Here is a 56,931-nt window from a genome sequence, read left to right on the forward strand (position 1 = left end):
CTGCTCTACCCGGTCGCCAGCGTCTTCTACTACGCGCTGCAGAACTACAACGTCACGCTCCCGATCTACAACGGCTTCGCGGGGCTGGACAACTTCCGCGCGATCGCCGAGGACCCGCTGTTCTGGGACAGCCTCGCGTTCACCGGCAGATGGGTCCTGGTCGAGGTCGGCCTGCAGTTCGTGTGCGGCCTCGTGCTCGCGCTGCTGATCAACCAGTCCTTCGCCGGCCGGGCCGTCGTCCGGGCCCTGGTCTTCTCGCCCTGGGCGGTGGCCGGCATCCTGACCACCACCATCTGGATGCTCATCTACAACCCCTCCACCGGGGCCGGCTACTACCTGGCGGAGATGGGGCTCGGCTCGTACGGGACCTCGCCGCTGTCCGGCACCACCTCGACGTTCTGGGCCGTCGTGCTCGCCGAACTGTGGCGCGGTGCGCCGTTCTTCGCGATCCTCATTCTCGCCGACCTGCAGTCGGTGCCGAACGACCTGTACGAGGCGGCCGACGTGGACGGCGCGGGCCGACTGCGCAAGTTCGTGTCGATCACCTGGCCGCACATCCGGCGGGCGGTCGTCATCGCGGCGCTGCTGCGCGGCGTCTGGGAGTTCAACAACGTCGACCTGCTCTACACGCTCACCGGTGGCGGGCCCGGCCACGCCACCACCACGCTGCCGCTGTACGTCGCGCAGACGGCGATCCACAAACACGACTTCGGGTACGGCTCGGCGCTCACGGTCGTCGCGTTCCTCATTCTCGCGGCGGTCACCGTGCTGTATCTCCGCATGACCAGGCTAGGACGGGAAGACACATGACTCTCGTGCAGGAAGTAACCGGCCCGGCGCTCGCGAGGACGAGCGTTCCCCGGCGGAAGCGCACCCGATCCTGGGTCGACCGTGCCCTGCTCGTCGGCCCCCTGACGGTCGGGCTGCTGTTCACCCTGGTGCCGTTCTACTGGATGCTGCTGTTCGCGCTGCGCCCCGCGGGCTCGACCTCGCTGGTGCCCTGGCCCGTCACCTTCGACCACTTCGCGGCCGTGTGGAACGGCTCCGGGTTCGGCGTCTACTTCCTCAACAGCGCGTACGTCGCCCTGGTCAGCCTCGTCGTGTCGACGGTCATCGCGCTGCTCGGCGGCTACGCGCTCGCCCGGTTCAGGTTCCACGGCAAGACCGCCTTCATGGTGGTCATGCTGTGCACCCAGTTCATCCCGGGCGCCATGATGCTCATCCCGCTCTTCGAGGTCTTCAACACCCTGAGCCTGACGAACTCGCTGTGGAGTCTCGTCGTCGCCGACACGGTCTTCCACCTGCCGCTCTCGCTGATGCTCATGGCCGGGTTCATCCGCAACGTCCCCGTCGAACTGGAGGAGGCCGCCTGGGTCGACGGGTGCAGCCGCCTGTCGGCGTTCCGGCGGGTGGTGCTGCCGCTGCTGCGGCCCGGCATCGTCGCCGTCGGCTCCTTCGCGTTCATCAGCGCGTGGAACAACTTCCTCTTCGCGGTGATGTTCCTGAGCACCCAGGACCGGTTCACCATCCCGGTGGGCCTCAGCTACCTGCTCGGCGAGTACGGCGCGGACTTCGGGGCCCTCGCCGCCGGCGGCGTCGTCGCCGTGGTGCCCGTCGTCCTGGTCTTCGCGTACGTGCAGAAGTTCCTCGTGCAGGGCCTGAGCGCAGGGGCGGTGAAGGGATGACCGAGGGCGTTCCCCCGAGGGTCGACGCCGACCTGGTGGACGAGACCAGCCCGGACAGGGTCGACGAGACGTGCCGCGCCTCCGCTCGGGCCTGGAACGACTTCCGCCTGCTGCCCCGTCGCCGACGGGCCGCCCTGCTGCGCGACATCGCCGACGCGCTCCAGGACGCGCGCCACGAGATCGTGCCGCTGGCGCACGCCGAGACGGCGCTCCCGGTGCCGCGCCTCGACGGCGAGATGGACCGGACGGTCCAGCAGGCGAGGTTCTTCGCCGACGTCGTCGAGGACGGCGGCTACCTGGAGGCGACGATCGACCACGGCGGTCAGGGAACGCCGGAGCTGCGGAAGATGCTGCTACCGGTCGGCCCCGTGGCGGTCTTCGCCGGCGGCAACTTCCCGTTGGCGTTCAGCGTCTTCGGCGGGGACACGGCCTCCGCCGTCGCGGCGGGATGCACGGTCGTCGTGAAGGCCCACCCGGACCATCCGCGCACCGCGGCCGCCACCCTCGCCGCCGTACGCCGCGGGTTGCGGGACCTGGACCCCGGCGTCGTGGCCATGGTCTCCGGCTTCGCGGCGGGCGCGGAGCTGGTGCGGCACCCGCTGATCCGGGGCGCGGGCTTCACGGGCTCGCTCGGCGGCGGACGCGCGCTGTTCGACCTCGCCAGCAGCCGGCCGACCCCGATTCCCTTCTTCGCCGAGATGAGCAGCGTCAACCCGGTGGTGGTCACGGAGCTGGCCGCCAGCCGCCGAGGGGCGAGCCTCGGCGCCCTCCTCGGCCAGGCGATCGTCGGCAGTGTGGGGCAGCTCTGCACCAAGCCCGGTCTCGTCTTCCTGCCCCGGGCGGCCGGCGGCGCCGTACTCGTCGCCGGGATCCGGGACGCCATGACCGCGGCCGGGCCCCAGCGTATGCTCTCCGGCCCGATCGCGGCCCGGTTCGCCGAGGGGCTGGACGGCTGGCGGGGCGGCGTCCGGTTCGAGGTGGACGGCGTCCTGGACGCCGACACGGCCGCCCCGTCACTCGCGGCGGTGTCGATCGCCGACCTGCGACCGTCCCTCACCCACGAGGTGTTCGGCCCGGCCGCGATCATCGTGTGGTACGACGCCCTGGACCAGGTCACCGACGCGATCGAGGCGCTCGGCGGCCAGCTGACCGTCTCCCTCCACTTCGAACCGGAGGACCGGACCGCGCTCACGGCCCTCGTCCACACCGCCACCCGGCAGGCGGGCCGGGTGCTCGCCGCCGGGGTACCGACCGGCGTACGGGTGGGCTGGGCGACGACGCACGGCGGCCCCTACCCCGCGACCACCGCCGCGGGCACCACCTCCGTCGGCGCCGCCGCCATCGCTCGCTGGCTACGGCCCGTGACCTGGCAGGACGCGCCGGAGTGGATGTTGCCGGACGAGCTGCGGGACGAACCTGAGGCGCCGCTGCCCCGCCGGGTCGACGGTCACCTGTCGCCCCGGTCGTGACGAACGTCGGCGGGGGCGGACGCCGCCCCCGCCGAGCTGGGCTGTCAGGGCAGCAGGACGTCGCGCATCCGGGCCCCGAGCCACCGCTGGAACGACTCGGCCGGCCAACCGCACCGCAGTACGAGGGAGCCGTAGTGCGCCGGGTCGTTGTAGAACCACAGTTCGTCGATCGACCGCTCCAGGTCGGCGCCCTGCCGTAGCGGTCCGTCGAAGGTGCGGACCCGCTCGGACATCAGCGGCGCCCGGCGAGATCAGGCGGTTCAGCGACCCGGCGGACCCTCGTGGTCGGCGCCCGAGGCGGAGGACAGGCGACGGACGGCGTCCGCCACCGCGAGGTGCCGGGCGGTCTCGGCGCGGATGCCGTCTGCGGCGAGCACGTCCCGCTGCTCCCCGGTGTAGCCGATGCAGTCGAGGAAGACGACGTCGGCTCCACCCGCCGCGACGTGTCGCCCGGCGGCCGCCACCTCGTCGAGTCCCGCCGTGTAGGGATCCACAGCCGCGGCGGCCACGGAGCGGCCCAGGCGCCCCTCCCACCGGTTCCGGATGTCCGGCAACTGCTCCGGCACGGGGCACAGCACGCCCAGGCGGCCCGCACCGACGAGCCGCGCCACGAGGTCGTGGGCGAGGTCCTCCGCGTGCAGCACCGGCACCGCCGCCGGGCCGTGCTCGACGCGGCCGGTGCACAGCACGAGGACGGCACCACAGCGATCGGCCACGCACCGCCGGAGGGCGTCGTCGAGCGCCGAGGCGATGCTCGTCGCGCCGAGGCGTACACGCGAACCGTCCCGCAACCGGGAGACGAGGGTACGCTCCCCGCCGCGGGGCGCCAGCCGGGCGATGCCGTCCGCGTCGAGGTGGTCCAGCGCGCCGTGTTCGACCCAGTCGACGCCGGAGAGGGCGGCCTCGACGTCGGGGATGAGGTCGACGCGGGGCGCCTGGCCGATCGTGACGAGACCGAGTTTCGGCCGCCCGCGGCGCGCCCCGCCGTCAGCGGCTACGTGTGTCACGCCGCCTCCTTCTCGGGCAGGTCCGCGGCTGCGACGCCGCGCTCGACGATGCGGCGCCGCACGGCCCGGTCGACCCGCGCGGTGGGGTCGGCGACCGGAATCGCGGCGAGGAGCGCCTTGGTGTAGGGGTGCTGCGGCGCTCTGAAGATCTGCTCGACGGTGCCCTGCTCGACGACGCGGCCCTGGCTCATGACGACGATCTCGTCGGCCATCATCTCGACGACCGACAGGTCGTGCGAGATGAAGACGTAGGTGAGCCCGAGGTCCCGCTGCAACCGCCTCATGAGGTCGAGCACCTGGGCCTGCACCGACACGTCGAGCGCGGACACGGGCTCGTCGCAGACGACGAGGCTCGGGTTGAGGATGAGGGCCCGCGCGATGCCGATCCGCTGGCGCTGACCCCCCGAGAACTCGTGCGGGAAGCGGTCCATGTCCTCCTCCCGCAGGCCGACCGTCTCGAGGACCTCGACGATGCGGGCGCGGATCGCCGCGTCGTCGAGGTCCGTGTGCAGTCGCAGCGGCTCGGCGAGGGCCCGGTGGATCGTCCACCGCGGGTCGAGCGAGGCGTACGTGTCCTGGAAGACGATCTGCATCTCGGAGCGGAGCCGGCGCATCTCGTCGTCACCCGCCGCGAGGAGGTCGACCCCGTTGAACGTCACCGCCCCCGACGTCGGCTCGTGCAGGCGCAGCAGCGCCCGACCGGTCGTCGACTTGCCCGAACCGGACTCGCCGACGATGGCGAGCGTGCGGCCCCGGCGGACCCGGAAGGACACGCCGTCGACCGCCTTGACGGTCTCGGCCGGACGTCCCAGCCGGCGGCGTCGCCCGGCGAAGACCTTCGTCAGGTCGGTGACCTCCAGCAGCACCGGGGCGTCGTCGTCGGGTGCGTCGGTGCGTGCCGACTGCGAGCGGTCGGGCGCCGCGTCCTGCTCGGCGAGCGCCTCGACCGCCTCGACGACGTGCCCGTTGGCGGACGGGATGAAGCTGAGCAGCCGCTTCGTGTAGTCGGCCTGCGGCGCGGCGAAGATCCGCTCCGTCGGCGCCGTCTCCTGTAGTTCGCCGCCGTACATCACGGCGACCCGCTGGCAGGTCTGGGCCACGACACCGAGATCGTGCGTGATGAGCAGGACAGCCGTCCCGTGCTGCTCCTGCAGGTCCATGATGAGGTCGAGGATCTGCAGCTGGGTCGTCACGTCGAGCGCGGTCGTCGGCTCGTCGGCGATGAGCAGCTTCGGCTCGCACGCCATGGCCATCGCGATCATGACGCGCTGGCGCATTCCGCCGGACAGCTCGTGCGGGTACCCCGCGAGGACGCGTGCGGTGTTGCGGATCCCCACCATGTCGAGCAGTTCGCCCGCTCGGTCCGCCGCCCTCCGTCGGCCGAGGCGCATGTGCTGGCGCAACGGCTCGATGAGCTGGTCGCGGATCGTGAAGACCGGGTTGAGCGCGGTCATCGGCTCCTGGAAGATCGTCGCGATGTCCTTGCCGCGGATCCCGCGCAGCTGCCGGTCCGACAGCGCGGCGAGGTCGCGCCCGTCGAAGCGGATGTGCCCGCCGGTGATGTGCGCCTGCCGCGCCGGCAGCAGTCCCGTGATCGACATGGCCGTGACGCTCTTGCCCGAGCCCGACTCGCCGACCAGCCCGACCATCTCGCCGCGCGCGATGGTCAGGTCGAGGCCCCGGACCGGGTGGATCGGGCCGCGGGACGTGTCGATACGGATCGAGAGGTTCTCGATCGACAGCAGGGTCTCAGCCATGTCCGTGCTCCTTGTTCCGTACGCCGCTGGGCTCGGTCGCCCGCGCCCGCTCAGGCGTCCGCGGGGGCCTTGCCGCTCGTCTGCAGATGGGTGGCCGGGCCGTAGAGGGTCTCGAGGAGCGCCGCCTGGGCCTCGTCGTGGAAGGACACCGCACCCGCGGTGAAGCCCTTGGCCACCTCGACGGCGAAGCGCGCGGCCAGGGCGATGTCCACCTCGTGACTCGCGCCGGTCGCGCAGCCCGCGACGGGCGTCACCGTGGTGATGGCGACACCGACGACGGGCGCGGCCGTCGCGACGGCCGGCTGGAGGATCGAGTTGAGGTGGTGGAGGCCGTTGCCGTAGGGCGTGATGTCCTGCGTCGACAGCGGGAAGACGACGGCGGGCTCACCCGACACGGTCTCCAGGACGCCGACGAGGTCGGCGCTCGCGGGAAGGATGTAGCCGGCGCGGACCGTCGGGGAGATGGCGATGCCGCGGTGGTTGACGACGCGGTTGCCCTTCGTGGTGTCGATGGACAGGACGGCGTCCATCTCCGGGGTGACCTCGTGCTCGTTCATCGCCGTGATGTCGACGGGCGAGTCCATGAAGGGCACGGGGTCGTGCGGTCGGGTCGGCGCGTCGGGGCAGATGTGCGTCGAGATGACGACGTCGCCGGGCAGGACGTCGCCGCGGGCGTGCATCGCGAGGAGCTTGGCGGCCGTGGCGACGGCGGCGGTCGCCCCGTCGCCGTCGGACACGTAGCCGATGAGCTCCGGGCGGGCGCCGATGCCGCCGAGGCGCCCGACGACGCCGAGCGTCGGGGCGTCGCCGCCGACGGTCTTGCCGCGGCTGCCCGGGACGGTGACCTGGATGAAGTCGGTCGAGCCGCGCTCGCCCGCGACCGTCGCGACGGTGATCGAGCAGGCGTCGTCGCAGAGGGTACGCAGGTGCTCGGCGACGAGCTTGCCCGACGCGTCGGGACGGTCGAGGAGGTCGAGGGCCGTGAGGACGTGGGACAGCACGATCATTCGCTTTCGACAGCGGTCTCGGCGACGCCGAGGTACCGGAGGGTGGTCAGGGCGTAGGTCTTCGCGGCGAGGACGACGTCGGCGACGGGTGCCCTCTCGTCGAAGCCGTGGATGGTGGCCAGCTCGGCCGGGCCGTACTGGAGCACGGGAATGCCGTGGCTGCGGAAGGTACGGGCGTCGGAGGACGCCCACTGGAGCACGCCCTCCGCGGTGGGGTCACCGGTCAGTTCGCGCAGGGCCGCCACGAGTTCGGTGACGACGGGGTCGCTCGGCAGCGTCCAGTTCGGCTCGCTGCGGAAGCCGGTGGGCTCGATCGTCGCCTCGACGCCCGCCTCGGCGAGCAGCTCGTCGACCCGGGCGAGGACCTCGGCGCGCGACAACCCGATGGGTACGCGGGTGTCGACGTCGACGACGCACCGGTCCGCGACGACGTTGGAGGACGTACCGCCGTGGATGGTGCCGATGTTGACGGTGACGTGCTCGAAGACGGCGCCGATGCCGGGGGCGTAGCCCTCGCGCTCCTCGGCGAACGTCTTCGACCGCTCGATGAGCTCGACCACGTCCTCGGGCGGGGACGGCTTCATGTCCCAGAGCTGCTGGAGGGCGACGACGGCCCGGGCCGCGAGGAGGTTCGCGCTGACGCCGTGCAACGGCTGGAGGCTGCCGTGCCCCGGCTTGCCGTCGATCGTCATGCGGAACCAGTTGCTGCCCTTCTGGCCGATCGTCGGGTGCGTGCGTTCGGCGGGCTCGGCGATGATCGCGCCGGTCGCGCCGTCGAGGACGCCCTGGTCGAGCAGCCAGTCCGCGCCGCGCGAGCCGCCCTGCTCCTCGTCGGGGACCGCCGCGAGCGACAGCTTCCCGGCGAGCGGGACCCCGAGGCGGTGGAGGACGACGAGCGTGTGGATGACGCCGGCGAGGCCCGCCTTCATGTCGCTGGCCCCGCGACCGCGGAGGTAGCCGTCGACGATGTCGCCCGCGAAGGGCGGAAACGTCCAGCGGCTGAGGTCACCGACGGGGACGACGTCGGTGTGGCCGGCGAGCACGAGGTGGCGCGCCGAAGTGGGATCGTCGTCCACCGCGGCGTTGCTCGCGGCACGGTGGACGACGATGCTGAGGCGACCATCGCCCGCGTCGTGGACCTCGGGGTCGAGGCCCGCGGCGCGCAGGTGGTCGGCGATGAACCTGCCGATGTCCGTGCAGTCCCCCGGCGGGTTCTCGCTCGGGATGCGGATGAGGTCTCCGGCGAGCGTCAGCAGTTCGTCCCGGGTGCGCTCGATCTCGTCGAGGACTCGGGTCTCCCAGTCGGGGGATGTCGTGGTCACGTCAGGCTCCAGGTGTCGTGTTCGCCTGTGGGGGTCGGGATTCGCGACGGGTGAGGGAGGCGGCCGCCGGGCACGTCGTGCTGGCGGCGGGCCCGGCGGCTCGCCTCTCCTTCTCCCGCGTCAGCCCTTGTTGCTCAGCTGGAAGAAGCGGATGATCCCGTCGGGGTACGAGGTGTACCCCTGCACGCCCTCGCGCTCCGCGACGACGATGTTGTACTCGTAGAGGTACGCCCACGGCGCCTGGGTGTTGATGATCTCCTGCGCCTTGCCGTACAGGTCGTTCCGGACGTTCTGGTCCGTCTCGGTCGAGGCCTGCTTCCAGAGCCTGTCGACCTCGGGGTTGTGGAAGTTGGCGTAGTTGCTCGTGCCGTCGCTCGTCAGCAGGAGGCCGAGGTGGTAGCCCGGGTCGTTGACGAAGGAGGTCCAGCGGGTGATGTAGCTCTGCACCTTCTTGGTCGCGAGCGCCTCGAGGAACTGCGCGCGGGCCATCTTGTTGATGTTCATCTTCACGCCGATCTTCGCCAGCTCGGCCTGGATGAGGACGGCGTCGTCCGACCAGTCGTCGAAGCCGCTGCCGAGGGTGAAGTCGAAGCTGAAGCCGTCGGGGTAGCCGGCCTCCGCGAGCAGCGCCTTGGCCTTGTCGAGGTCGTGCGAGTAGACGTAGCCGGCGTCGCTGAAGCCCGGGGTCGAGCTGGCCACGGACGAGCGCATCGGCGACGCCTGGCCCTTCATGACGTCGCTGATCAGCTTGTCGTACGGGATCGCGTACGAGATGGCCTGCCGGACCTTCGGGTTGTCGAACGGCTTGACGGCGTTGTTCATCCCGAAGAAGAGGACCTTGTTGCTGGCCCGGGAGTCGATGGTGACACCGGACTGCTTCGACAGGCTGTCGACGTCCTTCGCCGGCACCTCGAGCGCGAGGTCGACCTCGCCCTTGGTGAGGAGCTGGACCCGGTTGCTCGCCTCGCCGATGAACTTCGTGTTGATCTTGCGCAGGGCGGGCTTCTCACCCCAGTACGTGTCGTTGCGATCGAGCACGGCCTCCGTCGCGGGGTCCCACTTCGTCAGCCGGTAGGGGCCGGAGCCCGCGGTGTGCGTGTCGAGCCACTTGGCGCCGCCCTCGGCGTTGACCTTGTCGATGTTGATGATCGAGAACGAGTACATCGGCAGGATCTGGAGGAAGAGGTGGTTCGGCGCCTTGAGGTCGATCTGCACCGTCTGGGGGTCGATCGCCTTCACGGTGTCGATGCCGGCCATGCCGTACAGGAAGCTCGCCGAGCTCGACTTCTTGATGAAGTCGAAGCTCTTGACGACGTCGTCGGAGTCGAGGGGCGAGCCGTCCTCGAACTTGATGCCCTGCCGCAGCGTGAAGGTGTAGCTCTTCGCGTCGTCGCTGGCCTTCCACGACTCCGCGAGCATCGGCACGATCTTGTCGGTCTTGGCGGTCGGCTTGCCGTCCGTCGTCGTGCGGTCGTACGTGACGAGCTGGTCGTAGGCCGCCACGACGAACGTGTCGGAGGTGACGTCGTTGGCCTCGGCGGGGTTGAGGGTCTTGCCGCCCTCGGAGTAGGCGGCGACGAGGGTGTCCTTGGCGGTCCCGTCGCCCTGCGAGGAGCCGCCCTGGTTGGCGTTGGCTCCACAGCCGGCTGCGACGAAGACGAGGGCGACCGCGGCGGCCGCGGTGGCGCTGCGCTTCACTCTGTGCTCCTTGAGGTCGGAGTGGGGGAAGGGACGGGCGGATGGGCTGGCGTCCGTGGCAGGTCCGCACCGGGGGTCATCGGCTCGTCCGCAGGCGCGGATCGAGGACGTCCCGAAGGCCGTCGCCGATGAGGTTGAAGCCGAGAATCGAGGTGGCGATGGCGATGCCGGGGAATACGGTCATCCACCACTCGCCGCTGATGATGTAGCCACGGCCGTCCGAGATCATGACGCCCCACTCCGGCGTCGGCGGCTGCGCGCCGAGACCGATGAAGCTGAGCGAGGCGGCCGTGAGGATCGCGTAGCCCATACCGAGGGTCGATCGCACGAGGATCGGGGCGACGGTGTTCGGGACGATGTGGCGGACGAGGATCGTTCGGTCGCGCAGGCCGATGGCGCGGCCCGCCTCGACGAAGTCACGCTCACGCAGCGAACGGGTCTGGCTGTAGACGATGCGGGCGAACTCGGGGATGCCGACGACGCCCACGGCGACCATCGCGCTCGCCAGCCCCGGGCCGAGGGCGGCGGCGATCGCCATGGCCAGCACGAGCGACGGGAAGGCGAGGAGCACGTCCATCACCCGCATGAGCACCGCGCTCACCGCGCCGCCGACGAAGCCCGAGACGGCGCCGATCGGAACACCGATGAGAAGCGAGATCCCGACGGCGATGAGCCCGGTCCAGAGCGAGATCCGTCCGCCGGCGAGCACCCGGGCGAGGATGTCCCGGCCGAAGTTGTCCGTGCCGAAGAGGTGGGCGCTGGAGGGCGGTTCGAGGAGCCCTCCGGCTCCGGTCTCGGTGGGCGAGTACGGCAGCAGGCTGGCCACGAGAGCGCCGATGGTCCAGATCGCGATGAAGACGAGACCGACCATCGCCAGGCGGTTGCGGAACAGGAGGCGCCAGGCCGTCGTGGGCCTCGACCCCGCCCGGTCGGACGACCCGACCCGGTGGCCCCTCGCGGTGGCGGACACGCTGGTGTCAGGCATTCTCGATCCTCGGGTCCAGGCGGGCGTTGAGCAGGTCGACGCAGAGGTTGACCGTCAGGTAGATGACCGCGGCGAGCAGGGTGAAGGCCTGGACCGGCGCATAGTCGGTCGCGAGGACGGACTGGACGACGTAGAAGCCGATGCCGGGCCAGCTGAAGACCGTCTCGGTGATGACCGCGCCGCCGAGGAGCTGGCCGAACTGCAGGCCGACGACGGTCACGATGACGGGGGCGGCGTTCTTCAGCGCGTGCTTGAGGATGACCTTGGCCGGCGGCAGGCCCTTGGAGCGAGCCGTCCGTACGTAGTCCTGGTTGATCACCTCGAGCATCTCGGACCTGGTCATCCGGGCGATGATCGCCGTGCTCCCGGTCGCGAGGCACAGGGCCGGCCAGATGATGTGGGCCAGTGACGACTTGAGCGCGACGATGTCACCGGTCAGGAGCGAGTCGAGGACGTAGAGCCCCGTGATCGACGTCGGGGGGTTGACGTCCTGGGCGATGCGGCCCAGCGGAGCCGGCTCCCACCCGAGCTTGTTGTAGCAGACGAAGATCACGATGAGGGCGAGCCAGAAGAGCGGCATCGACGCCCCGACCAGCGAGAAGATGCGGCTGGCGTGATCAACGGGCCGGTCACGACGCGTCGCGCTGACGACACCGATCGGAACCCCCACGACCAGCGAGATGACGATCGCCACGACGGCGAGCTCGACCGTCGCCGGCAGCCGGGAGGCGAAGTCCGTGAGGACGGGCTGCCCGGTGTGCCACGCGAACCCGAAGTCTCCGGTGAAGAGGCCGCGCACGTAGGTGACGAACTGGGCGACCAGTGGCTGGTCGAGCCCCATCTCGGCGCGGATCCTCTCGACCGTCGCCGGGTCGGCCTGCTCCCCCGCGAGGGTCCGGGCCGGGTCACCGGGCAGGACGCGCGTGAGAAGGAAGATGCAGAGCACGACACCGAGGAGTGCCGGGATCATCGCGAGAACTCGTCGCACGACGCGGTTCACGGCCACCTCCAATCTGCGCTTCATGGGGCCTGACCTGGTCTCGGCGCCAAGGATTCGCTCGCCCGACACCCACCTGCAATAGTTTCTCTGTATATGAGAAGGCGTCCCGAGCTGGGTCGGGGTGCGGTAGGTTCTCACATGTCCCACCCATCCCGGAGGACCCATGTCAGACAACGGCGCCCGCCCCCGCTCGCCGCTCCAGACCGTGGACCGCGCCCTGGAGGTCCTTCTGTCGTTCACCGAGCGGCGCCGCGACTGGGGCGTGCTGGAGCTCGCCGAGGCCTTCGGCATCGACAAGTCGACCGCGCAGCGGATCCTCGCCGCGCTCGCCGCGCGCGGCTTCCTCAGCGCCGATCCGGTGACCCGGCGCTACAGCCTCGGGCCGACGATGTGGCGGATGGCCGCCGTCTGGGAGCGCACGGGAGGGCTGGCCGCCCTGGCCCAGCGGGTGCTCGAGCCGCTCGCCTTCCAGACCGATCGCACGGCCCTCTTCGCCGTCCCGGACGGGCTGCACGTCCGCTGCGTCGCCGCCGTCAACGGGGGCGAGCCCCTGCGCAGCCACCCGCTCGTCGGCGAGCTGTATCCGGCCAACGCGGGCGCCACCTCCCGCGGCTACTTCGCCTTCCTCGACAGCAACGAACGGCGTGCCCTCATCTCCGGTCGCGTCTTCGCGACGTTCACGGAGCTGACAAAGATCGACGAGCACGAGCTCGAGCGGCTCTTCGTCGAGACCGTCGCGCGGGGCTACGCCTACTCGGAGGGCGAGTACGACTACGCCACCCGGGCGCTCGCCGTTCCCATCGTGCTCAGGGGGCGGCCCGTCGGCTCGCTCAGCCTGGGCGAGAGCAAGTATCCGGCGCGTCCCGACGACATCCGGGACCACCTGCCCGCGCTACAGGCCGCGGCGGAACAACTGGCCGCCCTGCTCGACAACCGGGCGAACTCGGCCGCCGCACCCCGGCAGGCCAGGACGGGCCGGGCCCTGAGCCCCGCGCGGACGAGCCAGACCGGCAACATCGGGGAGACACCATGACCCAGGCCCGCCACGACCTCCTGCTCCTGTCCAACTCGACGGCGCCGGGGCGGGCCTACCTGGAGCACGCGCGCGACGCCATCCTCGATGCACTCGACGGCCTGCGCTCCATCGTCTTCGTCCCCTTCGCGCTGGCGGACCACGACGGCTACACCAACACGGTCCGGCGGGCCATGGAGCCGCTGGGCATCAGCGTCAGAGGAGCGCACGAGGGTACGCCACGCGACCTGGTCGCCGGCGCCGAGGCGGTCTTCGTCGGCGGCGGCAACACCTTCCGCCTGGTCAAGGCGATCCACGAGCTCGACCTGATCAGCGTCGTGCGGGCCCGGGCAGCCGAGGGAATGCCCTACATCGGGTCGAGCGCCGGCACCAACGTCGCGACGCCGAGCCTGCGTACGACGAACGACATGCCGATCGTCCAGCCGCCGTCCTTCGAGACCTTCGGTCTCGTGCCCTTCCAGATCAACCCCCACTACCTGGACCCGGACCCGGCCTCGACGCACCAGGGTGAGACCCGGGAGGAGCGGCTCACGCAGTTCCTCGAGGAAAACGACGTTCCCGTGCTCGGCATGCGCGAGGGCACCTGGCTGCGGGTGCGCGACGGCGCGATGCGGCTCGACGGCGTCGCGGCGGGCGGGCGAATCTTCCGTCGGGGTTCCGCGCCGGTCGAGGTTCCGAGCGGCGCCGATGTGACCTGGCTCGTCGAGCGGGTGGGTTCGTTCGACACCCCCCGCTGAAACCGATCGGTCGGGGCACCGGTCGCGCCAGCGCGATGGCCCGGTGCCATCTCGGCGAGCAGGCCGATGTCGCAGGTCCAGTGGCTTATGGTGAGAGGCCGGAGCCGCCACAGCCGCACGCCGGCACGAGGCGGACGCCCACGAACCGAAGGTTGTCCGGCCGAGAGGTGCACCGTTGACCGAGAGGACGCCGCCGCGCCGGGTGCCGACGGCCCGGAGCCGCTGCTCGGCCGGTCAGACCCGGCCATGTGCGCGGCTGACCGGTGCCGCCGTCGGCACGATCCACGTCGACCACCGCTGAGATGGACTGGGCCGGATGGGCGCTGTTCGGGTTGGTCGCCACCGTGGCGCTCACCGCGGCGCTGATCGCCGCCCAGTTGGCCGGCCTCACCCGCCTCGACCTTCCCCTGGTGCTCGGGGCCCTCGTCACCGAGGATCCCGACCGGGCCCGGATCGCCGGGTTCTTCATCCATCTCTGCGCCGGCCAGGGCTTCGCCCTCGGTTACGCGGCCGCGTTCGCCCTGCTGCACCGCGCCAACTGGTGGATCGGGGCGCTGTTCGGGATGCTCCACGTCGGGATCGCGCTGACGGTGCTCCTGCCGCTGCTTCCGGGTGTCCACCCGCGGATGGCCTCGCAGCGGGCGGGCCCGGCCAGCACCGCCGTGCTGGAGCCGCCCGGCCTGTTCGCGCTCAACTACGGCATCCAGACGCCGGCCGTCGCGGCCGTCGTCCATGTCATGTACGGGGTCGTCCTCGGACTGCTCCTCAAGGCCCACTGATCCGCGCCCCGAGACCGTCTCCACCGCCGCGCCCACCCGCGCGACCTGCCAGGAAGCAAACCCCATGACCGGCCGCCCGGACGTCACATGTCCCCGGCCCCCGACGCCGCCGATCGGCGACTACGGGCTGCTGGGCGACACCCGCACCGCCGCCCTCGTCGCCGGCGACGGCGGGATCGACTGGCTCTGCGTCCCCCGCTTCGACGGCGACCCCCTGTTCGGCCGGCTGGTCGGGGGCCCCGAGGCGGGAACCTTCCGGGTCGGCCCGGCCCGGCCTGCGGCGGTCGTCGAACGACGTTACCGGCAGCACACCGCCACACTGACGACGACCTGGGCGGCGGGCAGCGGCCGCCTCACCCTCACCGAGGCCATGGTGGCCGAGATCAGCGGCCGCCTGCTGCCCACGACACTGGTCGTGCGGCGGCTGTCGGCCGAGGAGGACGCGGTCGACGCCGTCGTCGAGTTCGACCCCCGCCTCGGCGCACGACACCGCCGGCCCCGAGTCCACCACCGGCGTCAGGCGCTGGTGTGCGAATGGGGGTCGCTCGCGGTCTCGCTGGGCAGCGCACCCGGCCTCACCCTCGCCCCGGGCCGGCCGACCCGGATCACGGTCAGGCCGGGCCGGGACGTCACCCTCGTGCTGGCTGTGGCCCACCGCGAACCGCTGATCCACGTCGAGCCGGCGGCAGCCTGGGAACTGCTCCTGGAGGACGAGGACCGGTGGCGGGCCTGGACCGCGGAAATCGACGAATCGCTGCCTTTCCGGGAACACGTCGTACGAAGCCTGCTGACCCTGCGGCTGTTGACGTACTCGCCGTCGCAGGCCCCGGTGGCGGCGCCCACCACGTCACTGCCCGAGGACCCCGGCGGCATCCGGAACTGGGACTACCGCTACGTCTGGCCCCGTGACGCCAGCATCGGCGTCAGCGCCTTCCTCAGCGTCGGCAAGCCCGACGAGGCCCACGGTTTCCTCGCCTGGCTGTTGCACGCCAGCCGGCTGCAGCGGCCCCGCCTGCCGGCGCTGCTCACCCTCCACGGCCGCCACGTACCGGCGGAACGGGCACTGCCCGGCTGGCCCGGCTATCTCGACAGCGCCCCGGTGCGGGTCGGCAACGGCGCCGCCGGCCAACACCAGCTCGACGGCTACGGCTGGGTGATCGACGCCGCCTGGGCGTTCGCCCAGGCAGGGCACCGCCTCTACCCGGAGACGTGGCGGGCGGTGCGCGGCTTCGCCGACCTGGTCGCCCGTTGCTGGCAGGAGCCCGACGCCGGCATCTGGGAGGTGCGCGCACCCGCCCAACACGTACATTCCAAGCTCATGGGCTGGCTCGCCCTGGACCGAGCCCTGCGCATCGCCGACACCCACCCGCTGCCGGACCGTCAACGTCGGCGCTGGCAGAAGACCCGGGATGCCATCGCCGCCGATGTCCGAACACGCGGCTTCGACCCGACGGCGGGCAGCTACGTCCGCAGCTACGACTCCCGGGACCTCGACGCGGCCCTGCTCGTCCTGCCGCTGCTGGGCATGGACGGCATCGCGTCGCCCCGGGTGCGTGGCACCATCGACGCCATTCGGGACAGGCTCTCCGCCGGCGGTCCACTCCTCTACCGCTACCCGCCGGGACGCGACGGCTTCCCCGGCACCGAAGGGGCGTTCCTGCCCTGCTCGTTCTGGCTCGTACAGGCCCTCGCCCGGACCGGGCGCCGCCGCGAGGCGGTCGACCTGTTCCAGACCATGCTCGACCACGCCAGCCCACTCGGCCTCTACGCCGAAGAACTGGACCCCGCGACCGGCGCCCACCTGGGCAACTACCCCCAGACGCTGACCCACGCCGCGCTCGTCCAGGCCGCACTGGCGATACGGGACGCCCCCGCGCCTGCCCCTGGATCCGCCTGACTGCTCGACAGGACGCCGCGCCTGCCGGGCCACGGCCGGGTGCCGGTGCGTGCGGCGCCGCGGCCCGATCAGGGGACGAGCGCGCGCAGCGGCACGCTCGGGTCGGCGAGCCGGCCCAGGTCCACCTCCCGTCCGGCCCAGCCAGCGCGCACCAGGGCCTGGATGTCGTCCTGCACATCCCAGACGTTCACGTTCATCCCGGCGAGCACCCGGCCGGCCGACACCCAGAACGCGAGGAACTGCGGGGGTGCGCCGTCGTGGACGGCCGGATCGCCGCGGAAGACCACACGGTCGTAGCCGCCCGGCTCGACCCAGCCCGCGTACTCCATGCCCAGGTCGTACTGGTCGTTGACATCCTCCCCCGCCTAAACGCGGGGGATTCCCACCCTCGCAGGTTGGGGTTCCTGGTTCACCGCAGACCGCACGGAAGGAGATCCTTCGTGTCTGACGTCCGCTCCGCAGGCGTTTTTCGTCTCGACCAGCCCGGCCGCGACGGCGATGTTCTGAGCGGCGTTGACGTCCCGGTCATGCCGGGTGCCGCAACCCGGACACCGCCAGTGGCGCATGCCGAGGGAGAGTGTGGCGAGCAGATGCCCGCACGCCGAGCAGGTCTTCGACGACGGGTACCAGCGGTCCACCACGGCGAGGGTGCGGCCGTCGCGATGGGCCTTGTAGGTGAGCAGGGTACGGAACTCCGCCCAGCCGGTACGGGAGATCGATCTGGCCAGGGACCGGTTGCGGACCATGTTCGCCACGGCCAGGTCCTCCACAGCGATGGCGTCGAACCGGCGTACCAGGGTGGTGGACTGTTGGTGGAGGAAGTCCCGGCGGGCGTCGCGTACCCGCGAATACGCACGGGCGACCTTCCGCTTGGCTTTGGCGCGGTTGGCGGAGCCCTTCTGCCGGCGGGCCATCATCCGCTGGTACCGCTTGAGTCGGCGCTCCCGACGCTCCATGTGCTTCGGATGCGGGATGCGCTCGCCGGTGGACAGCACCGCGAAGTCGGTCAACCCGAGGTCCACACCCACCACCTGACCGGTGGCTTCGGGTGCGACGGGTGCCCCGATGTCGACGGCGAACGTCACGAACCAACGGCCGTCCGGGTCACGGGACACCGTCACCGTCGTCGGATCCAACCCGGCCACGTCCACGCCGGGCCACGACCACACGAACCGCAGCACACCCGGTGTCTTCCCCAACGTCAGGTTCCCGCCACGCATCCGCAACGCCGACCGGGTGAAGCTCGCGGACTGGCGGCCGTGCCGGGACTTGTAGCGCGGATACCGGGCCCGCTTCTGAAAGAAGGCGGTCATGGCGGTGTGCTGGTGCCGCAGCGTCTGCTGCAACGACACCGACGACACCTCACCCAGAAACGCCAGGTCGGGCTGCTTTTTCATCTCGGTCAGCGCCCGATCCGTCTCCGCGTACGAGGTCGACCTGCCCTCAGCGCGGTAACGAGCACGACGGGCGGCGAGAGTGCGGTTCCACACCACCCGGACGCAACCGAACGTGCGGCTCAGCACCACCACCTGTTCCGGGGTCGGATACGCCCGACACCTGTACGCCGTCCGCACAGAACCCAGCCAACCAGAAAGGACAGTCATGGTTGACGGCGCGTCCGCCATTCCTCCCCGCCCTGAAGGACGGGGCATCCTGGCGGTGATCCGGTGACCGTGGACGACCCGTGGACCGGGGTGAGCGCCCTGGTCGACCCGTCCCGGCGCGCTCTCTACGACTACGTGCGGCGCGCCGGCCACCCGGTCAGCCGGGAAGAGGCCGGCGACGCCACCGGGACGTCCCGGGGCCTGGCCGCGTTCCACCTCGACAAGCTCGTCGACGCCGGCCTGCTCCAGGCCAGGTACCAGGCACCGCCCGGCCCCCTGCGCGGCCGAGGCCGCACCCCGAAGGTGTACGAGCCCGTCGGCGAGGGGGTCACCGTAACCATCCCCGAGCGCCGCTACCAGCTCATCGCGGAGATCCTCGCCGCCGCCGTCGACGACGACCCCGGCCACGCGGACCGGGCCGCCGGACGGCATGCCCACGAACGCGGACGAGCCATCGGCGCCGCACTCGCCGCCGATGGCGCCGACCTCACCACGGCGCTGACCGACCTCGGTTTCGAGCCCCACCCCACCACCGACCGGGTCCTGCTACGCAACTGCCCGTTCCACGGGCTGGCCGCCCGCCACACCGCCCTCGTCTGCGGGCTGAACCACGCCTTCCTCGCCGGCCTGCTCCACGGGCTCGGCGCCACCGACCGGCACGCCGCCCTCGCACCCCGCCCCGGCCACTGCTGCGTCGAACTCGCCTCGGCACCGAGCGGCATTCACCCCGGCCCGTAGCAGGCGCCCGCGGTCCTCGGCGCGCCCCGGCATTCAGCCAGCCGGCGATGCGCGGCGACCACCACCCACACGGCACCGGGAGTCCCACCGCAACTCCGCTGCGGGCGGCCACCGGACGCCGACGCCGGCGTGCTGCCGGCGTCGGCGTCGGTCGTCCGTGTCGTGGACGGACGGGTCGGCGGAACCCGGTCCGGGCCGCCGTCCCGGCCCGGTATCAGTGGATGAGGATGGGGCTCTTCCCCTGCTCCGCCTGCGGGTCGTCGGGCGTTTGCGACGGCTCGTTCCGGCGGGGCATGAGGAAGGCCGGGACGAACGTGACCAGCACGAGGGCGAGCGCCACCCAGAACGTGGTGGCGAACGAGTCGGCGGCGAAGTCGAGCCCCCGTTCGACGAGCCCCGGCGGGACCGGCACCTGCTGGGTCAGCTCCGGCTGCTGCTGGGCGGCGATGGCCAGGCCGGCCTCGGTGAGCGGCTTACCGCTCGGGTCCGTCACGCCGGGGATCGGCCGGGAGCCGTTCAGCTCGTTGGTGAGGATCACCGACATCAGCGCGGCGCCGACGGAACCACCGATCTGCTGGAGGATGTTGACCAGCGTGGAGCCACGGGCCACCTCCTGGGGGTGCAGGGTCTTCAGCGCCGCGGTCATGATCGGCATCATGGTGGCGCCCATGCCCAGACCCATGACGAACAGAGAACCGCACAGCAGCCAGTACGAGGTGTGCACGTCCACCTGGGTGAAGGCGAAGAACCCGAGGACGATCAGCACCAGCGCGAACGGCACCGTACGACCGACCGGCACCCGGTCGGCGAGCGTCCCGGCGAGCGGCATGGTGATCATGGCGCCGATGCCCTGCGGCGCGATGAGCAGGCCGGCGGCCAGCGTCGACTCACCGCGCACCTGGAGGAAGTAGCTGGGGAAGAGCAGCCCGGCGCCCATGAACGCGATGATGAACACGAACATGGTCACCGTCGCGATGGTGAGGTTGCGGTTGGCGAACAGCCGCAGGTCGACCAGCGGGTGCCGGGGCTTGAAGGAGTAGCGGACGAACGCCACCAGGAGCACGGCACCGACGAGCATGGGGGCCCACACCTTCGCGTCGGCGAAGGTGCCGACCTCGGGCAGCGAGGAGACGCCGTAGAGGAACAGGGCGAGGCCCGGCGACAGCATCAGCATGCCGAGGAAGTCGAACGACTCCGACGGCTCGGGGTTGTCCTTCGGCAGAGCCAGCTGGGCGTAGACGAGCGTGACGGCGCCGATGGGCAGGTTGATCAGGAAGATCCAGTGCCAGCTCGCCGTGTCGATCAGCCAGCCGCCGAGGATCGGGCCGCCGATCGGCCCGAGCAACATCGGGATGCCGAGGACGGCCATCAGGCGGCCGATCCGGTGCGGCCCGGCCGCCCGGGTCATGATCGTCATGCCGAGGGGCAACAGCATGCCGCCGCCGAGCCCCTGGAGGACGCGGTAGGCGATGAGCTGCCCGATCGTGTCGGCGGTGGCGCACAGGCCGGACCCGATCGTGAACAGCGCGAGCGCGACCATGTAGAGGCGCTTCGTGCCGAACCGGTCGGCGGCCCACCCGCTGAGCGGGATCACCGTGGCAAGCGCGAGGGTGTAGGCGGTCATCGTCCACGCGACCCGGGCGTAGGACGCGTCGAACTCGGACTGGAAGGTCGGCAGCGCGACAGTCACCACCGTCACGTCGAGGATCGACATGATGGCGCCGAGGACGACCACCCCCGCCACCTTGAGGACCGCGGCGTCGAGCTTGTCCGCTGTCGCGGCAGGTTGTTGGGTCACGAAGAAGTCTCCTGGAATCGGTTCGGCCGGCGTGAGACGGGTGGCTGCGGCGTGCCGCGACCACGAGTCACGAAAGATGTCGCCCGCGAGGGGCGACACTCGCGCAGCCTAACGACCGGCACCGACATTCCGCTGCGGATTACCGGCGGCCGTCGCACAGCCCACACCAAGACATCGGCCCGGCACCCACCGAACCCGGCCTGGCCGGCCCCCTGACCGACGCGCACCGGCAGACCCCGTACGGTCTGCCGGCGGCGCCGCGGGAACACCGGCTCCAGCGGTCAACCGGCCGCCGTTCGACCAGGGGCCCGACGACTCAGGCGGGCCGGTACCACCGGGCGGGCACGCGCAGGTGACGGATCGCCCGCCGGTGGCGGGTGAACGCGACGTGCACGTCACCCGCGGTGTCCACCACCATCGACGGGTAGCTCAGCTCGCGGTTGACCCCGTCGCGGGAGTTGTTCGACAGGGCGACCGCGTCGCGACGGCTCGGCGTGCCGGAGCCGCTGCCACCACGATCCCCAGCCGTCGTGGTCGTGGTGGTGCGGCCCATGGCCCTGGTCGCCGAGGTCGTGGGTGCCTGCGGACACCGAGCCTCCCCACGTGCTCCGGCGTGGCCACTCCCCGCCGGTTCCACGGCGGACGATACGTGCCCAACCTGCCGTGCGACAACGCTGCGACTGCCAATGACCAGCGACAACACGCTTCGGGCAGCGGTTCACCCGCTGACCGTTGCCCGCCGCTCCTCGTCGTCGCGGTCGACGGGCCTCACGCACGGCGTCGTGGCGTGGCCGGCTCCGGGTCGCCATGAGGGTGGGCAGGTTGTCGCGTACCGGTTGACAGCCGGAGCTAATCGCATTAGCTTTAAGGCTATGATGATTAGCCAAATCGGCCGCCGGCCCCGACCCGGAGGCCGGGAGTGCGGTCATGCCTAGGGCCGGGCTGTCCACCGCGGCCGTCGTCGACGCGGCCCTCGACGTCATCGACGACCGGGGCCTGGACGCCCTGACCCTGGCCGCCGTCGCCGAACGCACCGGAGTCGCCGCACCCTCGCTGTACAAGCACGTCGGCAGCCTCGCCCAACTGCGGACACTGATGGGCGCACGGATCATGGAAGAGCTGACCGAGCGCTTCACCGCCGCGTTGGTCGGCCGCAGCGGCGACGACGCGGTCGCCACCCTGATGCGCGCCTACCGTCGCTACGCGCTGGAACACCCGGCCCGCCACGCCGCGATGCCGCCGGATCCGCTGCACGACCCGGCCCTGGCGAGCGCCGGCCTGCGGCTGATCGAGGTCTTCCTCGCGGTGCTGCGCGGCTACGGGCTCGAAGGCGAGGCCGCCATCCACGCCACCCGCTGCCTGCGGTCGATCGCCCACGGCTTCTCCTCGATCGAGACGGCCGGCGGCTTCGGCCTGCCCGAGGACCTGGACACCACCCACGAGCAGCTGACCCACATGTTCATCGCAAGCCTGCCCCGCAGCTGATCTAGTCACCGGAGAAACGATGTCCCCCTCCCCCTCTCGCACCCGCCTCGGCGCCCTCGCCCTCGCCGTCGCCGGCGTCCTGTTCGCCCTCTACCCGGCGACCCGGCCGTGGCACGACGAATCCACGGTCGACGGCGCGACCCGGGCGATGAGTTCCGACTGGTGGGTCGCCTCGCACCTGTTCGCCATGATCGGCTTCATCCTGGTGACGCTGGGCCTGCTCGCCGTACGCGACGTGGTCAGGCACACCCGGGCCGAGCGGCTCGCCTTCACCGCCGTCGTGACCGGCTGGATCGGCGTGGGGCTGGTCCTGCCCTACTACGGCGCCGAGGACTTCGGCCTGCACGCCATCGCCGGCACGTCCGCCGCGGGTCAGCCCCTTGATCTGCTCGACGTGGTCGACACGGTCCGGTACAACCCGGTCGCGGTCACCACGTTCGGGATCGGTCTGATCGCGCTCGCGGTGTCGGCGGTCGTGATCGCCATGGCGGTCTGGCGCTCGGGGGTGCTGCCGCGCCTCAGCGGTGTCCTCTTCGCGCTCGGCTTCGCCCTCTTCCTCCCGCAGTTCTACACACCCGCCGCCGTCCGGATCGCACACGGCCTGCTCGTCGCGGTCGGATCGGCCTGGCTCGCGCTGGCACTCTGGCGGTCGAGGCTCGACTGAGCCCTCCCCCACAACGCTCTCGGCGACGCCGGAGACCGGTCGAGTGGTCGCTCCCCTGTCGTAGCGACCACGAACGTGCGGGCCAATGCTCCGGCCACGGGCACCACGGGCCGCCCCGCCGCCGGTGGCTCACCTCCGGCGGGGTCGCACGTCCTCCGCGGACGCCCCGCCGGACGGCACCCTGGACGACGCGCTGCCGCGCCACCAGTACAGGGGCTCGGGGCGGCCGGTGCTGCCGTACCGCAGCTTCAGCTCCACCTTCCCGGCGCGGGCGAGGTCGGCCAGGTAGCGCTGGGCGGTGGCGCGGGAGACGCCGACCAGGTCGGCGACCTCCACCGCGGTCACCGGCCGGCCGGCGTCGCGGATCGCGGCGAGCACCTGCTGCGCGGTGACCGACGACCGGCCCTTCGGCAGCGCCGCGGCCGGCGTGTCGTGCTGGTGCAGCAGCGCCATCGCCTGGTCGATCTCGGCCTGGCTGAGCTCGCGCTCCGCGCCGAGGCACTCACGATATCGGCGCTAGGCGACCAGCCGGTCGACCAGTTGCTGCGCGGTGAACGGTTTGAGGAGGTAGTTCAGCGCTCCGGCGCCCAGCGCGGCGGTGCTCGCGGCCGCCGTGCTGTTCGGCACCGTCTGAGGCCGTTGGTCGGCGGCCCTTCCGGGTACGCCGGGTGGATGGCCGACCTGCTGGAGGACGGAGACATCTACTTCCTCTACCGACCCCGCGTCGCGGAGGAGCACGTCGACTCCCTGGACGAGGTGCAGCGGCTGCTGGTGGTGCTTCACCCGTGGCACGGGAGGCACCTGCGGCTGCTGGTGATCGGCCGGAAACGCCTGCCCGGCATCGAGGAACACGACCGCTTCTGGGCGTTCGTCGACGAGGTGGTGGACCGGCCGGAGCAGCTGCACGAGGCGCTGCGGGCGCGCGCGTACGGGACGCGGACCCGCGGCCGGCGGGAGCAGCCGCCGGCCCGACCCGCCGCCGAGGGCGCGTACGTGATCGCCCGGCACGACGACCACACCCACCTCGCGTACCAGCTCGAACTCCCGCTGCGGCTCGGCGAGGCGCAGCACGACCTCAGCATCGAGCCGGAGGCGAGCTACATCGTCACGGTGAAGAACCCGCAGGCGCCCTCCCCGCCCGGGGTGGGGCTCCAGGCATCCCGCAGGGTCAACCTGCCGGCCGCGCTGCAGCGCAGGTTCCACGGTCGCCGCTTCGCCCCGCTCGACCCGCCGGGCTTCCTCGACCACCCCGGGACCGAACTCGTGCTCATCGGCGCAGCCCATGACGCCTCCGCGGAGCTACGGATCGACCTGGACGCCGAGGTCGACCGGGCGCAGCGGAGCACCGTCTTCGGGGACCTACGGATCGGCCGCCGGGAGCGGCCGGTCACCCCGCTCTTCGAAGGCGAGTGGGCCTGACCGGCGCGCCTGGGTGACCGATGTCAGCAACCTGCGTACCTGGCGGATCCAGCGTCGGATCACCTGACCCTGCGAGGTCCCGGGGTCGTCGTCCTGTCAGGCCTGCCCGCGGGACGTCCACCCCTGGCGGTGGAGCCTGTCGAAGCCATCGAGCAGCAGGTCGAGGGCGAACTCGAACTCGAACTGGTCGTCGCAGCCGCCGCCCACGACCGACCCGTCGTCGTGGGCGGCGGCGGACGTGACTATCTCCGCGATGTGGGGGTACCTGCCGGCGAGGTCGCGGAACATGGTCGCCGCCAGCTCCGGGTCAGCGGGCAGCGGCGACCCGGGAAACAGTTCCTGGGTGAACCCCCACACCCGGCTGCCGAGAGCGTGCATCACGTGGTGGGTGAGGTCCGCGGAGAAACCGCCGGCCCGGAACATGCCGACGATCGAGTTCAGGTAGTCCAGGACGACCAGGGTGGGCCGCGGGCGGGACTCGATCACGCGCGAGGCCCAGGGGTGGCGTAGCAGCGCACGTCGCGCCGACAGGATGCGCCGGCGGATCGCCGGCTTCCAGTCGCTGCCGCCGGCCGGCGGATCGATCTCACCGACGATGACGTCGACCATGCCGTCGAGGAGTTCGTCCTTGTTGGCCACGTGCTTGTAGAGCGCCATCGGCACGACGCCCAGTTCCTGGGCGAGGTTGCGCATGCTCACCGCGTCGATGCCGTTGTCGTCGGCGAGCGCGACGGCGGCGCGCAGCACCCGGTCCCGGTTGAGTGGGGCCCGGCGCACACCGTCCGCCTGCAGCTGGGCCATGTTCGTCGCCTTCCCTTGAGCGGTCGCCAAACCGTACCCCCTCTTGACGGTGTACGACGTACACCCTACTCTGACCGTTAGGTGTACGCCGTACACCTCTCACCGCCGCGTCGACGTGGCCACCCGGAAGAGGAAGGGATCTGCCATGACCTCCCCGACCAAGCGAGAGTGGCTGGTGCCCGGTGGGTTGATACTGCTCAGCGCCGTTCCGGTGATCGCCGGCGCCGCCCGGCTCACGGAGCTCACCGGCGGCGCGACGGTCACGCCGGACAACGCCCGGTTCGTCGCCTCGCCGGCACCCGTGCTGGTGCACATCGTCGCCGCGAGCCTGTTCTGCCTCCTGGGCGCGTTCCAGTTCGCCCGCCGCCTCCGCCGCCGCAGACCCGGCTGGCACCGGATCGCCGGGCGACTGCTGATCCCCTGCGGGCTCGCCGCCGCGCTGTCGGGCCTGTGGATGACCGTGTTCTACCCCCGCCCACCCGCCGACGACGTGCTCCTGACCCCGATCCGGCTCGGCGCCGGCTCGGCGATGGCCTGCTGCATCGTTCTCGGCGTCGCGGCCGTCCGGCGCCGCGACATCCCGCGGCACCAGGCCTGGATGGCCCGCGGCTACGCCATCGGCCTCGGCGCGGGCACGCAGGTCCTGACCCACCTGCCCTGGATGCTGCTGGCCGGCCCGCCCAGCGGACACACCCGCGTACTGCTGGTGACCGCCGGCTGGGTGATCAACCTGGCCGTGGCGGAGTGGGCGCTGCGCAGGCGGCGGACCAAGCCGGGCCGCACCGCCGGAGAGCTCGCCGAGCCCTCGCCGGCCGCCCGGGCTGCCGCGAGGCCGCAGCAGCCGCCGGCACCGGCGACGTCGCTCGCGCGGACGCCCACCTCAGGCGGCAGTTTGTGATCTAGGTCACCGACCGTCGCCGCGTCAGGCCACCGCCCGACCGCCCACGGCGCGCCCGAACCGGCCGGACCTGCGACTCCCGCAGGTCCGGCCGGTCGCGTCCCGACGGCCCCGGCGCCGGCACGTCCGTCGCCGCCAGCCAAGGGGCGCCTGTCCTGTCGGTCACTACTGTTAGCGTTCGCTGCGTTGTCGATCGTGGCCGATTCCTCACGAAATCTGGCTATTTTGCCACTGCGGAGGGTGTTCCTGATGGGCTGGCTACCGGTGGGAGACTCGTACGAGATCTCTCTCGTGGACGGAAAGGTGGCAGCCCGGTCTGCCGGCCCGCAGGCCACCGGCCGTCCACTGTAGACCCTGCCGAAGGTGCTGCGGGACAACCCCGAGGTGGACCGGTTGCGCCAGCTCGCCCAGTGGCTGGATCGGCACGCCGCCGAGTGCCTGGCCCGGGTCGACGCCTGGGTGGTGTCCTCGCTGCCGGTGCCGACCGGGCTGCTGGCCCGGGTCTGGCCGGACCCGGCCTGGCAGGGCGCGCTGCGCGACCTCGTGGTGCTCGGGGACGACCCGGCCGAGCCGGGTTTCCTGCGGGACGTCACCGACGCCGGTGACCTGCGCGTGGTCAACCTCGACGGGGAGACCGTCCGGCTCTCGCCGGCCAGCGCCACGCTGCCCCACCCGGTACGCCTGCCCGACCTGGCCGACCTGCGCGAGTTCGCCGACGAACTGGACGTCACCCAGCGGATCGAGCAACTGCACCGGGGCACCTGGGGCAAACCCACCGACCTGAGGGACCGGGACACCACCGTCACCGACTTCCGCGGCACCACCGTCCCCAACCGGCTGGCCGCCCGGGCCGCCACGCTCGGCTTCCGGGTCTCCGGCTCCCAGGTCACGTGCCCGGTCTGGGAGGCCGGCCGCACGGTCGAGGCCGCCCTGCGGTTCGACGAGGACTACTGGGACTCCGAGGCGACCCTGGGCACCCTCTCCTGGCCGCTCGTGGACGGGCCGACGCTGCGGTTGATTAAGGTCGGGCCCGTGGCCTGGTCGGAAGGAATGCGAATGGCGACGGCCCTGTCCGGCGCCGTGACCGGAACGGGGAGAAAGGCGTGACCGGGAGGACGACGATGCCGGGCGAGGATTCGGCCGGGAGCCTGCTGGCCGCCGGTGCGGTGCTGCCGACCGGCACCGCCGGGGCCGCCGACCGGGCGGTGCCGCTCACCGCCCGCACCTACCGGCACCCGGCCCTCGACGACCGGCCGGTGGTCCGCCTGGTCGACGCCGCCCTCGGCGAGGGCGAGGACATCGCGGCGGGGTTTCTCGGCCTGACACCGGGTGCCGAGCCGGCCGTCGTCGGGCTGGGCCCGCGCCGTCCGCTGGCGTTTCCCGAGTGGGTGCTGGTACACCACCCGGCCGACGGCCGGCACGCGTTGGCGGTGGTGCCGGAGCTGCAGAAGCTGGCCAAGCAGGCACGGTCCCGGCCGAAGGCCGCCCTGGACGGGCACCAGGCCGTCGCCGACCGGTTCGCCCGTACGCTCCCCCACCTCCTGCCGACGTTCTTCGAGCGGGCGGCGCGGGTGTTCCTGGCCGCCGGGCAGGACACGTACGCGACGCAACTGTTCAACAGGGCGCGCAAGGCCGAGGCGCAGCACGGCCTGCCGATCGACCTGAACCGGCTGGACGAGGTCTACCTCAGGTTCGCGTCGGCCAAGGTGGTGTCCGCGACCGCGCTGGCCGGCTACGCGAAGGAGCTGTCCGCCCGGTTGCCGGCCGCCGAGGCGCTGGACCGGTTCTGCCGGCTGGCACTGCGGGCCGCGGCCGCTGGAGTGGTTCCGTCCGCGCAGTCGGCCTCCGCGGTGAACCGGCTGGTCCGGGCGGCAACCAGGGCCGCCGGCAGGACCGGCGCCGCTGCCGTCGCCGATCGTGAGCCTGCCTACCTGACCGAGCTGCTCCGGTTGCCGGTCGCCGCCGAGGCGCCGGCCGGCTGGTGGAAGGCGCACCTGCCGGCGGTGACGGCGCTGGCCGGCCGCGACCCGGCGATCCGGCGATCCGGCGATCCGGCGATCCGGCGATCCGGGGCAGCCTGCTCGACCTGATGCCCACCGACCGGAACAACCTGGCCCCGTGGCTGATCCTGCTGAGCGACACCGGTGCGCTCGCCGGGCTGTCCGAGCCGGACGTGCCCGACGCGGCCCGCCCGCAGGACGGCTCCGTCGGCTGGCTGCGCCGCTTCGTGACCCGGGCCAACTCCGGCCACCACCACCGGCGCCGGGTGCCGGAGCTGTACCCACTCGTCGAGCGGATGGCCGACCGGCTGCGCGCCGAACTGGCCGTCGGCGGCGAGACCCTCGCCGCCGACGGCGACCTGGACCTGCTCGACCTGCTGCTCGCCCTCGACCTGCCGGTGACCCCGACGAAGGAGCGCGACGTTCTGGACCTTGCGCACTGGGTCAAGGTCGAGGGAGAGCGGGATCTGCTCGCGGTGGCCGCCGACGACCGGTTCACCGCGGCCCTGCACCGGGGGCTCGACCAGCTCGACGACCAGCACGCCGCCCTGCGCCGGATGGTCGGGACGCCGGGCATCCGGCCGTTGCTGACCGACTGGCTGCGGGCCCGGATCCGCGACCGGTTCGCCGCCGGGCTGCCCTACCTGCCGGAGTCGGTGGACTGGCTGGGCAAACGTCCGGTCGAGGCGCTACGCCTGTTGACGGGCTCGCCGAACCAGCGGGAGAGGTGGTCGTCCAGGTCCTGCTGATCGTCGCCGATCCAGGCGACGTGGCCGTCGGGGCGTAGCAGGACGCACGGAGCATCCAGTACCGCAGTGGGATCCGCGAGGTAATCGACCCGGTCTGACCAGCCATCGACGGTCAGGCGTTCGGTGCGGTCCAGCAGCAGGCCGCGGCCGCGGTGCAGCAGACCGTAGAGGTGGCCCTGTTCCATGTCGATGTCGCGCAGCCGCCGACCGAGCAGGTCGGGGCCTTCCCCCAGGTCGTAGCGGAGGTCGATCGCGGTGATCTTCTCAATCAGATAGCGGTTCACCTCGTCGAAGTCCATCAGTTCGGTGAGCAACCTGCGCACGGCCTGCGGGCCCGGTTCGGTGGACAGCAGTTCCATCTGGGCCCGGGTGTTGTCCAGCACGTCCTCGGCGACCGGATGACGTTCGGCCTGGTAGGTGTCCAGCAGGGTCGCCGGCGCCCAGCCGCGGATCTGTGCGGCCAGTTTCCAACCGAGGTTGAATGCGTCCTGTACGCCCAGGTTGAGGCCCTGCCCGCCGATGGGCGGATGGACGTGTGCCGCGTCGCCGGCCAGCAGCACCCGCCCGACCCGATAACGCTCGGCCAGCCGTGTGGCATCGCCGAAGCGGGACAACCAGCGCGGGGAGTGCACGCCGAAATCGGTTCCGGCGATGGCGCGCAGCTGTTGCTTGAAGTCCTCGAGGGTGGGTGGTTCCGCGCGATCGCTGACTCCCGCGGCGGGAACTACGACGCTGTATGCCCCTCCGCCGAAGGACCTGAGCCAGAATCGCTTGTTGGTCGCGCCGATTTCGGTCACCCTCGCGGCGATCTCCTCCTGCGGCACACCCACTTCCATCTCACCCATCAGCGTCTCGGTCCGGGAGGGCTCGCCGGGGAAGCCGACGCCGAGCAGCTTGCGCACCGTGCTGCGCCCGCCGTCACAGCCGACGAGATAACGTGAACGCAGCTGTTCCCCGTCGGCCAGCTCGACGGTCACACCCTCGTCGTCCTGCTCGAAATCGGCCACCGCACAACCACGCCGGACGTGCGCGCCCAGTTCGATCGCATGTTCTTCGAGCAGGCGTTCGATGACCGGCTGCGGGATGCCCAGCAGATAGGCGTGCGCGGAATCCAGGCCCTTGGGCGCGGGTTTGTCGATGGCGGCGAAGAAGCCGCCGGCCGGACGCTGTCTTCCGCGTTCGAGAATGCGATCCAGCAGGCCGCGCATTGCCATCAGCTCGATACTGCGAACATGCAGACCGACTATGCGGACGAACGACTTGGGCTCGGTCTCCTTCTCCAGGACGAGTACCCGCACATCGTGCAGCCGCAGTTCGGCGGCCAGTGTCGCACCCGTCGGCCCGCACCCGGCAATGATCACGTCGAACATGAGGGGCGCACGATCGGCGTCGGAGACCGGCGATGGGAGTCCGGGGACGTCGCCCACGGTGGAGTCGCGCTCGGCCGTATCGTTCGACGACGGCTCGGCGGTGAACGGCAGGGAGTGCATAGGTGTGGCCTTTCGGGAGTGCCCTGTTGGCGAGGCGCTCCCGGCGACACCTACGTCAATCGCCCGACCGTGACGGGAAGGCGGAGCACCCACATCGATACGGCGTTCATGGGTCTCACCTCCTCGGGCGGTGTCACGGGCAACCCGCAAGCTACAAGCCCGAGCATCATCCCGTCCAGTCCTTTCCCAGCCACATGATCACGACTCCGAACGGGCCCGTGCGACGGCGACGCTGATCGGGTTTGCCACCACCAGGGCGTGGCTGTTCTTTCCCCTTCGCGCGGTGGTCGCCGGGGGCCGCCAGGCGCCGCCGTGCGGCGCGGTGGGGAGAACCGGGTCGTGGGTGCGCAACTTCCGCATGCCGTGGCAGTGGCTCCCACCCGCCGGCTGACCAGGGAGAACCCCTGGCCCGACGACTCCGGCACCTGGCGCGTATCGGGACCATCCGGCGCATCCGTGACGGGCCCGTCCCCTTGCTCACGTCGATTGGCGCCGGGGGCTTGACAATCCCTCTGAGCAGGCGAAGGATCCACGCAACCGGTTGCGCAACCGGTTGCGAGATGACGCCAGGAGGACGACGTGACCACCGGTTCACCGCCGACGATCTACCAGGTCGCCCAGGCGGTCGGCGTTTCCGCCTCTACCGTGAGTCGGGTGCTGGCCGGCGCGAACGGCATCGCGCCGGAGACCAAGGCGCGCGTCCTGGCGGCGGCGGACCAGCTGGGCTACCGGCGCAACAGCCTGGCCAGCGATCTTGCCCGCCGGGCGTCGAACACCGTCGCGGTACTGCTGCCGGACATCTCGAACCCGTTCTTCTCCAGTCTCGTCAAGGAGATCCAGATCCTGGCCGAGCGGTCGGGGTTGGCGGTCCTGCTGTGCAGCACCCGGGACGACGAGCGGATCGAGCAGCGGAACCTCGACGTACTGCTGTCCAAGAAGATCAAACACGTACTGGTGATGGGGCTGCGGGCCGATTCCGGGGAGGTCCAGGCGTACGAGGACGCCGGCCTGCGGTTCATCGCGCTCGACCGGGCGGTCCCGTCCACCCACGCGGTGCGGATCCACTCGGACAACTTCGCCGGCGCGCGGGCGGTGACGGAGCATCTGATCGAGCTGGGGCACCGGCGGATCGCGCACCTGCGCGGTCCGGAGTTCTGCGACGTCGCGCTGGAGCGGTACGAGGGTTACCGGGCGGCGCTGAAGGCGCACAGGATCCGCTACGACCGGCGGCTGGTGGTCACCAGCACCTTCGACGAGGCGGGTGGCCGCGCGGCGCTGGACACGCTGGTCCGACGGGCGGCGCCCTTCACCGCGGTCTTCGCCTCGAACGACCTCATCGCGATCGGCGTGCACTGCGCGGCGCGCGACCACGGCCTGCGGATCCCGCGGGACTTCTCGCTGGCGGGCTTCGACGACGTGCCGGTGGCGTCGTACACCACTCCGGGGATCACGACGGTGCGACAGGACGTGCGGGCGATCGCGGCAGCGGCGATGGACGCCGTGCGGTCGGGATCGCCGACCGATCCGCGGGAGGTGTGCATTCCGGTGGAACTGCGGATACGCGACTCCACCGCCGCTCCGGCGACCTGACGGTCAACAAACAGCTGAATTCAGGAAATAGGGAGTTGGATACTGCCATGAATTGGCGTGCCGGAAAAAAGATCATATTTTCGGTCCCGTTGCTGGCCGTGCTGGCCACGACGGCGTGCCTCGGTCCCGTCTCCGGCGGCGACAGCGGGAGCGGGGGTGACGTCACCCTCCAGTTCGTCGGCGGCCAGCCCGACGGCTACTACGACAAGGCGATCGCGGCGTTCGAGCAGGCGAACCCGGGCATCAAGGTGAAGTACGTGTCCAACCCGGCGAGCCAGCTCTCCCAGGTGCTGCAGGCCCGCCTCGGCGGCAAGGACAGCTCGATCGACGCGTTCACCGCGGACGAGCCGAAGATCCCCTCGATGGTCGACCGGGGCTTCCTGCTGCCGCTCGACGATCTGAAGGACGAGGCCGACAAGCAGGCCAGCCCCGAGGCGGTCCAGGCGACCACCTTCGACAGCAAGCTGTACGCCCTGCCGCTGTGGACGTCCACGATGCTGCTGTACTACAACAAGGACCTGCTGAAGAAGGCCGGCATCGCCGACCCGGCGATGGCCACGGACAAGCGCCTCAACTGGGAACAGCTCACCGCCGACGCCAAGAAGGCCCAGGCCGCCGGCGCCCAGTACGGTTTCGCCTTCGAACAGCCCGGCCGCTACTACCAGCTGGAGCCGCTGATCGTCTCGGCCGGCGGCGGCACCGGGCTGTCCGGTGACAAGAACCTCACCCCGGCGATCCAGGACCAGGGCTGGAAGAAGGCGCTGACCTTCTACCAGGGGCTGTTCAGCCAGGGCATCACCCCGAAGGGCATCCAGTACACCCAGCTGCCCGCGCTCTTCGCCAACGGCAAGATCGCGTACTTCCTGGCGAACACCCCGTCCGTCGCGACCTTCAAGAAGAACGCCGACCTGAAGTTCGGCGTCGCGCCGTCGCCGACCTTCGCGGGCGGCAAGCCGGCGACCCCGACCGACTCGTGGGCCCTCGCCGTCAGCCCGTACTCGAAGCACCAGGCCGAAGCCAAGAAGTTCATCTCGTTCCTGACCCTGAACGACGAGGGCGCCGTGCTCTCCGGTCAGGACATCGCCCGGATCCCGGCCAACAACCACGCGTACGCCGCCTGGGCCAAGCTCATCGACAGCGCCGGGCCCGAACTGGCCGGCACCTCGCAGCTGATCGCCGACGAGCTGTCGCAGACCGCGGTGAAGCGCCCCTCCAGCGTCGGATACACCGATTTCGAGGCCGTGGTGAACAAGATGATCGACAACATCGGCAACGGTGCGAACGTCGACAGCGCACTCGCCGACGGTCAGGCGCAGCTGGTCAACACTCTGGGACGGTTCGGGAAATGACGACGTCCGTCACGCCCGCCGGCGCGCCCCCCAGGCGCGCCGGCGGGCCGGCCGCCGCAGGCGTCCCGTGCGGAAGATCGGCGGTACGGGCCTCGCCGCGTTCCTGATGCTCGGGCCGGCGCTGGTCGCGATCCTGTTCTTCCGGCTCGTACCGGCGGTCGAGGCCATCCGGACCAGCCTGTCCGACCCGCAGGGGGCGTTCGCCAGCTACGCCCGGGTCTTCGCCGACCCGGCGTTCCTCGCCTCGGTACGACAGACCCTGCTGTTCACGGTCCTGGTGAACCCGTTCCAGATCCTGCTGGCCCTCGGCCTGGCCGTGCTGCTCACCCAACGGCTGCCCCTGGTCGGGCTCTGGCGGACGCTGATCTTCCTGCCCGCGGCGCTCCCGCAGGTGGTCAGCGCGATCATCTGGGGCGTGATGTTCCGCCCGGACGGGCCGCTCAACGCGGTGCTGAGCGCGCTGGGCCTGCCGCACCAACCGTTCCTCACCTCGAAGTTCCAGGCCCTGCCCGGGATCATCATCCTGGTCTCGTGGGTGGGCGTGGGGTACTGGATGATGTTCCTCGTCGCCGGCCTGAAGGACATCCCCGGCGACACGCTGGAGGCGGCGAAGATCGACGGGGCCGGGCCGCTCCGCACGTTCTTCCGGGTGACCCTGCCTCAGCTGAAGCGGCCGCTGCTGTTCGTGCTGGTCGCCGACACGATCGCCAACTTCCTGGTGTTCGCGCCGGTCGAGACCCTGACCGCCGGCGGCCCGGACCACTCCACGAACCTGATCATGTTCGACATCTACGAACGGGCCTACGTCACCGGTGACCTGCCGGCGGCGTCGGCGGAGACCTTCATCCTGCTGTGCATCATCCTCGCGGTGGTCTCGATCCAGTTCAAACTGCTTCCCTCGGAGGACTGACATGTCGACCGGAGACCAACGTCAGGCGAGGTCGGGGAGCCGGCTGAAGCGTGGCGTCCTGCTGGCCCTGGCGATCGGCGCGACGCTCTACTCCGTGATTCCGCTGTGGTTCGCGCTGGTCAGCTCGGTGCGCCCGGAAGGGGACATCTTCCGTTACCTCTCCCCCCTGTCGATCAAGTCGATCTGGCCGACCACGTTGACCGGGTCCAGCTTCCGGACCCTGATGGACACCGGATTCGCCTCGCCGGTGGTGAACTCCGTCATCGTCGCGCTGTTCACCATCGTCATCGGGCTGATCCTCTGCTCCGCGGCGGCCTTCGCGCTCGGCGTACTGCAGTTCCGGGGGCAGAAGTTCCTGTTCGGGCTCACCCTCGTGGGCTTCCTCATGCCCTTCGACGCGCTGGCGATCCCGCTCAGCCAGGTCCTCTCCGGTGCCGGGTTCCAGAACACCTACGACGGGTTGATCCTGCCGGCGGTCGGCAACGGGCTGGCGATCTTCGCGCTGCGGCAGTTCTTCCGGAACATCCCGCGCGAGCTGCTGGAGGCCGCACAGATGGACGGGTACGGCTGGTGGCGGATCCTGTTCCGGATCTACCTGCCACTGTCCAAGCCCGCGCTGATCAGTGCCGCGCTCATCCTGTTCGTCTTCCAGTGGCACGCGTTCCTGTGGCCGCTGCTGATCGCGCCGGACCCGGCGATCCAGGTCGCCCCGGTGGCCATCGCGCAGTTCTCCCAGGAGACGTTCGTGGACTTCGGCGCGATCTTCGCGGGCACGGTCATCACCGCGGCGATCCCGCTCTGCCTGCTGCTCTACGCGCAGAAGTACTTCGTGGCGTCGATCGCCGGAACCGGAGTGAAGTAATGACACAGCAACCGTGGTCCGGGGTCTTCCCGTACCTGCCCACACCGCTGGACGCCGACGGCACGGTACGCCGGGCGGCGCTGGCCGACGTCGTCGAGCGTTGCCTCGCCGCCGGCGTACACGGGCTGACCCCGTTGGGCAGCAGCGGCGAACTGCCCTACCTGACCGGCGACCAGCGGCTGGCGGTGATCGAGGGCACCGTCGCCGCCGCCGGGGGCCGGGTCCCGGTCGTACCCGGGGTCGGGGGTTTCGACACCGCGTCCGTGGTGCGGGGCGCACGCGAGGCGGTGGCCGCCGGCAGCGACGGCATCCTGCTGGTGATCCTCGCCTACTTCCCGCTGCGGCCGGCGGAGATCCTCGGCATGATCGGCGCGGTCGCCGCCGCCGTGGACGTGCCGGTGGTGCTCTACCACCATCCGCATCTCACCCACGTCGAGTTCTCCGCGGACGTCATCGCGGCGGCACACCGCGACCACGGCGTGCACCACGTCAAGGACGCCTCCGGGCGGATCACCAACGTGGCCCGGTGGCTGGATGCCACCTCGGGCGGGATCCGGTACTTCTCCGCGACGGCCGTACCCCCCACCGCCGCGATGCTGTCCGGAGCGTGCGGCTGGATGTCCGGTCCGGCGGCCGCCTTCCCCGCCGAGTCGGTGGAGATCTACGACCTCGCCGTCCGGGGTGAGTGGACGGCGGCGCAGGCGAGGGAACACCGGCTCGACTCCGCGCTGAACGTGTTCCGCACTCTCGGACCCGGCCGCGGCGTCAAGGGACTCTTCGCCGCGCTGGGGATCGACGTGGGTCAGCCCGTACCGCCGCTCGCGCCGCTCGGCCCGGCCGAGGTGGCCCTGATCCGCGACGACCTGGCCCGGCTGACGGAACAGGGGACGGCGTGATGGCGGAGACCGTGACCGCTCGGCGCCGGATCGTGCTGGACTGCGACACGGGCCTCGACGACACCCTGACACTGATCTTCCTGTCCGGACGGCCCGACGTGGAACTGGTGGCGGTGGGCTCGGTGCACGGCAACGTCTCGGCCGTGCAGGGGGCGCACAACTCCGCCGCCGTGCTGAAGGCCCTCGGCCGTCCGGACGTGCCGGTGACCGTCGGGGCCCGGCGCCCGCTGGCCCAGCCGGTGCAGTACAGCGCCCGGGTGCACGGCTCCGACGGCCTGGGCGAAATCCCCATCGACCGGGAGGTGCGGGTACGCTCCGACAGCTCCGCCGCCGAGCAGCTCGTCCAGCTCGCCCGGCGGTACCCGGGCGAGCTGGAGATCGTCGCCGTCGGGCCGCTCACCAACATCGCGCTGGCGCTCATGATCGAGCCGGACCTGCCGAGCCTGATCGCCGGAATCTCGGTGATGGGCGGCGCGGTGACCGTACCCGGGAACAACACCCCCTGGGCCGAGTCCAACATCGCGCACGACCCCGAGGCCGCGAGCCTGGTCTTCTCGGCCGGCTGGCGGCGCTGCGTGCTGGCCGGGCTGGACGTCACCCTCACCACCTGGCTGCGGCCGGCGGAGCTGGCCGCGATCGACGGCCTGGCCACCCCCGGTGGCCGGCTCGCCCAGCAGATCATCAGGAGGTTCTCCGCGTACTTCTCGGTGGCCTACGGGCGGCAGAGCTGTCCCATCCACGACCCGACGGCCGCGATCCTGCTGCTGCACCCCGAGTACGGTCAGTACCAGCCGTGGAGCGTCCAGGTGGAGCTGGCGCGCGGCTTGACCCGGGGAGCGACGCTGGCCGATCGGCGACCGTTCGTCGCCGGCAAGCCGGAGCCTCCGCACCCGCCGATCGAGGTCGCGACCGGGCTGAACGTCGACGCGCTGCTGGAGTGTTTCGTGGCGGGGATCCGGGCCGCCGGCACCGCGCCGGGGCAGCAGACGGAGAAGGAGGCGCGCGGTGAGTGACCTCCTGGTCGTGGGCAGCGTCAACCTGGACGAGGTCTATCCGGTGCCGGAGTTGCCGATCCGGGGCGAGACGGTGCTGGCGGCGTCGTCGCGCTCGCGGCACTCCGGCGGCAAGGGGGGCAACCAGGCGGTCGCCGCGGCCACCCGGACCGGGGTGGCGTTCGTCGGAGCCGTCGGCGACGACGAGGTCGGCGAGTTCCTGCGGGCGGACCTGACCGCCGCCGGTGTCGACACCACCCACCTCGTGGTCAAGCCCGCGGCGTCGGGGACGGCGGTGGTGATCGTCGAGCAGGGCTCGGGCGACAACTCGATCGTTGTCGACCAGGGCGCGAACCTGCTGCTGGACACCGCCGACGTCCCGCCCGGCCCGCTGGCGACGGCCCGGGTCGTCCTCCTGCAACTGGAGATCCCGCTGAAGACGGCCCGCGCGGTCGCCGAGCGGGCCGCCGGGCTCGTGGTGCTCAACCCCGCGCCGATGGTCGATGGGGTGGTCGAGCTGCTGGACCGGGTCGACGTGCTGGTGCCGAACGAGTTCGAGCTGCGCAGCCTGCTCGGCCGGGACGCGCTGATCGCTCCGGACGAGGCCGCCGCCGCGGTGCGGGAGGCCCCCGGGTACGGCGACGTGGTCGCGACCTTCGGCGGCGCTGGCGCCTACGTGTACGAGCGCACGCGCGACCTCGTCACGCACATCGCCCCGCCGGCGGTGCGGGTACTGGACACGACGGGTGCGGGCGACTGCCTGTGCGGGGTGCTGGCCGCCGAGCTCGCGGCCGGGGCGGAGCTCGTCGCGGCGGCGGAGACCGCGGTCTGCGTGGCCAGCCTGTCCACCACCCGGTCGGGGGCCCGGTGGACCCGGCCCGTCGACGACGCGGAGCTGGACACGCTCCGATCCACGGTGCGGCGGACCGTCATTGCGAGGTGACCGGCCGGTCGCTGCCCTGGAAACTCTCGTCGTTGCGATGCGCGACGCGGCGATGAAGTCGGCGGTTGGGGAGACCCCGTCTGGCATGTCGTCTCGGCCGGCCTCAGGGTGTCGTGAGGATGACGAGTTGCTGGGTCGCTCGGGTCATCGCGACATAACGGTCGACCGCTCCCTCGATGCCCGTGCCGAACGCCTCGGGGTCGACGAGGACCACCAGGTCGAACTCGAGTCCCTTAGCCAGCTCCGGGGTCAACGAGCGGACGCGGGACGTCGACTGGAACGTGGGGTCGCCGATGACGCAGGCGGCTCCCTCGGCGTGCGCGGCGAGCCAGCCGTCGAGGATCGAGCCCAGGTCCGACACGGATCCGTGTACGACGGGCACGTCGTTGCTGCGGATGGAGGTCGGCACGTTGGCGTCCGGCAGGACGGCCCGGATGACCGGCTCGGCCTCCGCCATGATCTCTCTCGGCGTGCGGTAGTTGATGGTCAGCGAGGCCAGGTTGATGCGGCCGAGCCCGATCCGCTCGAGCCGCTCCTGCCAGGACTCGGTGAACCCGTGTCTGGCCTGGGCGCGGTCCCCGACGATGGTGAAGCTCCGGGACGGGCAGCGGAGCAGCAGCATCTGCCACTCCGCGTCGGTCAGTTCCTGAGCCTCGTCCACGACGATGTGCGCGAACGGGCCGGCGAGCCGGTCCGGATCGACGCCGGGCAGCGCCGTCTCGTCGACCAGGGCGTCGTGGAAGTCCTCGCCACGAAGCATCGTCACGAGGCCCACACCGTATTCGTCGTCGACGGCCTCGATCAGGTCGTCCACGACCCTGGTCATGCGCGCGCGTTCGACGGCGACGGCGGCCTCGTGCCGGCGCTTACGCCCTGACGCCTCCGGGTCGCCGAGCCGCTGCCGCGCCGCGTCCAGGAGCGGCAGGTCGGACACCGTCCAGGCCTGGGCGTCGCCGCGCTGTAGCTTCCGGACCTCGTCGGCGCTGAGCCACGGGGCGCACTTTCGCAGGTAGGCGGGCACGGACCACAGGTCTCCGACGAGGTCGGCCGCGTCGAGCAACGGCCAGGCGCGGTTGAAGGTCGCGCGCAGTTCCCGGTTTCGCAGCAGCGACCTGCGGACCAGGTCGTCCGGCTCGTCGCCGTCGTACCGGTCCAGCAGGATCGTGAGTAGTTCCGCCCAGATCTCGTCACGCGCCTCGTTGTGCGGGGTACCGGGCCCCGGCGCCTCGAACGCCTCGGCCCAGTCGTCGGCGCTCAGCCGAATGTCGGAGTCGTCGGTCGTGACGGTCATCCCCTTGGCCGGTGGCTCCTCGTAGAACCTGACGGCCGCCTCGATCGCCCTGACCAGGTCCGCGGACGACTTCAGCAGGGCCACGTCCGGGTCGGTCTCGATCGCTGCCGTGGCGCCCTCGGGGACGAGGTCGCGCAGGGTGCAGATCTGCACGTCCTCCTCGCCGAGGCTGGGGAGGACGTCGGCGACGTAGGTCAGGTAGGGCTGGTGCGGGCCGACGAACAGCACGCCGCCCCGGCGGGGACCGAGACGGGGCTCGGAGTAGAGGAGGTACGCGGTGCGGTGCAGGGCGACGACGGTCTTCCCCGTACCCGGACCGCCGTCGACGACGAGAGCGCCACGGGATCCCGCGCGGATGATCGCGTCCTGGTCGGCCTGGATGGTGCCGAGCACATCCCGCATCCGGTGCGACCGGGTGCCGCCCAGGCTGGCGATGAAGGCGGACTGGTCGTCCAGCGCGGCGTGCCCTTCGAACCCGTCCTCGGTGAACACCTCGTCCCAGTAGTCGCTGATCCGGCCGCGGGTCCAGCGGTACCTGCGGCGGCTCGCCAGGCCCATCGGGTTGGCGTGGGTCGCTCCGAAGAACGGCTCGGCCGCGGGGGAACGCCAGTCGAGCAGCAGCCGACGACCCGCGCCGTCCGTCAGGCCGAATCGTCCGACGTACACGGGCTCGGGATCGTCCGCGTTGACCATGCGCCCGAGGCACAGATCCAGACCGAAGCGGCGCAGGGCGCGCAGGCGAACGGTCAACCGGTGGATCTCCATGTCCCGGTCCAGCGCCTGCTGGCCCGTGCCGCCAGGCGCCTTGCGCTCGGTGTCGAGCCGGTCGGACAGGTCGGCGATCGACTGCTCGAGGCTCTCCGCGATGGCTGCGAAATGCCGCTCGTCGCCGGCGATCAGCCTCGGGTCGGCCTTGGGAGAGAGGTGGTCGGGAAGGTCGAACGCGCTGCTGGTCAGCGGGTTCACGGCATCAGCTCCGATCTGGGGCCGCTCGCAACCGGTGCGCGCGGCGAGGCGTTCTCGGTCCTGGCTCCACGCTCCCCAGGTCCCGGCCTCGGCCAGCGATTCTGCGGCACGACCCGGGTCTTGCCGCAAGCCCCCAGGTGCGCTATATGTTGAGAGTGGCAGGGAGTAGGTGGTTCCCCTCCCTTCGTCGGCCACGGCGAAAGACAATCCCCTCGGCGGCAGGCGCCGACTCGAACGTGACCCACTCCCCCGTGTTCTCGCGAGTGCGACGTCGTGCCGGAACGCGTGCTTTCAGAAGCCTCGACAGACGCCGGCGGCAGACGACTTCGACGTCGATGCCGGGGGTGACGTTGTCCGCGGTCCAGACGGTGAGGTAGCCGTAGCCGGTCTGCCAGGGCGGGAAGTCGTGCGGCAGGTAGCGCCAGACGATGCCGGTGCGGTTGACGTACAGGATCGCGTTGAGGATCTCCCGCAGGTCGCGGGTGGCGGCGCGTCCGCCGACACCGGCGCCGGTGCGGGCCGCCGCGCGGCTGTGGTGGAGATCTTGGACAGTTGCCGTCAGCTGCTGACGAGAACTGTCCAAGATTTCGGATGTGTGGCCCTCCGTGGCAGCTCGGCACGAGTTAGCTGGTCTGCGGGTGTCGGCGTCGGTGGTGGTGAGCCGGCCGACGTGCCCGGCTGGGTGTGCGTCCGCGGCCACGGCCTGGAGTGCCGGTGTCGGGTCAGATCCGGTCGACGACGTCCGCCAGCGCGCCGGGCTCGCCGGCTACCGGCCCGGCGGGCGTGAGCAGGGTCTCGGCCATATTCCTATTGATCCGATAGGAAAAGTTGCCTACCGTGTCGCCTGTGCATCGAGTATCAAGCCACTTGATGTCGCCTGACCTCACTCCCCTCCTCTGACCTGCGCAAAGGGATCCCAATGGGCTCGTACATCTTCTTGACGCCGCGGCTCGGCCGGCGGCTGGCCACCGGGTTCGTCTCCGCCGCCCTGCTCGGGCTGACCGCCTGCGGCGGCTCCCCCGGCGGGCCGGCGGCGAGCCCCGGCACCGCCAGGACCGGGACGGTCGACCTCTCCGCCCAGGCTCAACTACAGCCCTCCTTCCCCGCCGACGAGTTGTTGCGGGCGTTGCTGCCGCAGAGCGTTCGGGACTCCGGGGTGGTACGGACGGCCACCAGCGTCGGCCTGCCCCCGGTCAACTTCCCGGGTGCGAGCTCGACGGAGGTCAAGGGCCTGAACGCGGACCTGATCCGGGCGGTGGAGCAACTGCTGGCGGTGCGGTTCCAGTCGGAGAACTACGCCAGCACGGCGTCCCAGCTCCTGGCCCTGGACTCGCGGCGGATCGACCTGACCACGTCGACCAACGGCGACACCAGGGCGTCAGGAGAAGTACGACTTCGTCGACATCCTGCTGTCCCGCAACGTGCTGATGGTCAAGGCGGGCAATCCGGCCGGCCTGAAGGCGGCGGAGGACGTCTGCGGCCGGAGGTTCGGTGAGGTCAAGGGCTCGTTCTCGGTGCTGCCGAAGCTGCAGGAGGTGTGCCGGAAGGCGGGCAGGAGCAACCCGGAGGTGTCGAGCTTCGAGGACATCCCGTCGATGCAACTGGCGCTCGTCTCCGGACGGATCGACACGTACGTGGGCAGCGACTTCAACGTGGTGTGGGACAAGTCCCAGGGCAAGCCGGTGGACTCGGTCGCCCTCCCGGAGGCGGGCACGCTGGTGCTCGGCTGGACCGTGCCCAAGGGCAACGACGGGCTGCGGGACGCGGTCCTCGGCGCGCTGCGCGAGTTGCAGAAGGACGGCTACTACGCCGAGGCGTTCGCGCGCTGGGGGGTGTCGGACAACCGGCTCGACCCCGGTGTGAACATCGGCGCCCAGGGAACCGGGTTCGACGGTTGAGCACCAACCCGTCCGGCCCGCTCGCGGGGTTCCGGATCATCGACCTCAGCCGGCTGATCGCCGACCCCTGCGCCGGCGACCTGCTCGGGGCCCTGGGCGCGGACGTGATCAAGGTGGAGGACGCCGCGGGCGATCCGATGCGCAACGCCCGATCGCGACGCGTGGCGCAGGGCCTGACCGCGCCGTCCTTCGCCGCCTACAACGCGCACAAGCGCTCCGTGGTGCTGAACCTGAAGGATCCCGAGGGGCACGCGGCCGCGTTACGGCTGTGCGACGGGGCGGACGCGGTGCTGTCGTCGTTCCGCCCCGGGGTGCTGGAGCGGCTCGGACTCGGCGCGGACGTGCTGCGGTCCCGCAACCCGCGGCTGGTGGTGGCGCGGCTGTCGGCGTTCGGCGAGTCCGGCCCGGATCGTGACCGCGGCGGGGTCGACATCGTGCTACAGGCCGAGTCGGGGCTGATGGCGATCACCGGGGAGGCGGACGGGCCGCCGATGAAGGCGGGCGCCCCCATCGTCGACGCGGCCTCGGGTTTCGTCCTGGCACTCGGCGTGGTCAGCGCCCTGCTCGGTCGCGAGCGGGGCGGGGAGCTGCGGGAGCTGACCGTGTCGATGCTCGACGTCGCGGTCGCGCTGCAGGGCCCAGCCGCTGGCGGAGTACCTGGACTCCCGGCGGGAGCCGGAACGCGTCGGCAACCGCGCACCGTACGCCGCCACATCGACGAGGTCGCCGAGTTGCTCTCGCGCAGCAGCCGCGGGGGCACCCCGGCGTCGTGGCGGCCGGCCCTGACCGGCCGGCACTGGGGCGTACACGCGGTGGACGAGGAGTTCCTGGCCGAGCAGCAGTACGCGGCCGACCTCTTCCACCGCTTCGGTGTCATCCCACGCGCGGTGACCGTCGTCGCGGCGGTGGCGGCGCGATGAGCCGGCGGCGGGATGCGGCCGTCCGCCGGGTCCGCATCCCGCCGCTGTAACCTGCCTCCGTGTCGAAGGCCGAGTCAGCCCAGCCCGACGGCAGCCCGCCGCCGCAGGACCTCCGACTGCTGTACGCGATCGGGCGCCTCGACCGGGGGATCACCAGAGAGCTGCAGCACGGGCTCAAGCCGCTCGGCCTCTCCCCACACCAGTACGTCACCCTCACCGTGCTGCGGGCCCGCAGCGGCCTCAGCAACGCACAGCTCGCCCGCCGCGCCTACGTCTCCCCCCAGGCCATGATCCAGGTTCTCGCCTCGCTGCAGGCCGACGGGCTGATCACCCGTTCCCCCTCCGGCGAGAACCAGCGGATCCTCGAGACCCGTCTCACCGACAAGGGCCGCGAGATCGCCGAGCGCTGCGACCGGATCGCCGACGAGATCGAGAACCGGATGCTCGCGGGCGTCCCGCAGAAGGACAGGAAGGCGCTCCTGGCCGCCGTCCGCGCCTGTGTCCAGCGGATCAACGCCGGTCTCCCGGGAGGCTGAGCCGACGGGCCGCGACCGGTGGCGCTCGGTCGACCTGGCGCTCGTGATCCGCTCGCCGAACCGGCGAGGATCCACCACACCCCACCGGGAGATCCGGTTGAACGTTGGTGGACACAGCACTACGGGTCGGCAGGCAGGTCGACGGTTCGGGTGGCCCAGCGGGCCATCAGCGCCGGGTCGTGGGTGATGAGCAGGACACCGGCGCCGTGCTGCCGCTGGTAGTCGGTGATGACGGCGGCGAGGTGGGCCTGGGTGGAGGCGTCGAGCATGGCGGTGGCCTCGTCGCAGAGCAGGTACGCGGGCCGGTGCACCAGCGCCCGGGCCAGGCAGGCGCGTTGCAGTTGCCCGTCGCTGACCGCGTGCGGGCGGCGGATCAGCAGGTCGGGGGTGAGTCCGACGAGGTCGGCCAGCTCCGCCGCCCGCTCCGCCGCCTCCCGCGCCGGGGTGCCGGTGGCGCGCAGTGGTTCGGCGACGATGTCGCCGAGGGTGAGCCGGGGGTCGGTGGCGGCGCGGGGGCTCTGGAACAGGATCGCGACCCGGGTGCGCAGGGCGGCGGGCAGCCGGTGGCGGACGCCGGCGACGGGCCGACCATCGAGGGTGACGTGCCCGGTGTCGGGTGCGTGCAGCAGGGCGAGGACGCGGGCGAGGGTGGACTTGCCGCTGCCGGACGGGCCGCGTAGGCCGACTGTCTCCCCGGGAGCGAGGTGCAGGTCGACGCGGTCGAGGACGCGCTGCGGGCCGTAGAAGACGGTGACCTGGTGCGCGGCGAGCGCGGGGGCGGTCATGCCGGTGCTCCGGTGGTCAGCCGGTGGTGGCAGGCGACGCGGCCGACGCCAGTTCCGCTCGAACCGGGCGGCTCGTGGCAGACGGCCGTGGCACGGTCGCAGCGCGGGGCGAACGCGCAGCCGACGGGAAGGTCGGTGAGCATGGGTGGGTGGCCGGGTACGGGCCGGAAGGCGCGCTCGGGCAGGGCGTCGAGCAGCCCGGCGGTGTAGGGGTGGGCAGGGGCGTCGAACAGAGCGTCGGCGGGTCGGTGTTCGACGATGCGGCTGGCGTACATGACGGCGATCGTGTCGGCCACCCGGCGCGCGGCGGCGAGGTCGTGGGTGATGAGCAGGACGGCCGCGCCGTTGTCGCACCGGCGGCGCAGCAGGTCGAGGGTGTGCTCGACCAGCGGCCGGTCCAGGCCGGTGGTGGGTTCGTCGGCCAGCAGCAGCGGCGGGTCGGGGGCCAGGGCGAGGGCGGTGGCCAGGCGCTGCGCCATCCCTCCGGACAGCTCGTGGGGGTACCGGTCGAGATCGGCGGCGGCGAGGCCGACGTCGGCGGCGAGCCGGTCGGCGGCGGGTGTGGCCTCGCGGCGGGTGCGGCCGTGGGCGCGCAGGGTCTCCTCCAGCAGCCGACGTCCCGTACGGACCGGGGTGAGGGCGGTGGCGGGGCTCTGCGGCACCAGCCCGATCCGGCGTCCCCGCACGGCGCGGAGCTGGCGTTCCCCGCAGCCGACCAGGTCGACCGGCTCGCCGGTGGACGGGTGCAGGCGGGCCTGGCCGGTGACGGTGGCGTTGCCGGGGAGCAGACCGAGCAGGGCGTGGGCGAGCACGGACTTGCCGCACCCGGACTCCCCCACCACCGCCAGGAGCTCTCCCGGTTGCGTCGTCAGGTGCAGGTCGGTGACCGCGTGGACCACGGCGTCGCGGAGGCGGAACCGGACGGTCAGCCCGTCCACCTCCAGCAGCGCGGGTTGGCGGCCGGTGTCGGCGACGGCCGGGACGGCCGGGGCACTGGTGGTCAAAGGTGCAGCTCCGCTCGTACGCGCGGGTCGAGGTGATCGCGCCACCGGCCGGCCAGGACGGCCAGCGCCAGGGTGACCGCGACGAGAAGGAGGCCGGGGACGATGCTGGCCCACCAGGCGCCGGTGAGCAGGGACCGCTGCCCGTCATTGATCATGTTGCCGATCGACGCCAGGTGCGGGGGCAGGCCGAGGCCGAGGAAGGACAGGGCGGTCTCGTGCCAGACCGCGTGCGGCACCATCAGCGTGGTGGCCAGGGCGAGTCGGGGCAGCACGTGCGGTAGCAGGTGTCGGGTGACCACCCGGGTGCGGCTGGCCCCGCCGGAGACGGCGGCGTCGACGAACGGGCGGGTGCGCAGGCTCAGCAGCTCGGAGCGGACGATGCGGGCGGTGGACAGCCAGTGGGTCAGCCCGACGGACAGGATCACCGCGCCGAGGCTGGGCCGCAGCATCGCCACGACGAAGATGCCCAGCAGCAGGTGCGGCAGGGCCGCGATGGTGTCGACCACCCGCATCAGTGTCCGGTCGACCAGCCCGCCGACGGTGCCGGCGACCGCGCCGACCAGGCCGCCGATGGCGGTGGCGGCGAGCGCGGCGACCGCGCCGACGAGCAGCGAGACGCGCAGCCCGTAGAGGCTGCGGTGGGCGACGTCGCGGCCGAGGTCGTCGGTGCCGGCGAGGTGCTGCCAGGAGGGAGCGAGCCGGGTACGGGCCAGGTCCACGGCGCTCTCGTCGAGCGGCCAGACGACGGGGGCGAGCAGGCAGGCGGCGAGCACGCCGACGAGCACGGTTGCCGCGACGGCGACACCCGTGCCGCCGACGGGCCGTAGCCGCCGTCGGGTGCGGGCGGGCAGGGCGAGGTCAGTCATCGAGGCGTACCCGGGGGTCGGCGGCGGCGTAGGCGAGGTCGGTGGCCAGGTTCGCGGCCAGGACCACGACGGTGGTGGCCAGGGTGGTCGCCGCGAGCAGCGGGAAGTCACTGCCGAGGGCGGCCTGCACGGTGACCGCGCCGAGGCCGGGCAGGGAGAACACGGTTTCCACCAGCACCGCGCCGCCGACGAGTTCGGGCAGGTGGGTGCCGACCAGGGTGAGAAACGGCAGCAGCGCGGTGCGCAGGGCGTGACCGAACAGGACGGTGCGGCCGGGCAGGCCGCGCGCGCGGGCGGCGAGGACGTGGTCGTCGCGGAGGCTCTCGGCGACCGCGTCGCGGATGAACAGCACGAACCAGGGCGCCTGGGAGATCGCCAGGACGGTCACCGGCAGGACCAGGTGCCGGGCCACGTCTGCGGGATCCGTGGTGGTGGCGGTGACGTCCGTGAGCCCGCCGGCGGGCAGCCAGCCCAGCGTCAGGGCGAACACGGCGATCGCGGCCAGGCCGAGCCAGAACACCGGCATCGACTGCACCGCGTACGCGGTGGCCCGCAGGCTCCGGTCGAACCAGCCACCCCTCCGGTACGCGGCGAGCGTGCCGAGCAGCAGGCTGGCCACCAGCACCAGGGCGAGGGCGGCGCCGACGAGCAGCAGCGTCCAACCGGCGCGGGCGGTCAGCACCGAGGTGACCGGCTCGTGGCGGCTGGTCGACCAGCCCAGGTCGCCGCGGAGCAGGTTGCCCACCCAGCGGGCGTACTGCACCGGCAACGGGTCGTCGACACCCCAGTTCGCGCGGATCTGCGCGAGGTTCTCCTCGCTGGCGGTGAACGCCGCCGCGCCGGCGTACTGCATGGCGGGGTCGATGGGCGAGGCGGCACCGAGGGCGAACATTCCCGCGCTGGTGGCGGCCAGCACGGGTACGGCGACCAGCAGCCGGCGGCGGAGCACCACCCCGGCGCCGGCCAGCCTCCGTCGCCGGGCCGGAGCCTTCGCCGGGCCCGCCGTCGTCGTCCCGCCGGCCGAGGTGAACGCGGTCACGGCTGCTTCGTCCAGGTGTGGATGTTCCACCAGAGGCTGTTGGCCACGTCGTGCTCGTGCGGCTCCACCCGCGGCGTCACCCCCGCCACGGCGTCCTTCACCGCGTAGGTGTGCTGCAGGTAGGTGAGGAACACCCACGGCACGTCGGCGGCGAGCTGCTTCTGGAAGGTCGAGTACGCGGCCCTGCGGGCGGCGGGGCCGGCGTTGCCGCGGCCGGCCTGCAGCGCCTCGTCCACGACGGGAGAGTGGTAGGAGCCGGGGTTGAAGAAGCCCTGGCCGGCGAAGGCCGAGCCGAACAGCTGGTAGGAGACGAAGTCCGGGTCGTACGGGGTGCCGTAGCCCATGATCAACGCGTCGGTCTTCATTCGCGGGGTGATCGCGTCCCAGGTCAGCCCCTCCGGGGTGACCTTGATGCCGGCCTTCCTCGCGTCGGCGGTGACCGCGAGGGCGAGTTCCTTGCGCAGGCTGTCGGTGGCCGGGTACATCAGCGTGAACGCGGCCTGCCGGCCGTTCCTGACGCGGATGCCGTCCGGGCCGGGCTCCCAGCCGGCGGCATCGAGGGCGGCGGCCGCGGCCGCCGGGTCGGCGGCGGGCCTGCCTGCGACGGACGGTTCGAAGAACTCCGACGACGGCGGCACCGGACCGAACGCCGGCTCCCCCGCCCCGCCCAGCACACCGGTGACCATCGCCTGACGGTCCACGGCGAGGTGGAGTGCCCGCCGCACCGCCACGTCGGCGGTGACCGGGTTGCCCATCGGCAGCATCACCCCCCGGTAGTCGGCGGTGGGCACCCGCTGCACCCGGTAGCCGGCCTGCCTGTCGAACCCGGCAGCCAGCTTCGGCGCGAGCTCCGCCGCGTCGAACTCCCCCGCCCGCATCCGCTGGGCCCGCACGTTGTCGTCGGCGACGAACGCCACCACGACAACCGCGTTGGCCGGCTTGCCGCCCCAGTACGTGTCGTTGGCCGCGAGCACGAGCCGGTCCCCCGGCGTCCACGACGTCACCCGGTACGGGCCGGTGCCGACCGGCTTGCGGTTGAACTCGGCGGTGTTGACGTCCGCGCCGGCGAAGGCTTCCGCGGGCACGATGCCCAGCGCCAACCGCTGCAGGAACGGCGCGTAGGCGTACTTCAGGGTGAACACCACGGTCGTCGTGTCCGGCGCGGCAACCGCCGAGAGCATGTCCAGGTCCGAGCGCAGCGTGGAGTCGACCTTCGGGTCCAGCACCGCCCGGTACGTGAACACGACGTCCCGGGCCGTCAGTGGGCTGCCGTCGTGGAACAGCACCCCGTCCCGCAGCTTTGCGGTGACCGTCCGCCCATCGGTGGAGACGGTGGGCAGCTCGCGGGCCAGCGCCGGCACCAGCTGGTTGCGGGCGTCGCGGGCCACCAGACCGTCGAAGATCAGCGAACCGCCGTCGACGCCGAAATTCAGTACGGGGTTCAGGGTGTCCGGCTCACCCGCGGTCGCCACGACGAGCGTGCCGCCACCAGGCGTGGCCGCCGGGGAGGTCACTGGCGACGAGCAGCCGGCCGTGACCAGCACGGCGGCGGCCAGCGCCGTCACTCGGGTGGACAGGCGCTTACCCATGATGTGCTCCTGTGGTTGCGCGGTCACGGCCGTTCGCGCCGAGTCGACGACAACGTGCCCAACCGGTCGGGCATCCGCCGGTCGGGCCGTTCGCAACCCGGTCCTGGCGCACGCCGGTCACGGTGGCTCCTCATCGTCGTCGACGGCGCAGCGGGCGCGGTCCCGGCGAGGTGCGGATCATCGCGAGCCGGGACCCCGCCCACTGATGCCAGCATTCCGCAGTTGCAAGATTTTGGCAATAAGGAAATGATCACCGGCCGCCTCCGGCAGCGCCGGCCTCCGGCCGCCGTCGCGCCGGGGAACGACCGTCGGTTGCTCCACTCCCTACAATCGGGGGACCGCCGGATCCCGTCCTAGGGGGACACGTGCCACCGTCCAAACCCAGCAAGCGGCCGGTTCGGCGCCGGCCGAAGGCAGCTCCGGCCACGCCGGCGCCGGGCCCGGACGAGAGCGCGCCGACAGCGAAAGGCGGACGACCCACCGGCGGGGCCGGCCCCCGGCGGCGGGGCACCGAGGCGCCGGGCGGCGCGCACGACGCGGCCGCCCAGGAGGGCAACCAGCGGCCGTTCTCGCGTCGGGGCCTGCTGTGGGCGGCCGGCGGCGGGGTCGCGACCGCGATCATCAGCGCACTGGTTTCCGAGCTGGACGACCGGCTCACCTCGCCCGGGCAGGCGGTGCGGGACGACCGCGCGGTGGAGGCCGCCAAGCGCGAGGATTCCCGGCGGAAGGGTCCGCTGTCGCTGAACGCCTACTACTACGACCGGTCCGACGACGCGACGATCTGGGTGGCGGCGAGGCCGCTGACCGCCGACGTCCGGCGCAGGCTCGGCACGGCGGCGTTCTGGCTCGACGACGGCTTCGAGGGCGGTATCCGCGCGGTGCTGGGCGCCAGCGACGAGCACCCGTACCGGCTGTTGACCCGGGTGCGACTGTCGGTGGTCGGGCAGTGGTCGGCCCCGGTGTTCGTCACCCAGATCCGGGCCCGGGTGCTGCGCCGCTCGGCGCCCCTGTCCCACGCGTACGTCTTCCAGCAGAGCCAGGGCGGCGGAGAGCCGCTGAAGATCGGGTTCGACCTCGACGAGCCCGACAGCATCGCGCGGGTCATCGGGCCCGACGGGCGCCTCGGCGGGGCGTACGTCGACGACCGCTCGCTGACCCTGACGCCGGGTGAGCCGCTCACCATCGATGTGCAGGCGCAGACGGGCCGGTCGTACTGCGAGTGGGCGATCGAGTTCGACCTCGACCTCGACGGCGAGCAGCGGGTCGTCACCGTCGACGACGACGGGCGGCCGTTCCGCAGCACCAGCCTGGCCAACCACTACCAGGACCGGTACCACGCCAGCATTACCGGCGGCCTGGCCTTCGACGGCGCCGGCCCGTTCGTGGCGCGGATATGAGCGCCGCCTGGCGCCGGCGCGCCCTGCTTCTCGCGACGTGGGCGGTGGCCTGGGCGCTGGCCTTCGCCGCGCTCCACACCCTGCTCGGCGACGGCGGCGACGACCGCCCGGCGGGGCCGCCCCGGGCGGCGGTCCCGGGAGGTCCGGCCCCCGCCGGTACGACACCGGGCGGCGCCGACGCGGTCGAGCTGACCGCCGCGCTCGAGGGCACCCGGTACAGCGACGAGCTGACCTTCGAGGTCACGGAACGGCAGGCCCGGACGGCCCCACCGCCGCAGGTGCGGGACTGCCGGCAGTTCGCGTCGTGGGCGCGCCGGAACGAGGCCGTCCCCGTCGGCGGCGAACCCGTGCACGTGCTGACCGTACGCGCCGGACGCAGCGTGGACGTGGCGGTCCACAGCGTCGTGGCGGTGCCGGTCGCGGAGGTCCCGCAGGACCGGGAGCGGGGCCCACGGGTCGAGTTGACCTGCCGCGAGGCCGGTCCCACCCCCACGGTCACGCCCGACGTCCGAAAGGACCGCGGGCCGCACGTGCTCGTACCAGGGCAGGCGATCCGGCTGCTGGTCGACCTGGACGCCCCCGAGCCGGCCGGCCTACCGTTCCCGAGCCGCACGCGGGACTACTACCTCCGCGTCGACCTGGAGGTCGACGGGGTGACGCAGGTCCGCGAGCTGCGCGACGAGGCGGGCGGATACTTCCGCTGCTGCGGCCGCATCACGTACATGGGCTACCTGGCCGCCCGGTACGAGTGGACCCTCTCCCCCACCCCCACGCTCCGCTACTGCCCGGAACTGCGATGGGTCGACGAGCCGCCGCCGCGGGTCTGCCAGGCGCGGAGACCGGGCTGAGCCTCGCGGCGTGACCGTCGCCGGCCCGGCCACCGGCCGCGGCGTCACCCGGGGCACCTCGGCAGCCGTCCAGCCGGCCCGCGCCTGCCCCGGCGCCGGCCGCCGTCAGAAGGAGGGCACCGGCACCGGGGCGGTGGAGGATCGCCTGATCAACTGGGCGGGAAGCTCCACATGCTCCGGATCGGGCCGGTCGTCGGCGTCCCTGTCCCAGGCCGGGCCGTTGGCGATGCGGCGCAGCAGCAGGCCCGCGGCCCGCGCGCCGAGCTCGTAGCTCGGCTGCCGCACGACGGTCAGTTGGGGTCGGACGACCGTGGTCCATTCCTGGTCGTCGAAGCCGACCATCGAGATCTCGTCCGGGAACCGTCGCCCACTGGCCTGGATGGCCTGGTAGGCGCCGATGGACAGGACGTTGTCCGTGGCGAAGACGGCCGTCACGCTCGGGTCGGCGTCGAGCAGCTTCTTCATGGCGCGTGCCGCGATCTCGCGTTGGTATGGGGCGTGCACGACGAGCGCCGGGTCGATGTCCAGCCGGGCCGACCGCATCGCGAGCACGTACCCGGCGAGCCGCGCGGCGCTTGGCCGCATGGTGCGGCAGTCGCTCAGCCGGTCGGCGACGTACGGCAGTTCACGGCCGGCCTCGGTCAGGACGGCGATCCGCCGGTGTCCCTGGCTGAGCAGGTGCCGGACAGCCGTTCGGGCGCTGGCGGCATTGGCGATCATCACGCTGTCCACGTCCGGCCGGTCGGGGACCGGGCGGTCCAGCAGGACGAAGGGCAGCCGGGCGTCGCGCAGCGAGTCCAGGTGTTCGGTGTCGGCCGGTGAGCCGGTGGCGATGATCGCGCCGTCCACCCGCTTCTCCAACAGCACCCGCACCGCGTTGCGCTCCGCGTCCAGATTGGAGTCCGTGTTGAACAGCAGGACCTCGTAGCCGGCCGTCCGGACCTTGTCGACGACGCCGCGCAGCGCCTGGGCGAAGAACGGGTTGCCGACGTCGGTCACCACCACGGCGATGGCCTGCGTCGATCCGTTGATGAGGCTGCGCGCCAGGCCGTTGGGCCGGTAGCCGAGCCGTGCCGCCGCGGCGCGGACGCGTTCGGCCGTCGCCGGGCTGACCTGACCGTACCCGCCGAGGGCGCGGCCGGCGGTGGCCGTGGACACGCCCGCCTCGGCGGCGACCTCGATCAGGCTCGGTTCCCGTGTCTGGTGCTCGCGCTCGCGCATCCTCATCCCCGTCGTCGGGTGCCGGAAAAGTCCCGCTCGGCTGTTTCGGGGCCGGTCGACCCGCCGTCTCGGCCCGCGGGAAGTGGCTCGAAGGAATCTTCCCGGTGGGTCTTGACGGCGTCAAGCCAGCCTGAGAACCTTCTCGGCAGCCCGCCAGAGAAGGTTCTCAGACGGGGTGCCAGACGAAACACGTTAAGGAGCGCGTCCCATGCCGTTCACCGCGGTCGAGCCGATCCCGCTCGCAGCAGACCTCGTGTCGACCCTCGAGCACACGGTCGCCCAGGCCGAGAAGGCGCGGGCCTTCGCCCGCGAGGTCGTCGCCGAGGGCGTCACCAAGATCTTCCTCATCGGTTGCGGTGGCTCCTTCTACTCGACGTTCCCGGCGCTCGACCTGATCGAGACCTCGACCGTGGAGCTCGTCGCGGCCAAGATGACCAGCGCGGAGCTGATCCACCGCCGGCTCGCCGGGCTGGACTCCACCTCCCTCGTGGTCGCGTCGTCGCACTCCGGGGCGACGGCGGAGACGCTCCAGGCGGCGCAGATCGCCCGCAAGGCGGGCGCTCGGGTGGCGGCCATCGCCCGCGCCGGGGACAGCCCGCTCGCCGAGGTCGCCGAGGTGCTCTTCGACTACCCGAGCAACGTCACGGTCACCGAGCCGAAGGCGATCCACTTCACGCAGATCGCGCTCGCCCTGCTCGAGGCGGTCGGCGACGTGGCCGACGCCGACGAGCGCTGGCAGGCGATCTCGGCCATCCCGTCCGCGATCCCGGCCGCGAAGGCAGCCGTCGCCGACCTCGGTCGGTCGGTCGCCCGGCGCTGGAGCGACGCCGATCTGGTGTACGTCCTGGGCGCCGGCCCGAACTTCGGCGCCGCCAACGCGCTCGCGGCCTGCTACCTGCAGGAGATGAACTGGCTGCACGCCTCGGCCGTGCACGCCGGGGACTTCTTCCACGGACCGTTCGAGATGCTGGGGCAGCGCCCGGTGCTCGTGCTGGTCGGCGAGGACCAGACGCGGCCGATCGCCGAGCGCGCCGTCACCTTCGTCAACCGCTACTACGAGGACGTCGACGTACTCGACTCCCGCGACTTCGCGCTGCCCGGCGTGCCGGACGCGCAGCGCGGGCTGATCAGCCCGCTCGTCGTGGCCAGCCTGAGCCGGCGGCTGCTGGACTTCGTGGCCGCCGAGCGGGGCCACGACACCGCCGCCCGGCGGTACATGTACAGGGTCGACTACTGATGCGCCTACTCGGGGCCGGCGACAACGTGGTGGACCGCTACCTCGACACCGGCGTGATGTACCCGGGCGGAAACGCGGTCAACGTGGCCGTGTACGCCCGCCGGTGCGGCGCCGAGTCGTCGTACTGGGGGCGGGTCGGCACCGATCGGGCCGGCGACGTGGTGCTGACCGCGCTGCGCGCCGAGCAGGTCGACGTGTCCGGCGTCCGCCGGGTGCCCGGCGCCAACGCCCACGCCGACGTGGTCGTCGTGGACGGTGACCGGATCTTCAAGGACTCCGACGACGGCGTTTCCGACTTCGAGCTGACCGACGCCGACTACCGCCGGCTCGGCGACTTCGACGTGGTACACACCGCCTACAGCGGGTCGCTGATCGAGGCGGTGCCGCGGATGGCGGGGCACACCCGGGTCTCGTTCGACTTCTCCAACCGCTACGCCGAGCCGTACGTCGCGCGGCTGCTGCCGCACCTCTACCTCGCCGCACACTCCGGATCGGACCTCGACGACGAGCAGGTCGAGGCACTGCTCGCCGACGGCCTACGGCGCGGCGCCCGGCACGTCCTGGTGACGCGCGGCGGCGCGGGCGCCCGCCTCGCCACCGCCGCCGGAGAGTTCCGGCAGCCGAGTGTCGCCGCCGACGTGGTGGACACGATGGGCGCGGGGGACGCGTTCATCGCCGGGCTGCTCACCGGCCTACTGGCCGGGGAGTCCCCCACCGCGGCGCTGACCCGCGCCGCCCGTACCGCGGCCGGCGCGTGTGCCGTCTCGGGCGCGTTCGGTCACCCGGCCCCCATTCCCGCACCTCTTCTCCCGCACCCGCAAGGAGAGCGTTCATGACTCTGCGCATCGGTGTCGATACCGGTGGCACCTTCACCGACATCTGTGCCTACGACGAGACCACCGGCGACGTGCACGTCCGCAAGGTGTCGAGCACCCCCGACGACCCGGGCCGGGCGATCGTGACGGGCGTACTCGAGATCCTCGAACAGATCGGTGGGCGCACCCCGGAAGAGGTCAGCTACTTCGCCCACGGCACCACCGTCGGCACCAACGCGCTGCTCACCTACCGTGGGGTGCCGACCGCGGTGATCACCACCCGGGGCTTCCGCGACCTGCTCGAACTCGGCCGGGGCCGGCGTCCCCGCCTGTACGACCTGCAGGCCGACAAACCGGAGGCCCTCGCCCGCCGGTCGGCCCGGTTCGAGGTGACCGAGCGGGTCCGCCACGACGGACGGGTCGAGACACCGCTGGACTCCGTCGACGTGCGGCGCGCCGCCGCCGCCATCCGGGACCTGGGCATCCGCTCGGTCGCCGTGTGCCTGCTCTACAGCTTCCTGCGCCCCGAGCACGAGCGCCGGATCCGGGAGATCCTGCACGCCGAGCTCGGCCCGGACGTCTTCGTCACCCTCTCCTGCGAGGTGCTGCCGGAGTTCCGCGAGTTCGAGCGGCTCTCCACCACCGTGGTGAACGCGTACGTCGGGCCTGTGGTCGCCGACTACCTGGCCGCGCTGCGCAGGCGGCTCGGCGAGATCCGGCTGGGCGTCACACCGCACGTGACCCAGAGCAACGGCGGAATCATCCCGTTCGAGGCCGCCGAGAAGTTCCCGGTCCGGATGGTCCTGTCCGGACCGAGCACGGGCGTCGTCGGCGCCGCCGGTATCGCCACCGCCGCCGGTCACCCGGACATCATCACCTTCGACATGGGCGGCACGTCCTCCGACGTCTCACTGGTGCGCGACGGCCAGCCGAAGGTCACCAACGGCATGGAACTGGACGGCCGGCCCATCCGCAGCCCCATGCTCGACATCCACACCGTGGGTGCCGGTGGCGGATCCATCGCCTGGATCGATGCGGGCAACCACCTGAAGGTCGGGCCCGCCAGCGCCGGCTCCGACCCCGGCCCCGCCTGCTACGGCAAGGGCGCCGAGGCCACGGTCACGGATGCCAACGTCGTGCTGCGCACCCTCAACCCGGACTACCTGCTCGACGGCCAGATGGCGATCGACTCGACCGCCGCGGAGAAGGCGGTCGCCAACCTCGCCGGCCGTCTCGGGCTCACCGTCGAGGCCGCCGCCCAGGGCATCATCCGCGTCGTCGTGGCCAACATGGCCCGGGCCATCCGGGTCATCTCCGTCCAGCGCGGCTACGACCCCCGGGACTACACCCTGGTCCCGTTCGGTGGGGCCGGGCCGCTGCACGCCTCGTGGCTCGCCCGGGAGTTGGGGATCTCCACCATCCTGGTCCCGCCCACCCCCGGCGCGCAGTCGGCCCTGGGGCTGCTGATGACCGACATCCGGGCCGACTTCTCCCGCACCTCGATCCGCCCCCTGGACGCCGCGCACCTGGCCGGGATCCGGGAGCTCCAGGCCGGCCTGACCGCGCAGGTCGACGACTGGTTCGTCGCGGAGCAGGTGCCCGACGACGCCCGCCGGCTCGAGTACGCCATCGAACTGCGCTACGTCGGGCAGAACTACGAACTGCCGGTGCCCCTGCCCTCCGGGCAGCTCACCGAGGACCTGCTGCCCGAGGTGCTGGAGCGGTTCGCCATCGAGCACGAGCGCCTCTACGGCTACTCGTCGCCCGGTGACCCCGTGGAGGCGGTCACCTACCGGGCCCAGGGCATCGGGCAGGTGCCGACCGCCAAGCTGGCGACCCGGATCGCCGCGGGCGCCCCGGTCGAGGACGCCCGGATCGGCCACCGCGACCTGCGCGTCGCGGAGGTCGGCGGCCGGGCGACCGTTCCGGTCTACCACCGCTCCCGCCTCGAGCCGGGGCACCGGATCACCGGGCCGGCACTGATCGAGCAGATGGACACCACCACCGTGGTGCTCCCCGGCGACGAGGTCGCCGTCGACGAGCACCTCAACCTGATCGTCCGGGTCGCGCCGGAGCAGGCGTCGTCAGCCGTACCCACCTCCACTTCCTCGGCCACCGGAGCACAGCGATGAGTACAGAAAACGGCGTCGACCCGATCCTGGTCGAGGTGACCGGCGCGGCGCTCGCCTCGATCGTCGAGGAGATGGGCGAGACCCTGGTACGGGCCGCCTTCTCCAGCAACATCAAGGAGCGGCGCGACTGCACCGCCGGCCTGTTCGACGCGGCCGGGCACATGACCGCGCAGGCCGAGCAGGCCTCACCGGTCCACCTCGGCTCGCTGATCGGCGTGGTCTCGGCGGTGCTGGAGCGCTACCCGCTCGAGGCGATCGCGGAGGGGGACACCTTCCTCAGCAACGACCCCTACTCCGGCGGCGGCTCCCACCTGCCCGACATGGTGCTGGTCACGCCGATCTTCGTCGACGGCGAGATCACCGCGTGGGCCGCGAACCTCGCCCACCACGCCGACTTCGGCGACCGGGGCCACGCGCACATCTTCCAGGAGGGGCTACGCATCCCGCCGGTGAAGCTGATCAGCCGGGGAGAGATGAGCGAGGCCATCTTCCAACTCGTGCTGACCAACTGCCAGGTGCCACACGAGCGCCAGGCCGACTTCCGGGCCCAGCTCGCGGCGAACCGCCTGGCGGTCGCCCGGTACCTGGAGCTCGCCGGCCGCTACGGCCGCGACCGGCTGGTCCGCACGACGGCCGCCCTGCTCGACTACACCGAGCGGCGTACGCGGGCGGCGATCGAGTCGATCCCGGACGGCGAGTACACCTTCTCCGACCGGTTCGACTGCCCCGAACTCGACGACGAACTCGAACTGTCCGTCCGGATCACCGTCGCCGGCAGCGACATCACCCTCGACCTGCGGGACAACCCGAAGCAGGTACGGGC

Annotated in this window: 54 protein-coding genes and 1 pseudogene (2 of these 55 running past the window's edge); 32 read left to right on the top strand and 23 right to left on the bottom strand. The window is 71.9% G+C overall.

Going from position 1 to position 56,931, the window contains the following annotated elements:
* The 3 genes in view from JD77_RS27475 to JD77_RS27485 are tightly spaced (each overlapping or abutting the next) and all read left to right on the top strand, a layout consistent with a single transcriptional unit that may run on beyond the window.
* On the top strand, positions 1–810 hold the 3' portion of the coding sequence (locus JD77_RS27475; protein ID WP_145776783.1) for a carbohydrate ABC transporter permease. It extends 102 nt beyond the left edge of the window; only the last 810 of its 912 coding nucleotides appear in the window; its start codon lies off the left edge, out of view; the stop codon is at positions 808–810.
* Entirely contained in the window at positions 807–1,685 is an 879-nt protein-coding gene (locus JD77_RS27480; protein WP_145776784.1) for a carbohydrate ABC transporter permease, read from the top strand. Before JD77_RS27475 ends, JD77_RS27480 begins: the two co-directional genes overlap by 4 nt.
* Positions 1,682–3,154, top strand: coding sequence for an aldehyde dehydrogenase family protein (locus JD77_RS27485; protein ID WP_145776785.1), 1,473 nt, complete (start codon positions 1,682–1,684; stop codon positions 3,152–3,154). Before JD77_RS27480 ends, JD77_RS27485 begins: the two co-directional genes overlap by 4 nt.
* A 44-nt stretch (positions 3,155–3,198) precedes the next feature.
* On the opposite strand, the gene JD77_RS27490 is transcribed toward JD77_RS27485, so the two are convergent.
* The 8 genes from JD77_RS27490 to JD77_RS27525 form a co-directional block, all read right to left on the bottom strand.
* Positions 3,199–3,387: a hypothetical protein gene (locus JD77_RS27490; protein ID WP_145776786.1), complete on the bottom strand. Its 189-nt coding sequence runs from the start codon at positions 3,385–3,387 to the stop codon at positions 3,199–3,201.
* A 27-nt stretch (positions 3,388–3,414) separates the two neighbouring features.
* Positions 3,415–4,161 (bottom strand): AroM family protein, encoded by a 747-nt coding sequence (locus tag JD77_RS27495; protein ID WP_145776787.1) that lies wholly within the window; start codon positions 4,159–4,161, stop codon positions 3,415–3,417.
* Positions 4,158–5,918, bottom strand: a complete 1,761-nt coding sequence (locus tag JD77_RS27500) for an ABC transporter ATP-binding protein (protein ID WP_145776788.1) — start codon at positions 5,916–5,918, stop codon at positions 4,158–4,160. The genes JD77_RS27495 and JD77_RS27500 overlap by 4 nt, the downstream gene beginning before the upstream one ends.
* 50 nt (positions 5,919–5,968) lie before the next feature.
* On the bottom strand, positions 5,969–6,925 hold the full coding sequence (locus tag JD77_RS27505; protein WP_246141022.1) for a DUF1177 domain-containing protein: 957 nt from the start codon (positions 6,923–6,925) through the stop codon (positions 5,969–5,971).
* Complete coding sequence (locus JD77_RS27510; protein WP_145776789.1) at positions 6,922–8,247, bottom strand: M20 family metallopeptidase; 1,326 nt, start codon at positions 8,245–8,247, stop codon at positions 6,922–6,924. The genes JD77_RS27505 and JD77_RS27510 overlap by 4 nt, the downstream gene beginning before the upstream one ends.
* Positions 8,248–8,367: 120 nt before the next feature.
* The gene (locus tag JD77_RS27515; RefSeq protein ID WP_145776790.1) at positions 8,368–9,945 is read right to left on the bottom strand and encodes an ABC transporter substrate-binding protein; all 1,578 of its coding nucleotides are present in this window, start codon (positions 9,943–9,945) and stop codon (positions 8,368–8,370) included.
* A 76-nt stretch (positions 9,946–10,021) separates the two neighbouring features.
* Complete coding sequence (locus tag JD77_RS27520; RefSeq protein ID WP_145776791.1) at positions 10,022–10,930, bottom strand: ABC transporter permease; 909 nt, start codon at positions 10,928–10,930, stop codon at positions 10,022–10,024.
* Positions 10,923–11,954 (bottom strand): ABC transporter permease, encoded by a 1,032-nt coding sequence (locus tag JD77_RS27525; protein WP_145776792.1) that lies wholly within the window; start codon positions 11,952–11,954, stop codon positions 10,923–10,925. Before JD77_RS27525 ends, JD77_RS27520 begins: the two co-directional genes overlap by 8 nt.
* Before the next feature lie 139 nt (positions 11,955–12,093).
* Here JD77_RS27525 and JD77_RS27530 point away from each other — a divergent pair, with 139 nt between their 5' ends.
* From JD77_RS27530 to JD77_RS27545, 4 genes are all read left to right on the top strand, one after another.
* Positions 12,094–12,963, top strand: coding sequence for an IclR family transcriptional regulator (locus JD77_RS27530; RefSeq protein ID WP_145776793.1), 870 nt, complete (start codon positions 12,094–12,096; stop codon positions 12,961–12,963).
* Entirely contained in the window at positions 12,960–13,700 is a 741-nt protein-coding gene (pepE, locus tag JD77_RS27535) for a dipeptidase PepE (protein ID WP_145776794.1), read from the top strand. The genes JD77_RS27530 and pepE overlap by 4 nt, the downstream gene beginning before the upstream one ends.
* A gap of 302 nt (positions 13,701–14,002) precedes the next feature.
* Positions 14,003–14,479: a hypothetical protein gene (locus JD77_RS27540; RefSeq protein WP_145776795.1), complete on the top strand. Its 477-nt coding sequence runs from the start codon at positions 14,003–14,005 to the stop codon at positions 14,477–14,479.
* A 64-nt stretch (positions 14,480–14,543) separates the two neighbouring features.
* On the top strand, positions 14,544–16,376 hold the full coding sequence (locus JD77_RS27545) for a glycoside hydrolase family 15 protein (RefSeq protein WP_145776796.1): 1,833 nt from the start codon (positions 14,544–14,546) through the stop codon (positions 16,374–16,376).
* Positions 16,377–16,444: 68 nt separating this feature from the next.
* Here the strand turns inward: JD77_RS27545 and JD77_RS27550 are convergent, their stop codons facing one another.
* Entirely contained in the window at positions 16,445–16,711 is a 267-nt protein-coding gene (locus tag JD77_RS27550; RefSeq protein WP_281292192.1) for an oxidoreductase C-terminal domain-containing protein, read from the bottom strand.
* A 30-nt stretch (positions 16,712–16,741) separates the two neighbouring features.
* Positions 16,742–18,028, bottom strand: coding sequence for an RNA-guided endonuclease InsQ/TnpB family protein (locus JD77_RS27555; RefSeq protein WP_342799667.1), 1,287 nt, complete (start codon positions 18,026–18,028; stop codon positions 16,742–16,744).
* Between the two features lie 15 nt (positions 18,029–18,043).
* On the opposite strand from JD77_RS27555, the gene JD77_RS27560 reads away from it, so the two are divergent.
* Entirely contained in the window at positions 18,044–18,718 is a 675-nt protein-coding gene (locus JD77_RS27560) for a helix-turn-helix transcriptional regulator (protein WP_246141025.1), read from the top strand.
* 214 nt (positions 18,719–18,932) lie between these two features.
* Here JD77_RS27560 and JD77_RS27565 read toward each other — a convergent pair whose 3' ends face one another.
* Together JD77_RS27565 and JD77_RS27570 are read right to left on the bottom strand one after the other, a co-directional pair.
* A complete protein-coding gene (locus JD77_RS27565; RefSeq protein ID WP_145776799.1) occupies positions 18,933–20,516 on the bottom strand; it encodes a DHA2 family efflux MFS transporter permease subunit in 1,584 nt (527 codons plus the stop codon).
* 316 nt (positions 20,517–20,832) lie between these two features.
* Complete coding sequence (locus tag JD77_RS27570; RefSeq protein ID WP_145776800.1) at positions 20,833–21,069, bottom strand: hypothetical protein; 237 nt, start codon at positions 21,067–21,069, stop codon at positions 20,833–20,835.
* A 374-nt stretch (positions 21,070–21,443) separates the two neighbouring features.
* On the opposite strand from JD77_RS27570, the gene JD77_RS27575 reads away from it, so the two are divergent.
* Positions 21,444–22,001 (top strand): TetR/AcrR family transcriptional regulator, encoded by a 558-nt coding sequence (locus tag JD77_RS27575; protein WP_145776801.1) that lies wholly within the window; start codon positions 21,444–21,446, stop codon positions 21,999–22,001.
* 19 nt (positions 22,002–22,020) lie between these two features.
* Positions 22,021–22,665: a hypothetical protein gene (locus tag JD77_RS27580; RefSeq protein ID WP_145776802.1), complete on the top strand. Its 645-nt coding sequence runs from the start codon at positions 22,021–22,023 to the stop codon at positions 22,663–22,665.
* A gap of 129 nt (positions 22,666–22,794) precedes the next feature.
* Here the strand turns inward: JD77_RS27580 and JD77_RS27585 are convergent, their stop codons facing one another.
* A complete protein-coding gene (locus JD77_RS27585) occupies positions 22,795–23,118 on the bottom strand; it encodes a helix-turn-helix domain-containing protein (protein WP_145776803.1) in 324 nt (107 codons plus the stop codon).
* Between the two features lie 219 nt (positions 23,119–23,337).
* Here JD77_RS27585 and JD77_RS27590 point away from each other — a divergent pair, with 219 nt between their 5' ends.
* Positions 23,338–24,084 (top strand): hypothetical protein, encoded by a 747-nt coding sequence (locus JD77_RS27590; protein WP_145776804.1) that lies wholly within the window; start codon positions 23,338–23,340, stop codon positions 24,082–24,084.
* A gap of 96 nt (positions 24,085–24,180) precedes the next feature.
* On the opposite strand, the gene JD77_RS27595 is transcribed toward JD77_RS27590, so the two are convergent.
* Entirely contained in the window at positions 24,181–24,885 is a 705-nt protein-coding gene (locus JD77_RS27595; protein ID WP_145776805.1) for a TetR/AcrR family transcriptional regulator, read from the bottom strand.
* A gap of 175 nt (positions 24,886–25,060) precedes the next feature.
* On the opposite strand from JD77_RS27595, the gene JD77_RS27600 reads away from it, so the two are divergent.
* The 4 genes from JD77_RS27600 to JD77_RS27615 all read left to right on the top strand — a co-directional run bounded on the left by JD77_RS27600 (position 25,061) and on the right by JD77_RS27615 (position 28,532).
* The gene (locus JD77_RS27600; RefSeq protein WP_211372857.1) at positions 25,061–25,783 is read left to right on the top strand and encodes a DUF2306 domain-containing protein; all 723 of its coding nucleotides are present in this window, start codon (positions 25,061–25,063) and stop codon (positions 25,781–25,783) included.
* Positions 25,784–26,146: 363 nt separating this feature from the next.
* A complete protein-coding gene (locus JD77_RS27605) occupies positions 26,147–26,890 on the top strand; it encodes a DUF4132 domain-containing protein (RefSeq protein ID WP_211372700.1) in 744 nt (247 codons plus the stop codon).
* Positions 26,887–27,873, top strand: a complete 987-nt coding sequence (locus JD77_RS34870; RefSeq protein ID WP_145776807.1) for a hypothetical protein — start codon at positions 26,887–26,889, stop codon at positions 27,871–27,873. Before JD77_RS27605 ends, JD77_RS34870 begins: the two co-directional genes overlap by 4 nt.
* The gene (locus JD77_RS27615; RefSeq protein ID WP_145776808.1) at positions 27,873–28,532 is read left to right on the top strand and encodes a hypothetical protein; all 660 of its coding nucleotides are present in this window, start codon (positions 27,873–27,875) and stop codon (positions 28,530–28,532) included. The genes JD77_RS34870 and JD77_RS27615 overlap by 1 nt, the downstream gene beginning before the upstream one ends.
* On the opposite strand, the gene rox is transcribed toward JD77_RS27615, so the two are convergent.
* Positions 28,424–29,902 (bottom strand): rifampin monooxygenase, encoded by a 1,479-nt coding sequence (gene rox / locus JD77_RS27620; RefSeq protein WP_211372858.1) that lies wholly within the window; start codon positions 29,900–29,902, stop codon positions 28,424–28,426. The two genes, JD77_RS27615 and rox, sit on opposite strands and share 109 nt — an antisense overlap.
* Positions 29,903–30,601: 699 nt before the next feature.
* On the opposite strand from rox, the gene JD77_RS27625 reads away from it, so the two are divergent.
* The 7 genes from JD77_RS27625 to JD77_RS27655 all read left to right on the top strand — a co-directional run bounded on the left by JD77_RS27625 (position 30,602) and on the right by JD77_RS27655 (position 37,564).
* On the top strand, positions 30,602–31,612 hold the full coding sequence (locus JD77_RS27625; RefSeq protein ID WP_145776810.1) for a LacI family DNA-binding transcriptional regulator: 1,011 nt from the start codon (positions 30,602–30,604) through the stop codon (positions 31,610–31,612).
* Between the two features lie 98 nt (positions 31,613–31,710).
* On the top strand, positions 31,711–32,961 hold the full coding sequence (locus JD77_RS27630) for an ABC transporter substrate-binding protein (protein ID WP_170286560.1): 1,251 nt from the start codon (positions 31,711–31,713) through the stop codon (positions 32,959–32,961).
* A gap of 67 nt (positions 32,962–33,028) precedes the next feature.
* Positions 33,029–33,871 carry a carbohydrate ABC transporter permease gene (locus JD77_RS27635; protein ID WP_211372702.1) on the top strand — a complete coding sequence of 281 codons (843 nt, stop codon included), beginning with the start codon at positions 33,029–33,031 and terminating at the stop codon, positions 33,869–33,871.
* Between the two features lies 1 nt (position 33,872).
* Complete coding sequence (locus tag JD77_RS27640) at positions 33,873–34,733, top strand: carbohydrate ABC transporter permease (protein ID WP_145776813.1); 861 nt, start codon at positions 33,873–33,875, stop codon at positions 34,731–34,733.
* Complete coding sequence (locus JD77_RS27645; RefSeq protein WP_145776814.1) at positions 34,733–35,629, top strand: dihydrodipicolinate synthase family protein; 897 nt, start codon at positions 34,733–34,735, stop codon at positions 35,627–35,629. Before JD77_RS27640 ends, JD77_RS27645 begins: the two co-directional genes overlap by 1 nt.
* Positions 35,629–36,642 carry a nucleoside hydrolase gene (locus tag JD77_RS27650; RefSeq protein WP_145776815.1) on the top strand — a complete coding sequence of 338 codons (1,014 nt, stop codon included), beginning with the start codon at positions 35,629–35,631 and terminating at the stop codon, positions 36,640–36,642. Before JD77_RS27645 ends, JD77_RS27650 begins: the two co-directional genes overlap by 1 nt.
* Positions 36,635–37,564, top strand: coding sequence for a ribokinase (locus JD77_RS27655; RefSeq protein WP_145776816.1), 930 nt, complete (start codon positions 36,635–36,637; stop codon positions 37,562–37,564). Before JD77_RS27650 ends, JD77_RS27655 begins: the two co-directional genes overlap by 8 nt.
* Positions 37,565–37,667: 103 nt before the next feature.
* Here JD77_RS27655 and helR read toward each other — a convergent pair whose 3' ends face one another.
* Both helR and JD77_RS35715 read right to left on the bottom strand, forming a co-directional pair.
* Complete coding sequence (gene helR, locus JD77_RS27660) at positions 37,668–39,812, bottom strand: RNA polymerase recycling motor ATPase HelR (protein WP_211372859.1); 2,145 nt, start codon at positions 39,810–39,812, stop codon at positions 37,668–37,670.
* Between the two features lie 393 nt (positions 39,813–40,205).
* A pseudogene (locus JD77_RS35715) lies at positions 40,206–40,317 on the bottom strand (transposase); the annotation flags it as partial.
* 423 nt (positions 40,318–40,740) lie between these two features.
* Here JD77_RS35715 and JD77_RS27670 point away from each other — a divergent pair.
* The 4 genes from JD77_RS27670 to JD77_RS27685 are packed head-to-tail and all read left to right on the top strand — an operon-like array spanning position 40,741 to position 43,175.
* Positions 40,741–41,316, top strand: coding sequence for a type 2 periplasmic-binding domain-containing protein (locus JD77_RS27670; protein WP_145776818.1), 576 nt, complete (start codon positions 40,741–40,743; stop codon positions 41,314–41,316).
* A complete protein-coding gene (locus JD77_RS27675) occupies positions 41,243–41,719 on the top strand; it encodes a type 2 periplasmic-binding domain-containing protein (RefSeq protein WP_246141028.1) in 477 nt (158 codons plus the stop codon). The genes JD77_RS27670 and JD77_RS27675 overlap by 74 nt, the downstream gene beginning before the upstream one ends.
* Complete coding sequence (locus tag JD77_RS27680) at positions 41,716–42,639, top strand: CoA transferase (protein ID WP_170286561.1); 924 nt, start codon at positions 41,716–41,718, stop codon at positions 42,637–42,639. Before JD77_RS27675 ends, JD77_RS27680 begins: the two co-directional genes overlap by 4 nt.
* Positions 42,640–42,698: 59 nt before the next feature.
* The gene (locus tag JD77_RS27685; RefSeq protein WP_145776821.1) at positions 42,699–43,175 is read left to right on the top strand and encodes a MarR family winged helix-turn-helix transcriptional regulator; all 477 of its coding nucleotides are present in this window, start codon (positions 42,699–42,701) and stop codon (positions 43,173–43,175) included.
* Positions 43,176–43,294: 119 nt separating this feature from the next.
* Here JD77_RS27685 and JD77_RS27690 read toward each other — a convergent pair whose 3' ends face one another.
* The 5 genes from JD77_RS27690 to JD77_RS27710 are packed head-to-tail and all read right to left on the bottom strand — an operon-like array spanning position 43,295 to position 48,458.
* Positions 43,295–43,960 carry an ABC transporter ATP-binding protein gene (locus JD77_RS27690; RefSeq protein ID WP_145776822.1) on the bottom strand — a complete coding sequence of 222 codons (666 nt, stop codon included), beginning with the start codon at positions 43,958–43,960 and terminating at the stop codon, positions 43,295–43,297.
* Positions 43,957–44,964, bottom strand: coding sequence for an ABC transporter ATP-binding protein (locus JD77_RS27695; protein WP_145776823.1), 1,008 nt, complete (start codon positions 44,962–44,964; stop codon positions 43,957–43,959). Before JD77_RS27695 ends, JD77_RS27690 begins: the two co-directional genes overlap by 4 nt.
* A complete protein-coding gene (locus JD77_RS27700) occupies positions 44,961–45,830 on the bottom strand; it encodes an ABC transporter permease (RefSeq protein WP_145776824.1) in 870 nt (289 codons plus the stop codon). Before JD77_RS27700 ends, JD77_RS27695 begins: the two co-directional genes overlap by 4 nt.
* Positions 45,823–46,869 (bottom strand): ABC transporter permease, encoded by a 1,047-nt coding sequence (locus JD77_RS27705; RefSeq protein WP_145776825.1) that lies wholly within the window; start codon positions 46,867–46,869, stop codon positions 45,823–45,825. Before JD77_RS27705 ends, JD77_RS27700 begins: the two co-directional genes overlap by 8 nt.
* Positions 46,866–48,458, bottom strand: coding sequence for an ABC transporter substrate-binding protein (locus JD77_RS27710; RefSeq protein WP_145776826.1), 1,593 nt, complete (start codon positions 48,456–48,458; stop codon positions 46,866–46,868). Before JD77_RS27710 ends, JD77_RS27705 begins: the two co-directional genes overlap by 4 nt.
* A gap of 365 nt (positions 48,459–48,823) precedes the next feature.
* Here JD77_RS27710 and JD77_RS27715 point away from each other — a divergent pair, with 365 nt between their 5' ends.
* Positions 48,824–49,855 (top strand): hypothetical protein, encoded by a 1,032-nt coding sequence (locus JD77_RS27715; RefSeq protein WP_145776827.1) that lies wholly within the window; start codon positions 48,824–48,826, stop codon positions 49,853–49,855.
* Positions 49,852–50,703, top strand: coding sequence for a hypothetical protein (locus JD77_RS27720; protein ID WP_145776828.1), 852 nt, complete (start codon positions 49,852–49,854; stop codon positions 50,701–50,703). Before JD77_RS27715 ends, JD77_RS27720 begins: the two co-directional genes overlap by 4 nt.
* A 105-nt stretch (positions 50,704–50,808) precedes the next feature.
* Here the strand turns inward: JD77_RS27720 and JD77_RS27725 are convergent, their stop codons facing one another.
* Positions 50,809–51,924, bottom strand: coding sequence for a LacI family DNA-binding transcriptional regulator (locus JD77_RS27725; RefSeq protein ID WP_145776829.1), 1,116 nt, complete (start codon positions 51,922–51,924; stop codon positions 50,809–50,811).
* A gap of 208 nt (positions 51,925–52,132) precedes the next feature.
* Between JD77_RS27725 and JD77_RS27730 the strand changes: the two genes are divergently transcribed.
* The 4 genes in view from JD77_RS27730 to JD77_RS27745 are tightly spaced (each overlapping or abutting the next) and all read left to right on the top strand, a layout consistent with a single transcriptional unit that may run on beyond the window.
* Entirely contained in the window at positions 52,133–53,161 is a 1,029-nt protein-coding gene (locus tag JD77_RS27730; protein ID WP_145776830.1) for an SIS domain-containing protein, read from the top strand.
* Entirely contained in the window at positions 53,161–53,997 is an 837-nt protein-coding gene (locus tag JD77_RS27735) for a PfkB family carbohydrate kinase (RefSeq protein ID WP_145776831.1), read from the top strand. Before JD77_RS27730 ends, JD77_RS27735 begins: the two co-directional genes overlap by 1 nt.
* Positions 53,994–56,108, top strand: a complete 2,115-nt coding sequence (locus JD77_RS27740) for a hydantoinase/oxoprolinase family protein (protein ID WP_145776832.1) — start codon at positions 53,994–53,996, stop codon at positions 56,106–56,108. Before JD77_RS27735 ends, JD77_RS27740 begins: the two co-directional genes overlap by 4 nt.
* A protein-coding gene (locus JD77_RS27745) for a hydantoinase B/oxoprolinase family protein (protein WP_211372703.1) crosses the window boundary here: on the top strand, positions 56,105–56,931 show its start. 856 nt of this gene lie beyond the right edge of the window; the window shows 827 of its 1,683 coding nt (coding positions 1–827); the start codon lies at positions 56,105–56,107; the stop codon falls past the right edge of the window. The genes JD77_RS27740 and JD77_RS27745 overlap by 4 nt, the downstream gene beginning before the upstream one ends.

The sequence above is a fragment of the Micromonospora olivasterospora genome, assembly GCF_007830265.1.
Taxonomy (GTDB): domain Bacteria; phylum Actinomycetota; class Actinomycetes; order Mycobacteriales; family Micromonosporaceae; genus Micromonospora; species Micromonospora olivasterospora.

Bases quoted from the DNA above. Each gene is read 5' to 3' on its own strand.
- JD77_RS27480 (WP_145776784.1), top strand. From the start codon at position 807: ATGACTCTCGTGCAGGAAGTAACCGGCCCGGCGCTCGCGAGGACGAGC.
- JD77_RS27485 (WP_145776785.1), top strand. From the start codon at position 1,682: ATGACCGAGGGCGTTCCCCCGAGGGTCGACGCCGACCTGGTGGACGAG.
- JD77_RS27490 (WP_145776786.1), bottom strand. From the start codon at position 3,387: ATGTCCGAGCGGGTCCGCACCTTCGACGGACCGCTACGGCAGGGCGCC.
- JD77_RS27500 (WP_145776788.1), bottom strand. From the start codon at position 5,918: ATGGCTGAGACCCTGCTGTCGATCGAGAACCTCTCGATCCGTATCGAC.
- JD77_RS27505 (WP_246141022.1), bottom strand. From the start codon at position 6,925: ATGATCGTGCTGTCCCACGTCCTCACGGCCCTCGACCTCCTCGACCGT.
- JD77_RS27520 (WP_145776791.1), bottom strand. From the start codon at position 10,930: ATGCCTGACACCAGCGTGTCCGCCACCGCGAGGGGCCACCGGGTCGGG.
- JD77_RS27525 (WP_145776792.1), bottom strand. From the start codon at position 11,954: ATGAAGCGCAGATTGGAGGTGGCCGTGAACCGCGTCGTGCGACGAGTT.
- JD77_RS27530 (WP_145776793.1), top strand. From the start codon at position 12,094: ATGTCAGACAACGGCGCCCGCCCCCGCTCGCCGCTCCAGACCGTGGAC.
- pepE (WP_145776794.1), top strand. From the start codon at position 12,960: ATGACCCAGGCCCGCCACGACCTCCTGCTCCTGTCCAACTCGACGGCG.
- JD77_RS27540 (WP_145776795.1), top strand. From the start codon at position 14,003: ATGGACTGGGCCGGATGGGCGCTGTTCGGGTTGGTCGCCACCGTGGCG.
- JD77_RS27545 (WP_145776796.1), top strand. From the start codon at position 14,544: ATGACCGGCCGCCCGGACGTCACATGTCCCCGGCCCCCGACGCCGCCG.
- JD77_RS27555 (WP_342799667.1), bottom strand. From the start codon at position 18,028: ATGCCCCGTCCTTCAGGGCGGGGAGGAATGGCGGACGCGCCGTCAACC.
- JD77_RS27570 (WP_145776800.1), bottom strand. From the start codon at position 21,069: ATGGGCCGCACCACCACGACCACGACGGCTGGGGATCGTGGTGGCAGC.
- JD77_RS27575 (WP_145776801.1), top strand. From the start codon at position 21,444: ATGCCTAGGGCCGGGCTGTCCACCGCGGCCGTCGTCGACGCGGCCCTC.
- JD77_RS27580 (WP_145776802.1), top strand. From the start codon at position 22,021: ATGTCCCCCTCCCCCTCTCGCACCCGCCTCGGCGCCCTCGCCCTCGCC.
- JD77_RS27585 (WP_145776803.1), bottom strand. From the start codon at position 23,118: ATGGCGCTGCTGCACCAGCACGACACGCCGGCCGCGGCGCTGCCGAAG.
- JD77_RS27590 (WP_145776804.1), top strand. From the start codon at position 23,338: ATGGCCGACCTGCTGGAGGACGGAGACATCTACTTCCTCTACCGACCC.
- JD77_RS27595 (WP_145776805.1), bottom strand. From the start codon at position 24,885: ATGGCCCAGCTGCAGGCGGACGGTGTGCGCCGGGCCCCACTCAACCGG.
- JD77_RS27615 (WP_145776808.1), top strand. From the start codon at position 27,873: ATGCCCACCGACCGGAACAACCTGGCCCCGTGGCTGATCCTGCTGAGC.
- rox (WP_211372858.1), bottom strand. From the start codon at position 29,902: ATGTTCGACGTGATCATTGCCGGGTGCGGGCCGACGGGTGCGACACTG.
- JD77_RS27640 (WP_145776813.1), top strand. From the start codon at position 33,873: ATGTCGACCGGAGACCAACGTCAGGCGAGGTCGGGGAGCCGGCTGAAG.
- JD77_RS27645 (WP_145776814.1), top strand. From the start codon at position 34,733: ATGACACAGCAACCGTGGTCCGGGGTCTTCCCGTACCTGCCCACACCG.
- JD77_RS27650 (WP_145776815.1), top strand. From the start codon at position 35,629: ATGGCGGAGACCGTGACCGCTCGGCGCCGGATCGTGCTGGACTGCGAC.
- JD77_RS27670 (WP_145776818.1), top strand. From the start codon at position 40,741: ATGGGCTCGTACATCTTCTTGACGCCGCGGCTCGGCCGGCGGCTGGCC.
- JD77_RS27690 (WP_145776822.1), bottom strand. From the start codon at position 43,960: ATGACCGCCCCCGCGCTCGCCGCGCACCAGGTCACCGTCTTCTACGGC.
- JD77_RS27700 (WP_145776824.1), bottom strand. From the start codon at position 45,830: ATGACTGACCTCGCCCTGCCCGCCCGCACCCGACGGCGGCTACGGCCC.
- JD77_RS27710 (WP_145776826.1), bottom strand. From the start codon at position 48,458: ATGGGTAAGCGCCTGTCCACCCGAGTGACGGCGCTGGCCGCCGCCGTG.
- JD77_RS27720 (WP_145776828.1), top strand. From the start codon at position 49,852: ATGAGCGCCGCCTGGCGCCGGCGCGCCCTGCTTCTCGCGACGTGGGCG.
- JD77_RS27725 (WP_145776829.1), bottom strand. From the start codon at position 51,924: ATGCGCGAGCGCGAGCACCAGACACGGGAACCGAGCCTGATCGAGGTC.
- JD77_RS27730 (WP_145776830.1), top strand. From the start codon at position 52,133: ATGCCGTTCACCGCGGTCGAGCCGATCCCGCTCGCAGCAGACCTCGTG.
- JD77_RS27735 (WP_145776831.1), top strand. From the start codon at position 53,161: ATGCGCCTACTCGGGGCCGGCGACAACGTGGTGGACCGCTACCTCGAC.
- JD77_RS27740 (WP_145776832.1), top strand. From the start codon at position 53,994: ATGACTCTGCGCATCGGTGTCGATACCGGTGGCACCTTCACCGACATC.